This window comes from Streptomyces sp. NPDC002669 (genome assembly GCF_042889165.1).
Taxonomy (GTDB): domain Bacteria; phylum Actinomycetota; class Actinomycetes; order Streptomycetales; family Streptomycetaceae; genus Streptomyces.
The window spans coordinates 57672-114695 of record NZ_JBIAQQ010000022.1 but is presented as its reverse complement, the minus strand read 5'-3'; the positions used below and the strand labels follow the sequence as shown (position 1 = coordinate 114695).

Sequence of the window (57024 nt, the reverse complement as noted above, 5' to 3'; positions counted from 1 at the left end):
CCATGCTCTGGTGAACAGCCCGTCTGTCTGCAAGGCCTCATCGAGGCGGGGTGCGAGTGCTTCTGGGCAGCGGTAGTTCCCCTTCTCAATCTTCAGGAGTGCATCCACACCGACCTGCACCTTTGCCGCGAACAGACGTGCTGTCGCGAAGCCCGCTGCTTTACGTCGATGGCGGAGCTCGTGCCCGAACCAGGCTTCCGGTGAGCGGGCCGGGTCGAGGACCTTCTCTGGTTGCGGCATGACTTTCCAGCTTCCTGATGCGGATTTCTGCAGGTATCCGCATCAACTCCCGCACGCTTGCCTTGCGCGCTCTTTGAATAGGTGCTGATCGCTGCAAGACCAGTACACACCGCAACCGGGCACCTGCGAAGGCGTTCCGGGCAACGAACGGGATCCAACGTGGCGAACCATCTCGGAGCGGCGGAGCTTGTAGGAGCTCCACGCAGTGAAACCGTCTGCATGAACGGTCAGTTGACGATGCGTCTGAGCGTCAGCGCGGAGCTGGTTCGTCATGCGAGAAGGATCGTTGTGGAGCACGCCCTCATGTGGGACCTCGAAGAGCTGAGTGAAGACTTGGGACTTACGGTCTCGGAGTTGCTCACGAGCGTGCTTGTCCACGTCAGGCGCGGTGATGGTGCGCCCCGTGCCGAGCTTCTGGTTCAACGAACCCTTGATGGCGCGGTCGTCGTGGTTCATGACGACGACCCCACAGTTCCCCAAGAGCAACCCAGCGACGCCTGCGATGAGGGCGGCCGCGGGTTCCGGGTCATTCGGGGCCTGGGAGCGAAGCTGGCGATTACTCCCAGCCCCCAAGGCAAGGACATCGCAGCCGTCTTTCGTCGGCCTCTCGCTGCTGCAGGACAGGGGAGCACGTCGTGACTGGATGCGGATCCTCCTCCCGCGACAGAAGAACTCTGATGTGCGTGAAGGCCTGCAGCGTGCCGAACGCCCGGGACTTCCTTGCGCTTTCTCCCTCCCGCACCTGTCCATCGATTGGGGACGCCTCGTGTCGGTAGACCTACGGAAGTGCCATGCCGACAGGTCTGGATGGCCTCAGGTCGGGACGACAGCTCTGTGCCGAGGACGAGCAGTCGTTGTGCGCGTGGGCCTGGGCGTCTACGGCGAGAACTCGGTGTGGGTGCGACCGCTGTCCGGCGGTGCCGGCTGGGCTGCGCCGGTGGAAACACTTCTTCCCGACCCGGCCGAGAGCACGACGTGACTGCTGCGTGTCATCCCGCCGAACTGATCGTCTCGGCGGCAGAGGGCCCTGCCTGCATCAGTGAACGGCCGTGTCAGTGTTCCAGCGGCCTGGGCAGCTACAAGTCTGGCATCTCCTTACCCGTGCTGCCCGAAGCTCCAGTTTCACCAGCACAGATCGGAATCCCATGCGCTACCCCCGTATCGAGGACTACGCGTTTGTCGGAGGCAGGCGCACCGGCGCCCTCGTCGGCCGCGATGGCTCTCTGGACGGGTTGTGCCTGCCTCGATTCGACACGGCGTCCGAGTGGGACAACCGCCCTGGGCCCTTACGTCCGAGAAGTCCTGTCGACGCCCTGCGGTTGTGCGGCAGCGGCCCTCCTCAACCTGGGGTGGCGCGCCGCTGGCAGGCTGTCCTGCGATTCCGGGCTCTTCGTAGCCCCCTGAGACCGGCCACCGGGGCCGATGCGTGGCGGTCCGTACGCCATTCCCCGTCGGTTACGGCCCGCTTCTCCAGCCCCGGTGGCCTTTTCCTTTCTCACTTTTCTTCTTCGTTGCTCTTGAGGATGCTCATGTTCAGTCGTGGTCGCCAGCCGGTCATCGATGCCGGGAACGCAATGCGGGGCGTGCCCGGTGGTCTGGCGCGGTCTGCCGTTGGCGGGTCGCTCCGGGGACTGTCGGGCCAGCCCGCACATGGCGCCGACGGGGTGAGGCAGGGCAGTTCGGTGACTGCTCTGCGACCGGTGGTGGAGGATGTCGAGCAGCCGGTCGCGCTGGTGCTCGACGAGGATGTGCCTGCTCCGGGGAAGGCATCCCTCCTGGCCTGTGCCCAGAAGTCTTCCCTGCATGGTGTGACGGTGGGGTTCGGCGCGGAGCCCCATCGGGAGCTCCCGGACGTGTTCAGTGCGGTTCGGGTCAATATGGCCATTGGTCTGCCCGCAATCGGTCACCTGCTTGAGACCCGCAAAGCGGTGGGCCTGTTCCTGGTCTGCCGCCAGCATCACACGGTGCTGATCCTGATGAAGTCCGACGCAGCGGACAGCTGGTGTGCCGCGCACTCCGAGTGCAGTCGCCACACCAACGTTCGCACCCTCAGGTGCGAGCCGGGCTACGGTCCGCTGTGCCAGGCAGGCGTCTGGGTGGAGCCGCCCGGTCCGGACAAGGGCCCTGTGACCGACCAGGAGGCGTTGCACCACGCGCTCAGTGGGATGCGCTCGCCCGCGATCCGCGGTGAGAAGCGGTCGTTGCGGGAGGTGTGCTGTGCCTGATCGCCTCATCCGGATGCCTTCCGTCTTCGAGGCGAGGTCGGCCGCGCCGGTGTGCGCACCTCTTCAGGTTCCTGACGACATGAGAGTTTCATGACCATTCAGATAGCTGTCCTCATTTTGATCTGCGCCGGTGCTGTGGGTGCCGTGTGGTTTGGCCGGTCGAAAGCAGCGGCCGTGAAAGCGCTGACCATCCGGCTGGAGCAGGTGGAAAAGGCGCAGCAGGAAGTGGAGGGGGCGGCTCGTGCCGCGCGCGAGCAGGCGGACAGCACGGATCGGTGGTGGAGGCAGCAGACGCAGAACCGCCGCGACCGTGCGGTGAAGGCGCTGCGGCAGCTGGTGGATGCGGATGTGCCGGCGGCTCTGCGCGGCGAGCAGGTTTCGGTGGAGAGCGCTGCTGTTGTGGATGAGGAGGCGGCAGAGCTGTACGGGCGGCTGCTGGCCGTGGCTGCGGGTGCGGCCAGGGCGAGGGCGGAGGACCAGGAGTCGGCCCGGCTGGCCGTGGTCGCTCTGGCGCGCCGGGTCCAGGCCTCTGCGCATCTCGCTCAGCAGGTCGCGGACCAGATGGCCCGGGAGCATGCCGGCTTCTCAGAGGTCGTGGAGGGGTGCATGCGGCTGGATCACATGGCTGCGCAGCAGGGACGTCGTGCGGCGAGTCTGGCGGTGCTGTGCGGTGAGGTGCCGGGTCAGCAGTGGTCCGAGCCGCTGGCCCTGGTGGATGTCGCGCGTGCGGCCAGTGCCCGTATCGAGCCGTATTACCGGGTCGATGTGACGGGTGATCAGACTGTCGCGGTCCGCCCGGAGGCGGCCGAGGGGCTGATCCATTCGGTGGCCGAGTTCCTTGCCAATGCGACGCAGTCGTCGCCGCCCGCATCGCGGGTGACTGTCCAGGTCAGCACGGTGCAGCGGGGCGCGGTCATCGAGATCGACGACCGGGGCCCGGGGGTGACCGAGCACGAGCTGTCCTGGATGCGGGCGACGGTTTCGGGGCAGGCTCCGGGCGGTCTGGCGGAGCTGGGCGAAGTCCCGCAGACGGGCCTGCTGGTGGTCGGCCAGTACGTTCGGCGGCTTGGTCTGGTCGCGGATGTGCAGGAGTCGGTGTACGGGGGGCTGCGCGCGGTGGTCCGGGTGCCCGAGGAGCTGGTGGCGGTTGTGCCGCTCAGCTCGCCGGCTGCCGCAACCGTGAACGACCCGGGCCACGAAGTGAGCACGGCCGCGGTGGAGCCGGTGGACAGTCATCGGCCCGCGCAGGATTCCGGGGGTCTGCCCCGGCGGCGTTCGCTCCGTGGTGAGGCGGCTCCCGTCCAGCCGTCCGGGCCGCCCGTGGCAGAGGTGGCGCAGGAGTCGCCCGAGGCAGCCGGTAACTGGATGACCTCCTATTTCACAGGTGGCACGGCGGCCTCGGACGAGGCGGCCACGGGTATCAACGACTGGAAGGACACCGAGATCTGATGTCGGTATCGAAGAACGGGACGAACACCTGGCTGCTGGGCGACCTTCCGCAGCTGAAGGGCGTGAGCCACACTGTGCTGGTCACCAGTGATGGTCTGGTGAGGGCTTGCTGCGAGAACACCTCCCGGGAAAGGGCGGAGCGGACCGCTGCGGCGGTCAGCGGATCGCAGTCGCTGGCCAAGGGCCTGGCCGCCGAGTTCGGCCCTGCAGGGGCAGTCCCTCTCCAGTCGGTGGTGACGATCACGGGCGGGCACGTGTTCATGCGGGCGGCTGGTGAGGGCTCGGTGCTCGTCGTGGTCACGTCCTCGGCGGCGGACCCGGGCACGATCGCCCAGATGATGCAGCAGCAGGTGCAGCAGCTCGGCAAGAATCTGGTGACGCCCGCCAGGACACCGGAACATGGCTGAGAGCGGGGAGTACCGGGATCATCCCCTGCGGTCCTTCGTGCTGACGAACGGGCGGGGCGGTGCCTCCCGCCAGTTCAGTATCGACACGCTGCTGATCGCCACTGGCACAGACGACCCGCTGCCGTCGACGGCGAGCCGTCAGGCGCGGCAGCTGCTGGACCTGTGCTCCCGTCTGCAGTCCCTGGTCGAGGCCGCGGCCCGGCTCAACCTGTCGACCAGCGTCGTCAGTGTGCTGGCCTCCGACCTCGTCGACTCCAACCACCTGACCTGGCGGCTTCCCATTCCCAAGGCCGCCGCCCCCGACCGCGATCTGCTGCTTGAGGTGCTGCATGGTCTCCAGAGACTCTGATCCTTCCGGGCTGCCCGGGACGGTGACCACGGCGGTGAAGATCCTCATAGCCGGGCCGTTCGATGTCGGTAAGACGACCCTGGTCGGATCGGTCAGCGAGATCGCTCCGCTGCGCACCGAGGAGCCGATGACCGTCGCGAGCGTGGGTGTCGACACACCCGGCAGCCCTGCGAAGACCCACACGACGGTGGCCATGGACTTCGGCCGGGTCACGTTGAGTGAAACGGTCGTGCTGTACATGTTCGGTGTGCCGGGTCAGCGGCGCTTCTGGGACTTGTGGAGGGGCCTGGCCGAGGGAGCCATCGGCGTGGTGGTCCTGGTCGACACCCGCCGGCTGGAGGCCAGCTTCGACGTGCTCGGCGAACTGGAGCGACACCGCCTGCCGTTCGTGGTGGTGGTCAACGTTTTCCCCGACACGCCGCACCACAGCGATGAGGAACTGCGGGAGGCCCTGGACCTGCTGTCCGAAACCCCCTTGGTGAAGTGCGACGCCACCGACCGTGCCTCGTCACGGGACGCCCTGGTCACCCTCGTGAAGCACGTACTCGGCCCGACCCCTTCCGCGCCCTCTACCCAGGAGCTCGTATGACGACCCCGCCTCCCGGCTGCCCCGCCCACATGGCTGCCGGCCCAGTCCCGCTGTCCGCCATCACCGCCAGCGCCAGCCTGCCCGACACCTACCGGTGGCTGCGCGAGAAGTCGGGGCCGGTGGCCCGGGTAGAACTCGAACCGGGGGTGAACGCATGGCTGGTGATGGGGCATGCCGAACTGCTGGAACTCACCCGCAACGAGCGCGTCTTCAGCCGCGACTCACGCAACTGGGGCGACTACCGCAACGGCGTCGTCTCACCTCATTCCGGGCTGGGGCCGATGATGTTCTACCGGGACAACGTCACCGGCGCCGACGGAATGGAACACCGCCGCCTGCGCCGCCCGCTGGACGACGCCCTGGCGGCCGTCGACCAGCGGCAGATGCGCCGGGCCGTCGAACGGACATGCCAGGACCTCATCACCGCGTTCAGACACCGCGGCCACGCGGACCTGGTCAGCGAGTACGCCCGGATAATCCCCCTCCTCGCCCTCGCCCACGCCTCCGGCCTGAACCCGGAAGAAGGACACAACCTTCTGGAGGCACTCGCCGCGCTCTTCGGGTCGGCGCAGGACTCCCAGGAAGGCAACCGCCGGTTCGAGGAGATCCTCGCCCGGCTGATACGCGCCCGCCAGGCCAACAGTGCGCAAGATCTGGCCAGTTCCCTGGTCCAGCACACGGACCTGCGGTCCGACGACGAAAAGCTGCAGTCCCTCGTCGTACTGATCTCCGCCGGGCAGCAGACCCTCTCCGCCTGGATCTCCCGGGCCCTGTATCTGATGCTGACCGACTCCCGGTTCGAAAACCGGCTGCGCGGCGGACGCCTCGGCGTCGACGAAGCACTGGACGAAGTCCTGTGGCGCGACCCGCCCATGACCCACATGCCCGCACGCTACGCCCTCATCGACACCCACCTGGGCAATCAGGCAATCACCCGCGGCGACGCCCTGATCCTGGGACTGGCCGCGACGAACACCGATCCGCGCATCCACATCGACGGTGCGGAACCGGAGATCGGCAACCGGTCCCACGTCGGGTTCAGTACAGGCCCGCACCAGTGCCCGGCCCGCACTCCGGCCCGTCTGATCGCCCGCATCGCCATCGAGCAGGCCCTGTACGGCCTACCCCGGATCGCTCTCGCCGTCCCCGCCCAGGACGTGGTGGCCGAGCCCTCCCCCTGGACGCGGCACCTCGCCTCCCTGCCCGTGACCTTCACCACGACCACCAGCACCGCACCGAGTTCGTCCATCCGATAACCCCGCCCGCCCGCTCTCGCACCGTGCACCGGAGGTAGATCATGACAGCATCACACCGCACTGCCCCGCACGTTCCCGTTCTGCGCCTGGACCCCACCGGCGCAGACCATCAGGGCGAAGCGGCACGGCTGCGCGAGCTCGGCCCGGTCGTGCAGGTGATCCTGCCCGGCAAGGTGAAAGCCTGGGCCGTCACCACGCACCAACTCGTGTCCGAACTGGTGACCAGCCCGGCGGTCAGCAAGAACTGGCACCGGTGGACCGCCCTGCACACCGGCCAGATCCCCGACGACTGGCCGCTGACCGGCATGGTCAAGGTCACCAACATGGTGACGGCCGACGGCGAGGACCACCACCGCCTGCGCAGAGTCGTCACCCAGGTCCTCACCCCCGCACGCGTCAAGGCCATGCGCCCGCAGATCACCGCCCTCGCCCACCGGCTCGTCCACGAGCTGCCCCGCCACGCCCACCCGGACGGCGCGGTCGACCTGCGCGAGCACCTGGCCTACCCCCTGCCGATGGCCGTCATCTGCGACGTCATCGGCATCCCCGAACACCACCGGCCCCAGATGAGACACCTGGTCCAGAGCATCTTCGATTCCACCGCCGGCCCCGACGAAGTCCTCTCGACCCAGCACCTCATCTACGCGCTCCTCGACCAAGTCGTCGACGAGCGCCGCCACACCCCGGGCACCGACCTCGTCAGCGCCCTGATCTCCGTTCAGAACGACAGCCCGGACACCCTGAGCACCGCCGAACTGACCGGCACCCTCTGGCTGATGATCTCCGCCGGCCACGAAACCACCCTCAGCCTCATCACCAACGCGCTGCGCGCCCTGCTCACCCATCCCGACCAGCTCCGCCTGGCTCTGAACGCCGACACGGACATCTGGCCCGTCATCGTCGAGGAGACGCTGCGCTGGGACGCACCTATTGGGAATTTCCTCGCCCGCTACCCCACCGAGGACCTCCGCATAGGCGGCGTGACCATACCCGCCGGCGATGCCGTCCTCGCCCCCTACAGTGCGACCGGCCGCGACACCGCCCAGCACGGGCCCACCGCGGGCCGGTTCGACATCACCCGGCCTCCCACGCGCCATCTGGCCTTCGGCGGCGGACCCCACGTCTGTCTCGGCGCCCCCCTGGCCCAGATGGAAGCCGCGATCGCGCTCGAAACCCTGCTCACCGCCTACCCCGGCCTGTCCCTGGCCGTACCGCCCGAATCGCTTGTGCCCGTGCCGTCCCTGATCTCCAACTCCGTCCAGGCCCTCCCCGCCCGCCTCGACCGCCCCGCAACCACACACTTTCAAGGAGCCCGGCCGTGAACGCCCCCGCCACCGCCGTACCCACGGCCACCGCAGCCCACCCCGTCATCGCTCCGTCGGCCGCCCGGCTCGTCCACTGGCTGCTCGGCGGGGAACGCCACCATCACCCCGCCGACCGCTTGCTGGGCCTTGAACTCCTCAAAGTCGCACCGTGGTTCGAGGAGTCCGTGACGATCGGCCGCCGCTACACGCACAAGACCGTCGGCATGTTCCGTGACTGCGGGGTACAACAGTTCGTCAACCTGAGCAGCGGCCTGCCGACCCCCAACCCGCGCCTCCCCCACACCTCCGCGTCTGCCGGTCCGGACGCCACAGTCCTCCATGTCGACACGGATCCGTACGTCATCCGGCACGGCCCCGGACTCCTGCCCAGCGGGACACGACACCGCTTCCTGCACGAGGATCCGCAGAGCATGCACCGGATCCTGCGGGACCTTCCGATCTACGGCTTCAACCCACAGCCCATCGCGTTCCTGCTGCACAACGTCCTGGACCGCATCCCTTCCGCAGCCGACGCCCACGCCGTCCTGGCCCCGATCCTCAGCACGGCGCCGCCCGGAAGCGTCATCTCGCTCACCCACGCCACCGCAGACCTGTGCCGGGACGGCTCGGCCCAGGCCGCCGCCCGCTGCCTCACCGCGGCCGGACTGCCCATAAAGCTGCGCACCGCCGAGGAAATACGCGACCTCGTCGAACCGCGAGCCCACCACCGCCCCTGGCACATCCGCGCCCCCGGCATCGCCCCCGTGGGCAACTACCACCCGAGCCGGAGCCCCATGCCCGAACCCCCTGGCCCCAGCGGTGGTTACGCAGCCATCCTCCTCCACCCCGACGACCCCCGCTGACACCCCCTGACCAGCTGTGTCCGCGAGGACGGGTACTCCGTGCGGACACAGCTTCCCCGGGGCCTCTCCGGCCGGGGCGGCCACCGCAGGGCCGCCCGGCGACCCGGCACCGGAGAGGACGGCGCAGCCCCTGCGGGCGGGCCGGCCCTCGAACCCGCCCACAGCCCTGCGCCCCGGCTGCCTTCCGGGCCTGCCCGCCCAGGAGGCAGCCGGCCCAACCCACGCACAGAAAGAAGCACCGTGACCGAAACCGATTCCCACCACCGCCTTCCGCTGTCGGACTGGGCGCGTGTGCCCGGCGTGGCCCGGATCTGGGACTACCTCACAGGCGGCACCGACAACTACCCGGCCGACCGTGCCTTGGCCAACCAGCTCCTGCAGGAGGCTCCGTGGCTGCCGCAGGCAGTGAGGGCTGGCCGTTACTACGGTCAGCGGGCAGTGGAGTACATGGCCCGTGCCGGGATCACGCAGTTCCTGGACCTGGGCTGCGGAATGCCCTTCACCTCCCGCGGCGTACCGTCCACGCCCCTGCACGCCTACGATGCGGCCGTCCGCTTCTGCGCCCCGAGCGTCGTGTACGTCGACAGCGACCCGGTCGTGTACGGGCACGCCAAAATGGTCTTGGCGGAGTGGACGGGCACCGTCGCGGTGCATGCCGACGTACGGGAGGTCGGCCGCCTCCTGGACCACGAGGACGTGGCGTCCGTGATCGACCTCAGCCATCCGGTCGCCGTGCTGGGCCACGATCTGCTCTGCTGGATGAACGACGAGGACGCCGCCAGGGTTGTGGCGGATCTGCACGAGGGGCTCCCACCGGGCAGTGCCCTGTCCGTGTCCCACGCCACCACCGACACGGCCCCCGACGCGATGGCGGCACTGGGCGACCTCTACGCCGAGCACGGGATCGTGTTCCGGCCCCGCTCGCGCTACCACATCGAGCAGCTCCTCGGCCCATGGACGCCTGTCGACCCGGGCCTGGTCCCTCCCGCCCTGTGGCCAGCGCCGCCCGACTACCAGCTGCCCGGCACCGACCAGTGCCACGCCCACGCCGTCGTGGCACTGCACCGCCCGGCAAGAACCACTCCCCCCACGCCCGCGGCGTAAAGCCCCCCGTGTGCAGAACCCGGCTCCGTACCGGCCACTCCCCTTCTTGACCACGGCGACAGGAACGACCGTGACCACCGCACCCCAGGACGACACGGACAGGCGAACAAAACCCATCCATGTAGCACCGAAAGGCCCTTCCATGACAGCGAGTTGGACGTCAAAGACACCCGGAAGACTGATCGGCATAGTCGAGGACACCGGCGAGGCGCTCCCCGACGGGCAGATCATCGCCCCGCACCGGGCCCCCTTCGCCTAGCCGCTCTCGCCCGCACGTCTCCGTCCCACCGCCGCCCGTCAGATGAGGCCCGGCTCACGCCCCGCGCGAAGCAGCAACTTCACCGAGTCCGCGGCGAAGGGGGACGGGGGTACAACCCTCGACTGCATCAACCCAGAAAGCCACTGATGACCCTTGTACCCGTAAAACCCCAACCCGCCCCGACCAACGCCGATCCGTTGGCCGTTCTCGTGCAGGACGTGCGCGATTACCTGCGCCGACAGGGCTACCGGCCGGGGCAGGCGCTGCCGGCCGGCATCATCGCTCTGCGCCTCAGCGTGGAGTCCGAGGACGTCGCCCACGCTCTGGAAGTCCTCGCCGCCGAGGGCGGGGTCGTCCATCGGGCGGGGCCCTACGGGCCCGCTTTCTATGTGGAGGACGGTAAGTCACCACTCCAGGGCCGTGACCATGGTTGATCTCGAACGGGCCTACGCCTCGGTGTCCGCGCGCAACGCGCGCGCCTACCGCAGTTTGGGCACGCTGGCTGCGGCGGACTTCGATGCCGGCCTCGTGGTCGGCGCGAATACCCTGCCGCGGAGCGCCGCGGCCACCGGGCTGCGGAAACTGGCCGAGGCGGGGCTGCTGCTGAGCGCCGGGGAACATCCTGTCCGCGGCCCTCTGTATGAGCTCGGGCCGGTGGCCAGGAAGCACGCGCGGCGCCTGAGCAGGTCCTGCGGCGAAATGGACCGGCCTCTGGAACAGCTGGCGACGTGGCTGGTGACCAACTCGTCAGCAGTCAACGAGCTGGTGACCCCTGACCATGCCCGGCTGCGCCACTCGTGCACCAGGGCTCACCATCGCCTCATCTTCGCCACGCCGCACGATGCTCTCCAGTGGCTGGAAAGCCAGCACCGCAACTGCATGGTTGTGCTTTGCGCGGCTGCCGAGGAGGGCATGCACGAGTTTGTGTGGCAGCTGGTCCACGCGATGTGGCCCGCCTGGCGGCAGTACCGCAGGTATTCCGACTGGATTCTCGCCCACGAACTCGCGGTGCGGGCCGCCGATGCCTGCAAAGAGTCGGCCGCCTCCCTGGTCCTGGCCACCACTCTGGGGATCGCCCTGCGGTCGACCGGCCGTTACGAGGAGGCGCTGGCGCTGCTCACCGAAGTCCTGACCCAAGCCCGTCAGGATTCCGACCAGCGCATGGCCGCCCAGGCGCTGCACGAGATCGGCTCCACCCACCTTGCCTGCGACCGCTTGACCGCCGCCAGACGGGCACTGAATGAAGCACGGGCACTGCATATGAAAGCGGGGGCCTGGCTCGGTGCCGCGCTCACCGGCATCACGTATGCACGAATCGACCTGGTCCAGGGCCAGCCCGCGGTGGCCGCCAGGAGGCTTGTCCGGGCAATGGACCAGCTCACCAGGGCGGGCGACTCCTACAATGCCGCCCGGGCCCGCGCCTACCTGTCGCGCGCCTGCTCCCTGGCCGGCGACACCGAGTCCGCCCGGCACCACGCCCGCCTGGCCCACGCCTTCTTCCGGGCCGGCGCACCCCACCTCTGGTCGGCCCGCAGTCTGGAGTACCTCGGTCTCACCGAGCAGGACGCCGGAAACCCCGAAGCGGCGCGGGTTCTGTTGAGCGAGGCGTGTGTCGAGTATGGGCCGATCAGCCGGGCCGACGCCGAACGGCTGCAGCACCACCCGGTCATGGCCTGAGACCGCTTCCCGGCTCGGGCTCTTTCTCAAGCTGTCGCTCCTCCCCTCCTACTTGATCAAGGAAATTTGTGATGCAGAGCGGCTCGCCCGATCTCTCGCCCCGCCGCTGGCAGGTGGTGGCGCTCACCGCCATTGGCCTCAATCCCCATGAGATTGCCGCAGAGATGGGCATTACCGTCAGTGGCGTGCGATCCCAGCTGCGGGACGCGCGGCTCGGCACAAAAACGCAAACTGATCGTGCACTCGCCTACCGGGTGCTGGCCGGCGGGGGCGTCGACCTGTCCAGACTGCCCGCACCCCCGGACGATCTGCTGGACGATGAGCCAACCCGCCTGGTGCTGCGCGGCCTGCGCTATGACGTGCCGGACCACCAGCTGGTCACGGTCATCGCCCGAGAGGCCGACACACACCCAAACCGTGTCAGGGAGACGCTGAACAGCCTCCGCAGCGTCACACACCTGAGCGACTGCGGGCTGCTCGGTCTCGCCGTCGCGGAGGGCATCCTGTCCGGCCGGGAGGGGGTCAGCCCGCCACCGGGATCCGTACCGGCACACGCCTCGGCCGCCGGCACATCGGGCACGAGTCATCCGGGTGCGCCCGGTCGGCTCTACCAGCGGTCATCCTGGCCGTGGCCGGCACCGCAGCACAGGCCACGGTCCGCCGACTCCCTGAGACTTCTGCCCGACGGGCTGACGGTCCAGAAGGCCCCTGACTACCCCCTCGCCGGTCTCCAGGACCACACCGTTGTGGCCGGCATACACGCACAGCCAGTGCGGATGAGCCCCGAAGCCTGCCGGGACGTGCTGCGCCGCCTGCACCGCGACGGCTTTCCTCCCGAGCAGTGGGGTCCGGTACTCGGCAGCACCGAGGGCCACCACGCGCACCTCCTGCTGAGACCCGGCTCGCTGCCCGACCGGTGGCGGTACGCCGACTGCCGCGTCCTGAGACACGGCACCGTCCTGCACCTGCCTCCCCGCACCGCATCAGGCGGCCCCCTGTACTGGGCAGTGCCACCCGCCGTCTGGTGGCACACGGCCGAAGTCATGCGCCGGATCGAAGGGGACCACTCCGCAGCGCACGCGGCACACCCCTGACCTGGGGCACCCACCATCGCGGCCACACACCCCGATCATCTGTCGCACAGAGTCGGTATTTCCGACCGCATCTCTCCCATGTACCTCCGGATGCCCAACGTCCGCTTCGCCTCACCCTGGCAATTACCAGTCCTGACGGCCGTTCACGGTCCAAATCTGAGGGCGCATGACGGAACCAGAATATGCCGTCCCGGCCTGGAGTTGACAGAACTTCCCGACCTGAGCCATCCCGTCGTTCCCCGTGAAGACCTGGCGAAGCTACTTGAGCAGAGCCCGGACAAAGTACCCGGGCTCTTCGGCCGCAAGGATTTGATGCCGACCGCCTTTGGTCCCTGAACCAGGCCCATGACAGTGCCAACGAGGCCGGCATGCCTCTCTCGTTACCAATTCAGAGGGAGCTCATCGCGGCCGCAGGGAATGGCACCGCACTCTACAACTCGGACCTTCAACAAAGAAGAATAAGGAAAGCCCTGATGACGACTCACCAAATCACCCCCATTGATATCGAGAGGGCACCTGGTCATGTATCCGACTCGGAAGCACCAAGGGAAAGGGCTGCGGAATCATTCCTCTACGAGTTCGCATGGCTGGGAAGGGTAAGGACGCAAGGAGAAAGGGAATCCAGAATCGGGAATCCGGACATATTTGACCTTCTCGTAGAAGTCGCTTCCCCTGAGCCCTGGTGGGACACCTACTCCAAGCATCCCGAGAACATCGGCGTTCTCCAGTACTACATCAATAATACTTTCGCTCGGGCGATTGATGACGGGGCGGTGCTCCTGGACCACGAGAGTCGGGCGGCTGTCTTCAACACGGGCCTCTCGACGGAGAACCAGGAAGGCATCTACGGAGTCTTTGTCGCCAACTCTCGTGAGGACCTCAAGCCATGGTTCTTGAAAAACTGGCACGTTTCTGGCAGCAGCCACCTGGAACGGTTCCCCGAGCTTCCCGGTCCGGCGGTCTATTCCAAAGAGCCGAGTGATTACTACCTCGACTGGAACCTCCCGCTGGAGTCCAGGATATCCAGCATCACGCACTTGGTTTCGGTGAACTTTTCGCGCGCCGCCGAAGAGATTCCCTACGGGCTCGGGCTCGCGATGAGGGCCGCGGTGGAGCATGCCCGCGACCTGGCCGCGCGAATGCCGGGCACAGCTGTGCCGTCATAGAATACCAAGAAATCAGCGGTGCAGATACTTCTCCCGCTTTTCCTCTCCACCCCTGCCCGCCCTGACGCGGCCCTCGCTTTGACGCGAATTCGCGACAGCTATGTGGCGGAAGAAGTGATCTCGCTGGATTCGGCCTACAGGAGAGCCCGTCTCGTGACTCGGCCGCACGCCCCCTGGCTGACCTTCTAAAGCTCCGGCTCAACAACTCCGCTCCACGCAAGAACAAGGCAAAGCGAAGAAGAGGATCCATGCTGGAAGAGAGTTCATCAGGTAATAACGAGTGCCTGGATTCAGTTGGGCTGCCAGCCGGTTCAGGGAGCTCCGCCCCCGGAGCGTGTCCGTCCGACACTCCGGACGAGGAACGAGTCCATCACACTGTTCGACCCTCTGCATCTGGCCGCGGGGCAGCCGCCCCATCACAACGGACGTCCGTCGCCCTCTTCTCGAAAGATCCGCTTTCCCTTTCAGGAATTCAGGCACTGCTGCGCCCGAGGCCGGAGATCAATCTGCTCCACAAGAAAGAACTGCAGCAGGCTCAAGTCGCCGTAGTAGTGGCACACACCATCGACGACGATGTGCTGGTGACACTGCGCCGAATCCAGCGGTCAAGCCGCTCCTGCATTGTCCTCGTGGCCGAGAACGTCAACAGGATGCAGCTGGCGAAAGTCACGGAATGTGGAGTCACTGGCCTGGTGATGCGTTCCGAGGTGACCCCAGAGCATGTGGTGAACATTATCGAAACTGTCGCGCACGGTGGCGGCCATCTGCCGTCCGACCTGCTCGGTGATCTTCTCGGCGAGATTGGCCGCCTCCAACTCCAAGGGCTCCGGCCAAACGGAATCCCTTCCAACAGTCTCACCGACCGGGAAATACGAGTGCTCCGTATGTGCGCCGAGGGGCACAGCACCGCAGAAATAGTTGACAAGCTCAATTACTCCGAACGTACAGTCAAGTACATATTGCACGCCCTGATGGAACGGCTGCAGTTGCGCAATCGATCCCACGCTGTCGCATACGCAATACGAATGGGTTTCTTCTGATATCCCGGAACCCTTCATCGGGCAGCCGGTCAAACACTCGGAAAGGTTAACCAAATGCTCCTCACGGACTTCCTGATCAAGCCGAAGGGAAATCTCCGGTTCTGCACGTACAACATGCTCGACGGTGGACTCGACGGATGGAAAGGAAACCGCACCAGCACCCGCGGTCTCTCGGCTGGCCGTTGGGGGCGGCAGATGGAGCTTTTGAATCTGTTGGACCTTGACATGCTCCTCCTGCAGGAGGCCAAATTCTTCGACTCCGATGAAATGGCCATGGCCCGGGCCACGGGTGAGGCCCTGGGAATGGACTGGCGGTTAGCCCCGTCCGGCAGCCACGGCTGCCATCTCATGACGCTCGTACGGCACGGGCGGGCCGCATTCCGTGATTTCGTGCCTGACGCGGCGGAGGGAAAATTCCATCACACATTGTCGCGTGCCGACATCGTCACGGAATCCGGATGGGGCGTCCGCGTCTTCAATGCTCACCTCGCGCCGTTCTCACCGGAGGCTCGCAGTATCGAGGCCGGCTGGATCACCGAGTTCGGATGTGCCGACGACGTCATTCTGGCCGGTGACCTCAACGGCATGTGGCCCGGCGACCCCGAACCGGCTTCATGGGACTGGCTCCCACCGCATCTGCACTCCCGTCACCGCCGCCTCGACCCCGGCGGCGCCTACGGGCCATCGAACCGTGACGCCCAGGCGAAACTACAGCTCGCTGGATTCCGTGACCCCGTGAGCAGCCTCGGATACCCGTGGGCCGCGACCGTCGGGCACTGGTCGGAGACCGAGCGGTATCCGATGCGGTCCGACTACATCCTGCCCGCCGCCGGGACAGCCGCCCTGCTGACGGGCTGGGCCGTCATCCGCACACCGGTCTCCTGCGAGCTGTCCGATCACCTGCCTGTGGTCGCGGACTTCTGCCCCTCCGCCCACCGGCGCGCAGCCGAGATCTCCGTCCCCGACGGCCCGGTTGACCGCATAGCCGCCCGTCTCCGTCCCATCCAGCGCACCTCTAGGGAGTGCTCATGCTTGCCCCCGCCGGCGCAGACGGCTTGAGCCGGGAGACGGACCGCGCTGCGGGCCACCTCCTGACGGGTGCCGCCTTGGCTGCACTTCAGGACCACCAGGGCCTGTCATTACAGGAGTTGGCCCAAGTCGTGTTCCAGACCTTTCTCGCCTACACCTGGTTTCGAGAACGTCTTGCCGGGTTGGGCCAGCAGGCGGAACCCGTGAAGAGCGAGCCGGACCGGGCCGGACGGGCGGGCCGCGGCGCCTGGTCGCTGATCGGCAGGTCCGCGCTGGCCGGACGTCATCGCGGCACAGACGGAGCCCAGCGGATCGCTTCCCGGATTCTGGCCGTCAGCCAGGCGACGCAGGTGTCAGGGACGGTTGGAGCATCTGTTTTCGGGATGCTCCTGGCTCCATCGCGAGGGGTGGCGTGGCGATGAGCCCGGGATCAGCGAAAGCGGAGCGCAACGAGGAATTACTCAGGCACCTGGAGACTCTGGGCTGGTCGATCAGCGGCTTCGCCCGCCGGGTCGCCGCACGCTGCGAGGCAGTACGTCTGCCCTACAGCGTGGTCACGAGCACCGTCTCACGGTGGTGTAAGGGTGCGACTCCCGGCGACGACCTCGCAGCCGCCGCGTGCCACGTACTGTCGGCGGCCCTGCACCGGGCCGTGACACCGGAGAGTCTGGGCTGGCCGTCCGACACCGGTCTGGTCGCGGCGCAGTCGCTGGAGTACCTGGGCGTCTCCCACTCCGTACGCATGCTCTCAAGGTTGTGGGCGCTCGACGCCATGCGCCGGCGCAGCGTCGTCAAGAGCGCGTTCTCTCCAAGTGTGTTCGGTCCCGCCTCGCGGGAGGCGCTCGTGATGCCGGCGGACGCCGACATCAGTGGCCACGGGCAGCGCAAGGTGACGGCAGTGGACATCGACCTGCTCGACGAGCAGACGCGGCTGTACGGAAAGCTCGACTCCCAGCACGGCGGGGGCAAGTTCCGCGGTGTATTCGCGTCGTTGATGGACATTCATGCCACGCCGATGTTGAACGGGGCTTTTTCCGCGCGGACCGGGCGCAGGCTGTACGGAAGCGTGGTGGATGCCTCTCTCGCGATGGCTTCGATGGCCTACGACGACCAGCTTCCTGGTCTGGCCCAGCGCTACGACCTTCAGGCGATGCGGCTGGCCCAGGCGATCGGTGACCGTGCCCGCATCACCCGGGTCCACATTCACCAGGCCCGGCTGGCGGCGGCCCAGAAAGGGCAGGATGATGTGCTCGCGCACGCGCGCAGTGCTGTGCTGGCGGCGGAGGGAGCTCCTCTTCTCGTCAGGGCGTACGCATGTGTGACCGAGGCCCGGGCGTGGGCGCTGAACGGGCAGCCGGACCAGGTCGTGGCGGCAGTGAAGCGGGCCCGTGAGCTCTTTGCGCGCGCTCAGAGCGGCCCCAGCCCGGCCTGGCTGGAGTGGTTCGACCTGCGCGAGCTGGAGGGACAGGCGGCATGGGCGTTCGCCGTCGCCGGGCTGGCCGAGCAGGGTGTCCAGGCCCTGAAGAAGGCGTCGGCCTTTTCGTCGGACCGGACGCGCGACACGGTGGATCTCATGATCACTGAGGCCGAACTGGCGCGGCTGCGCGGTGACTCGGCCGCGCACGCGGCGGTGGCGAAGCGAGCCTCCCAGGCGGCGCAGCACCTGATGAGCAGGCGGCTTTCCGAACGGCTCGACCACCTGAACGCGGGCAAGCCGCTGCACGGTTTCTGACGTCCTCGGCTCCTGCCGGGGCACGTCTGCCCGCCGGGGTTGAGCTGCCGTGCGCCGTGGTCGACGCGGCTGGGAAATGGCTCGGCCAGGCGGGGGTGAGGAGGGCATCCAGGACTGGGGCGGGGAATCGGGTCATCCGGTCATCTCCCGGACCGGGTCACGCTCGGAGGCCTCGTGTGGTGCCGGCGGGGTCATTCTCGGGTCGTCGCCAGCCACGCGCCGGAGGATCGGGGCGGTGGCCGCGGTGGTGATGACGGTCATGATCACCAGGAGGGTGAACAGGGGCTCGGTGATGACGCCGGTCTTGAGGCCGATGCCCAGGACGATGAGTTCGGTCAGGCCGCGGCAGTTCATGAGTGTGCCGACGGCGGCCGACCAGCGCCAGTCGGAGCCGGTGAGCCGGGCGGCTCCGGCCGCTCCGCCCCACTTGCCGATGACGGCGACGGCCAGGATCGCTGCTCCCCAGCTCCACTGTCCGGCGGGCAGGGTGGAGAAGTCGGTGTGCAGGCCGGTGTCGGCGAAGAACAGCGGCAGCAAAAGCGGCAGGACGACGGCGCGGATGCGCGTGGCGCTGCGTTCGATGGCCGGGAGGCCGCGGGGGGCTGCGGCGCCGAACAGGAAGGCGCCGAAGGCGGGGTGCACGCCGATCTGGTCGGTGGTGTAGGCGCTGAGGCACAGCCCGGCGAACAGGAGGGCCAGGACGAGTTCGTCGCCGGTGCGGGCGGCGCGCTCGGCCAGGGTGCGCAGCAGGGGGCGTATGAGGGTGAGGCCGGTGGCGAAGGCGGCGGTCAGGGCGAGGGTGGTCAGGGCTGACAGGGTGGTGCCGGTGGTGGTCAGGGTGATGGCGGCGGTGAGCAGGCACCAGGCGAGGGCGTCGTCGGTGGCGGCGCAGGCCAGGGCGAAGGTGCCCAGGGGGGTGGTCTGCAGGCCGTGGTCGGCGAGGATCCGGGCGAGGACCGGGAAGGCGGTGATGCTCAGGGCGACGGCGACGAACAGGGTGAACGGCAGGTGTCGGGTCCCGTCGGGGGCGAAGTGCGGGTAGAGGGCGGCGGCCAGTGCGGTGCCGAGGGCCAGTGGGAGCAGGAGTCCGGTGAGGCTGACGGCGGCGACCGCGCCGTGGGTGGTGCCCAGGCTGCGGAGGTCGAGTTCGAGTCCGGTCAGGAAGAGGAACGCGAGGAGGCCGAGGTTGCCCAGGGCGGAGACGGTGGGCAGGGCCGGGGGCGGCAGGAGGTGGTGCTGGACACTGGGGGCGAGCCAGCCGAGCAGCGAGGGGCCGAGGAGGATCCCGGCCAGGATTTCGCCGATGACCGGTGGCTGGCCGAGGACCCGTACGGCCCGCCCGCCGGCCTGGCAGGCGAGGATCACGACCGGGACGGCGAGGAGCACGGGCAGCAGCGGGTCGGGCACGGCAGCTCCAGGAGTCGGGCAAGTGACCGCACGGCGGCCGGGCGGGGAGGAGGTGGGTCAGGCGCGGGTCAGCGGCAGGGTGGTGCAGCGCAGTGAGCCGGGGATCCGGGTGACCTCGGAGTAGTCGACGGTGAGGACCTCGAGTCCGCGCGCGGTGAGCTGCGCGGCGATGCGGTCGCTGCCTGCGGCGACGATCACGGTTCCCGGGGAGAGCGCCAGGACGTTGATCTGGACGGCGTGTGCTTCGTGGTCGGTGACGTCGATGAGGTCGAAGTGCTGCTCGAACCAGCGCAGTTCGGGGGGTGGGAAGACGGCGCGGTGGATGAGCGCGGTGCCGGGAGCGACGATGGTGAAGTGGTCGTCCAGGTGGACGATGCCGTCGACGGCGAAGTGGATGGGGTGGACCTCGCGGTCGACGCCGTGGTGGTCCAGTGCCCGCTGCAGCGCCCTCACGCCTGTGGGGGACGTCTCCTCGCCGAGGCCGACCAGGACGGTGCCGGTGTGGAGGCTGACGTCACCGCCTTCGATGGTGCCCTTGTCCAGGTGGGCGACGTGCGGGGCGCCGGTCAGGAGCGGGGCGAGCGCGTCGGCCTCGGGGAGGCGGTGCGTGGAGTTCAAGCGCGCCGTGACGAGGACGTGGTCGACGACGAAGGCGATGTCGCGGGGGTAGTGCTGGACCGGACAGCCCGGCGCGGCGTCCAGGAGCGTCACCGTGGTGCCGCGGCTGCGCAGCAGGTCGATCAGGGTGTCCTGCTGGGTTCGGACGGTGGCCGGGTCGTACGGTTTCCAGGAGCTGGTGGTCTTCTGGCGGGTCAGGACGGGGTGGACACGGGGGCCGTCGATGTCGGGGATGGTGTTGCCGGCGTAGCGCATGGCGACGTGGTGCAGGGTGCCGTACTCGCTGGTGGCGTGCGGGGTGAGCACGATGAGTTCTCCTGGGTGTGGTGCGGGACGGGTCGGACTGCGAGCCGGCCACGGGGCGGAAGGTCCCAGGAGGGGCGGGGTCCGGGGGCCGGCAGGTCAGGCTGCCGGCCCCCGGGGGTTTCGCGGGTGTCAGCCGACGGGGCTGTGCTGGGTGTCGGGGACCTGGGGCAGCCAGTTCACGGCGTTGTCGCGGAAGGACTGGTTGACGGGGACGAGGTCGGCTCCGCTGGTGTCGTCCAGGGCGGTGACGACGATGCCGAGCTCGGGGACGTCCTTGTCGATCGCCGCGAGGGTGCTGTGGCAGTTCGGGCAGGAGCCGCGCTGGGCCTCGTCCTTGAAGGTGTCGTACCAGGCGGGCTCGGTCCCGCTTTCCCAGGTGACGTCCTCCGGGGCGAACCCGGCCCACCAGATCATGGGGCCGCCGCCGAGCTTCTGGCAGTGCGGGCAGCTGCAGGTGTGCGGGTAGACGGCCTTGCCCCTGACGGTGAAGCGGATCTGTCCGCACAGGCATCCGCCGGAGCGTTCCTGGGATGCTGCGGCGGTGTCGGGGGTGGCGTTCATCAGTTCATCTCCGAGGCACGGTGGGTGAGTTGAGCCCACCAGTGTGTCATCCCTTCGGCGATCACCAGGAAGCCGTCGAGGGCCTGGGGCAGGTCGAGGTGGAAGAGTTCACTCTCCTTGATGAACCGGGCGAGCCCCTCGATGTGGGCGGCCTCCACACTGAGTCCGTCGACCTGCGCGGCCTCGTGCCCGTCGTCGAGGTGGAGCTCGTAGTAGTGGTGCAGGTTCTTCAGCTCGCTGCCGCTGCGCTGGATGGTCAGCTCGCCGTAGCGGTTGGTGATGTCGCGCAGGATCTCGGTCTCGGCGATCGCCACGGCCTCGGTCGCGTAGTAGGCGCCGGCGATGAAGCTGGGCATGTGCGAGCCGACCATCCACTGGTGGAGGTTGACCAGCGTCTGGGTCTCGGGGGCGGGCACGTGGCCGTTGACGAGCAGGCCGAGGTCGGACAGGAGCGCGTTGGTGTAGAGGACGTAGTGCGCGGGCACCTTGCCGCGTTCGCCGCCCTCCTCCAGATGGTTGCGGCGCAGCTCGTGCGCGAGCTCGGGGCAATAGCCCTCCACGGCGGTGGCGGCTGCCTTGAGGTACTGGGCGTTGTAGCGGGCGAACACCGAGAGTTCCTCGATGTACATCCGGGCCTGGTGCTCGTTGAGGTTGGCGGCGTCGACCTTCTCGGCGATCCTGGCGTACGTCCAGCCGACCATCGGGGCCAGGTGCTTGGTGACCAGGGCGTTGCCGGAGGCGAACTTGCCCAGCAGGGTGCCGTTGACGGCGCTGCGTGTCTCGGGGTGGGCCTTCAGGTATGCCTGGACGAGGCTGTTGTCGGGGGTCATGCGTCGGCGTCCTTGGTGTCAGCGGGGCGGGGGGTCAGGTGCAGGCCGCCGGTGGTTCCCAGGGCGCGGACGGCCTCGAGGTGTTCGGCGTTGTCGGGCAGGACGAGGGTGTCGCCGTGGTTGAGGGCCGAGACCGTGTCCTGGTCCAGCCCCGCGCCGCCGAGAGCGACGCCCACCTGGTGGCCGCGCAGCAGAACCCGGGAGGATTCTTTGTCGTCGTCGGGCACGGTGGTCACCTGGTAGGGGGCGATCAGGCGGATCGCGGCGCCCGGGGTGACCTTCTCGGGGTCGAAGGCGTCCGCGGCCTCCTTGCGGGCGAGGTCGTCCTCGACGAGTTCCCAGCCGCCGTTGCTCAGCAGTGTGGCCCACCGCTGCTCGGCGTGCTGTCGGGCCGCTTCGCGGACGCGGTCGGCGGCGACGGTCAGCAGTTTGCTGCCGACATTGGCCAGCCGGTCGGCGACGGCGCCGGGCCCGGCCGTGGTGTCCGCCATCGCGGAGGGCTCGTTGAGCGGGTCGTCGGGTCCGTTGCCGGCCAGGCCGGCGAGGAGATCCGGGATGATGCGGCTCTGCAGGAGCTGCGCGTACGGGTAGGTGTACAGCGGCATGGCCACTGAGACGGAGAAGGTGTCCTGGGTGCCGACGTGGAAGACGCGGCGGGGCAGGAACAGGGCGTCGCCCGGCTCCAGCAGGAAGTGCTCGGCCTCTTCCAGCAGCGCGTGGTAGTCGCCGTAGGTGGGCTGTTTGCCTCCGGTGAGCTTCTCGTACTGCTCGGCGGGCCAGCAGTAGAAGTTCTTGGCGTTGGGGCCGAGGTGGATGAGGAAGGCGTCCTCGTAGCCCTCGTGGATACCGAACGCGGTCCCGGCGTAGTTGCCGGCGAAGGCGACCTGTTCGGCGCCGCCCAGCGGCAGACCCCACCCGTCGATGAGGGACTTGAGGAAGGTGCCGAGGCCGGCGGCGAGGGCGGGGCTGACGGTCTCCAGGTTGTTGATGACCAGGGAGAACCGCTCGGCGCCGGCGAGGTCTTGCATCCACGGCACGAAGCCGTCCACGCCCCCGTTCCAGGACGGGGCGGTCAGTGCCTGGGGCAGGAGGTCATCGCGGCGGTCCTCGCCGACGTAGACGCGGGCGTGCGCCTTGACGCGCGTGCCCGCTGTGCGCGCCCGGCGGATGGACTCGAACCCGGTCAGGACATCGTCCGGGCCGGCCGCGGTGGCGGGGATGATGCCCTTGAACAGGAAGGGCGTGGTCCGCCCGGTGGTGTGGTCGGGGAAGGTGCCGGTCCAGAAGCTCTGGTCGGGCGGCCAGGGACAGGCCGTGGTGTTCATCAAGGATCTCCTGACGTCGGGTCGGACCGTTGTGGCCGGAAGCGGGAGAGCAAAGGGCAGTGCACGGGGGTGCCGGGGTTCAGCTGAGGTAGTCCTCGGGTCCGCCGCGGCGGACGGTGTCGAGGGTGAAGCAGTGGAAACCGCCGCCGAACAGGCGCCGGTGGCGGTGGCGGACGGGGACGACGGTGAACCCTCGGCTCTCCAGCACCTCGATCAGCTCCGGGTAGAGGGAGTTGACGACGACGGTGTTCTCGTCGATGGACAAGACGTTGATGTCCATGTACCGGCTGCCGATGGGGATGACGAAGCCGAGGTCGCTGTAGTCCGGGAAGTTGCTGTCGTCGGTCTCGGGGGCGTAGATCACGTCCCAGGACTGCATGTCCGTGGGCAGGTACTTCAGGTAGGCCGGGGAGCGCAGCAGCATCAGGCCGGGGCGCAACGGGACCAGGACGCTGTCGATGTGGTTGTCGGCCATGGCGTCCAGGCGGTGGAACCGAAGGCCGGAGATGTTGTCCCTCAGCCAGCGCAGGGCGAGTTCGTGGTTGTGGTTGGCGACGTTGACCAACACGTCGCGGCCCAGGCGCATGCACTGCGCGCCGTCGAAGACCATCTCCAGGCCCAGGCCCTCGATCGCGCCGGCGCTCTCGCCGTCGGTGGCGCGGTGGATGTCCAGGTTCTGGCGGGTGAAGTAGGCGGTGTCCAGGGAGTCGCGGGCCAGGGCCGGTCGCGGCATGCTCAACCAGTTCGCCCCGTCCCTGTAGTAGCGGTAGAAGGCGGGCTTGAGCAGGTCGTTCTCGAAGATGCGGGCGCGGACGTGGGGTGCGGTCTCCACGATGGTGTTGCCGAGGATGATGGTCTGGTCGCGGACGTTGAGCGGCGGGGTGGCCCTGGCGTCCCAGTGCGGGGAACGGATGTCGACGTCCTTGCCGGGTGCCGCGGGCCGCAGAACCTTCACCCCGCATCCGGTCAGGGCGTCGGCCAGGCCGGCGATGTCCTCGTTGAGCTCGTCGACCAGCTGCGCGGGGATCGGCAGGAGCTCCTGGCCCGACGGGCCGGTGTGCCGGCCGAGGACGGGGGCGACGTTGTCGTAGAAGAACAGCCGCCACGAGGTGTCGGTGTGGTGGGCGTCGTAGTGATCGGCACGGCCGAGGACGACCTCGTCGAGTCGGGTGAACTCGTCGAAGCTGTTCAGGGCCGGCGGCGAGGCGGGCGCGGACTGGGGCATGATGGGCCGCCTCCTCGGCGGCGGGCGACGGCGCTCCCGTGTCTCCGGTGCGCGGGTACGCGCCGGGGCGGGGTGGCGCCGTACGGGATGCGGAGGTCGGGTTCAGGGGCGGGGCCGGGCTGCCGGGGCGTGGCGGGGCGGGGAGCAGCTGGCGCCGGGGGCGGCGAGCCGGGTGACGATGTCCTCGATCACGCACGGCTGGCCGGGGGTGGAGCGCCGCCGGAAGAAGTAGCCGGAGCACCACGGCACTTCGGCAAAGCGCGGCAGGTGCTCGGCGGTAAGGGCGTGGGCCTCGGGCAGGCGCTGCCAGGGAATCTGCGGGCACCAGTGGTGGATGGGGTGGAACATGTCGTCGAGGTGGCCGCCGAGCAGGTGCCGGGTGAGCCAGTGGGAGGTCCAGCCCCGGGTCTGCAGGAGCACGTCGTCGTTCTCGATCAGCCCGGCATGGTTGCCGAGATCGGTGATCCAGGTGACGACGGGCCGCACCAGGACGAGGGGGAGCAGCCAGTAGAGCAGGAGATACGGCACGCCGCCCACGGGCCACAGCGCGGCAACGACGCCCGCCCACAGCACGGCCCGGGTGGCAAGGGCCCGCCAGGTCTCCCCCGGCGCGCGGGTGACCAGGGTCAGTACCGCGGTCTTCGGCAGCCGCCACAGGGCGTTGCGCACGATGACCCGCAGGACGAAGGCGCGGCGGCTGGGCATCCGGCCCGCGGCGCGGATGTTGCCGGCCCGGTAGGACTGGAACATCGGGTCATCGTCGCAGCCGAGCTTGGCGTGGTGGACGTAGTGGCTGCTGCGGTAGGGCTCGAAGCCCTCGCCGAGCAGACCGGTCAGGAGGTAGCCGATGATCCGGTTGGCACGGCGGGTGGCCATGAGCTTGGAGTGCACGCACTCGTGCCCGAGGTTGGACAGGTGGCGCTGGCGCACCCCGATGTAGCAGACGGCGAGCAAGGGGCCGACGACGTGACCGATGAGGTGGCCGGCGGTCGCTGCGGCAGCGATCGCCATGAGGTCCCAGGCGACGTCCCACAGGCCGATGGCCGGGCGTCCGCAGAGCTTCTCCAGGTCGGCGATGAGCTGCTGCCCGAGGGCCTTGCGCACCGGGCCGGAGGCTCCGGTGCCGTTGCGATTCCTTCCGGCGGCGGGCCTGCCCATCAGGTTCTCCAGTCGATACGGTGCGGATGGAAGTGGGACGTGTCCCGGCGCGCCCCTCGGGCAACCTGCCGTTGGGGCACGCCGGAGCACGACGCAGGGCGGTTCAGCCGCGGGTCAGGCCGCGGCGAAGGCGCTGTCCGGCCGCATCCCGGCCCTCAGCTCGACGGCGTCGGGGCGCATCCCGAGCTTCAAGTCGGCGGCGTCCGGCCGCATGCCGGCCTTCAGCGCGGCGGCGTCGGGGCGCATCCCGGCCTTCAGCGCGGGGACGTCGGGGCGCATCCCGAGCTTCAAGTCGGCGGCGTCCGGGCGCATGCCGGCCTTCAGGCCGGTGTCCGGGGTCATTACGGCGGTAGCGGTCATCGAGTTCTCCCTGTTCGGTCGCGGATGGTCCGCAAGTCCGGGTGATCGGGCGGTGGAACTGCCGGGCCGCGGGTCCGGTGAGGTGCTGAACCATCGGCTCGGCACGCCATGGCGCGGGCGCACGCCGGTGGAGAAGGCCGAGCCGGAGCACGTCCTGTCCACCTTCGAAGGAGCGTGACTGGCCACGCCGGGCGCTTGGCCAGTCACGCTAGAACCCGGCCGAAGAGGGCCGCAACGGCTCGGGCCGTTGCGCCGGTTGCACAGGACCGTTGCGTCCCCGTTGCGTCCCCACCCTGGTTGAGCTGCGAGAACGTCAAAGTTTGTTCCTGAACGGCCGCTGTATCGGGCCCGTTGGCCGTGGCAGGGCCGGTCGGAGGGCTTCTACTGCTCGTGCGGGCGCGGCTACGTTGTGGTCCCGCCGAGGCCCCCCGCACCAGAGATCACCGCGGGGCCCGGCTCCCCTTCGCCTCCGCCCGGACACAACGGCCTTGAGGAGCATCCATGCTCAACCCCGTCGTCATGAAATCCGACCTGCTGTTCAGCCTGCGGGACATGCTCCGCGCGGAGACCTTCGTCGAGGTGACCACCCCGACGATGCGCAGAGCCGACCTCGGCCCGGGACGCCGTCTGTTGGTGGACCATGACGGCGGGCGGTTCCTGCGGGCGATGATCGGCCCGGCCCTGCGCGTGAACCTGGAACACCACCCGCGGGTCTTCGAGATCGGCGCGTGCTTCCGGCCCGAGAAGCCGGACGAACTGCACGCCCCCGAGTTCCAGATGCTCGACCTCTATGCCGCCGACGAGGACTTCAACTTCCTCATCGCGCTCGCCGAGAGGCTGATCGGCCCGCACATCCCGTTCACCCCGCAGCGGGTCTCCGTGGCCGGCCATGTCCGTGACCAGTTCGGCATCGACCTGCACCGCGAACCTCTCGGGGACCTGCCCGCGCGGATGGCCGCCCACCTTGGCATGAGCACCGGCATGCCGTTCAAAACGGTGCTCGGGCAGTACGTGGAGCGCGAGCTGGAGGCGCAGAGCACCGGCTCCGCGCTGTTCCTGACGGAGTACCCGGTCGGCGGGGACGAGCCGTGCGCCCGCCTCATGCCCAACACCGTTGCCGTCCTCAACCGCTTCGAGGTCCTGGTCGACGGTATCGAGGTCGTCCACGGCTACGAGGACGAGCCCGACCAGGCCGCGTTCGCCCAACGGGCCCGCGCCGTGAACCTGTACGACGACGAGCAGGCCCTGGCCTGGGAGGCGATCGGCACGGGACGTGTGCCGGCCGGCAGCGTCGGACTCGGCATCGGCATCGAGCGGCTGTGCATGGCCGCCTCCGGGATCAAGGACATCACCGTCTTCCAGCCCTCGCACCGGTTCTGACCGGCCAGATCACCGTCCGGAAGGAGTGACGATGGACCTGTCGCTGCGCCCGCTCGACGAGAGCGGCTTCGGCGCCGTCGTCGACTGCAACCTCGCGACCGACGCCGAGCACCTCGCGCCCCGGCTGACGGCGGCCCTGCATCGGCACCGGCTGCTGATCGTGCCCCGCCAGCACCTGAACCACGCCGATCTCCTGGCCGCCGCCGCCTGCTTCGGGACGGTGGACACCAGAGTCGACCGGCGGTACGCCGTCGGCGGCTTCCCGGGCCTGACCGTCATCAGCAACATCGTCGAGGACGGCGAGCACGTCGGCGTCTACGACGGGGACAACGAGGAGGAGTGGCACGCCGACAACAGCTTCAAGCCCGGCCTCACCGCGGCGACGATGCTCTACTCGGTCATCACTCCCGCCCAGGGCGGCGAGACCCGCTTCGCCGACGCGACCCGCGCCTACGCCGACCTCCCCCCGACGATGCGGCAGCGGATCGAGGGGATGCGCGCGGTGCACTCCATCGAGCAACTCGGTGCCCTGCAGAGCCAGGCCAGCGGCGGCCAGTCGTCGGCCGCCGTCGGGAGCCTGGCCGACCACCCGGAGGTCGAGCACCCGCTCGTCCTGACCCACCCGGCCACCGGCGCCCGATCCTTGCTGCTCGGCTCCATGGTGATCAGCGGCATCACCACGCTCGCCGAGACGGAGAGCCGCGCCCTGCTCGACGAGCTGCTGGAGCACACGACCAGCGCACCATACGTACACAGCCACCGCTGGGAGCAGGGCGACCTGGTCGTGTGGGACAACCTCGCCACCCTCCACACCGCGTCCCCCTGCGACAGCTCCCTCCACCGCCGGCTGCTGTACCGCGTCGCCGTCCGATAGCCACGAACCTCGTGTTCACACCGTCGGATGACCCGCGGCGTGAACACGAGGGCAGCCCCCGCCGCCGACCCTAGGGTTTGCCCATGACCGCCAAGGTTCCCCTGAAAGAGACCGCCCTCAACGCCGAGCGCATCGCCCGCATCGGCCGCGAAGTCCACGCCGTGTGCCCCGAGTTCGATGCCCACAGCTTCGTGGCGTCGGTGATGGCGGACCTCCCCCGGCTGGAGCTGGGAGCCCGGATCGCCCGGACCAGCCAGGGCCTGCACGACCACCTCCCGGTCACCGGCCCCGACGCGCTCGACATCCTGCTGCGCTCGCTGCCGCCGACGCCCGCAGCCGCCGGCGTGACCAACGACTTCGGCCTGCACCTCTACTCACCCCACTCCGACTACGTCTCCCGCTACCTGCGCACCGCCGAGCACCTGGACCGGTCGCTCGCCGCGCTGGCCCGCATGACCGGATACTTCTCCTCAGAGCTCCCGGTACGGCACTTTCTCGCCGACTTCCCCGAAGAGACAATGCAAGCCGTCAACACGTGGACCCGCCACGAGGACTTCCGGGTACGCCGACTGGCGAGCGAGGCCACCCGGCCCCTGCTGCCCTGTGCCCCACGGATCCAGCTGCCCGCCAACGCCGGCCTTCCCATCCTCGAGACCCTCTACGACGACCCGCACCCCTACGTCCGCACCTCCGTGGCCAACCACCTGTCCGACACCGCCTCCACCGATCCCGACCTCGTGCTGACCACCCTCCAGCGATGGAAAACCTCGGGCCGGGTCACCGGCAAGCAGTTCGCCTTCCTCGCCCGCAACGCCCTGCGCAACCGGCTGAAGGCCGGCTGGCCGCCCGCCTACGCCCTCCTCGACTACTCCCACGACGCACCCATCACCCTCACCCCGCTCGACCTGGAGCGCACCGAACTCCGCGACGGCGATGCCCTGGCCTTCTCCGCCGCTCTCACCGCCACCGAGCCCGCCCCGGTCCACGTGATGCTCGTGATCTCCACTACGGGGCCGGGCGGCCGGCCACGGGAGAAGGTGGCCTTCGTACGCCGTGCCACCGCCGAGCCGGGCCGGGAACTGCGGCTCGCCAAGGCGTACCCGCTGCGCTCGACCGCACGGTGGCAGGTCTCCCCCGGCTCCTACTCCCTCGCCCTCCAGGTCAACGGCCGCCGCTTCCCCGCGGTCACCTTCACCATCCTCGGCGCCTGACCCCGCACCTGCCCTTCCAGCCTCGATCGCCCGTCCCAGGCCGCCGTCGGCGTGTGCCGCGGCCTGGTCCGTTGTGCCGGAGCACGGCACTTGTCGTACGCCGGCCCTCCGGCCTGCGGCTGGGCACCGAAGTGGCACGACAGCTGTCGGGAGATTCGCACCGTACTTGTCGTCAACCCCTTCCAGGAGGAGGCGCACGATGCCTCAGCCAGGCGTTTACCCAGATCAAGGCGCCGTACGACAGATTCCGGGCACCGACGACAACCACCGTGCCCAGGCTCACCTGGTCATCACGTCGGTCAGAACCTCGTTCCGGGAGAGAACGGACCGCAAGCCATCGAGTTGCTCAACGAGCGGGAGTCGACCAAACATCCGTACTCCCTATCACGATCAGCCGCTGTCCCAAGGTGGTTGGCCGCAGGCAGGAAGATCGGAATCGCCACGCGCGAGCACGAAGAAAGGGGAGTTGCGTGATGTTCTCCGCCGAAGAGCGGGACAGCATCCGAGACCGGCTACTCGCGAACGCCGAAGCCGACGAGACCATCGTCGGTGCCGCGCTCACCGGGTCGCATGCCATCGGAGTCGGCGACCGCTGGTCGGACACCGATATCGTCCTCGCCGTCCGCGGTGATCTCACCGCAGCGCTCAACCGATGGACGAGTTGGCTATACGACGAACTCGACGCGCAACACCACTGGGACCTGCAAGTCGGCACAAGCACCATCCGCGTCTTCCTCCTGCCCGGGTGGCTTGAGATCGACATGACCTTCGCGCCGGAGACCGAGTTCGGCCCTCGGGGCCCGCAATGGCGGACGATCTTCGGTCAGCCGCAACCGCTCGAACCCTTTACCGGCCCTGACTGCAACACCCTGGTCGGACTCGTCTGGCACCACGCCCTCCACGCCGGAATCTGCATCCGACGCAGGCGCTGGTGGCAAGCCGAGCACTGGATCAGCGCCATCCGTGACCACGCGATCACACTGGCCTGCCTGCGGCTGGGGCGCCCCACCGCCTACGCCAAGGGCGCCCACCTGCTGCCCGATGAGCTGACAGCACCGCTGGAGACGACCCTCGTCCGCTCACTCGCCGAACCGGAACTCCACCGCGCGCTGAGCGCAACCATCACCGTGGTGACGGCCGAACTGGAACGAACCGATCCCGCGCTCGCCGCTCGTCTCCGACCCATGCTCGCAGAACTCCTAGCTGAGGTGGGCGAGCGGCTGAGTCCAGAGAAGGGGATCAGAGAGGGATGACGACAGTTGTCGTGCAAATACGACACCTATCGTGCTCAGGCTCATCCGTGCTGTCCGCAACCCCCCGAAGGAGTGACCCGACCTGATCGAACGAGTTTGAGCGGCGACACCCCAGAGCCCGCACGACCCGACCCGGCATTAGAACTCGCATTCACCAAATGCCCTCCGATCGGCCGTGACGGGGATCAGATCCACCGCGTTTTTAGAGCATCAGTGCCACACCGACGCCCAGACGGAGGACTCCATGCACCCCGCCCCTGCCCCCTTGCAGCAGCCTCCCGGAATCGAACAGCGACGGCCCGGCGTGATCACACGCAGCGTTGGCGGCACGTGCCCCTCAGGACATCCGGATGCGGGGTGGGCGGCATGAGTGAGCCCACCGATGCATCAGCCGACAGCATTCCGGGACCGCGCACCGCCACCTCGCCGCCCGCCACCTCGCCGCCCGCCACCTCGCCGTCCGCCACCTCCGCGACCGCCCCGTCGGCGGCGGCTTCCGCGCCCGAGGCGCAGATGCGGTACGTCGACCTGACCGGAAGCCGCGAAGCGGCCGGCCGCTCGATCCGGATGCGCGACATGGCCCGCCGCCTGCCGCAGCTGGTGCGCCGTTCGCTGGCCCTGGCCTGGCGCGTCGACCGGCGGGCGACCGTCGGCCTCCTGCTGTGCCAGACCGTCGCCGGTGTGATGCAGGCATTGGGCCTCGTCGCCATCGCCGGCACCCTGACCGCTCTGCTGCGCGACGGCGACGTCTACCAGAGGCTCCTTCAGGCATGGCCATCCGTCGCCCTGCTCGCCGGGGCCGCCGGCGTGCGCGCGCTCCTCGGCATCACCGTCAGCTGGCTCTCCTCCCGGCTGGGCCCGCTGATGTCCCGCGAGGCCGAGCAGATGCTGCTGACCGGCTGCGCCGAGGTCGAGCTGTGCGCCTACGACGACCCCGGCTTCAACCGCGACCGTGAGGCCGCTGACCGCGGCGCCCAGGTCACCGGCGACCTGATCAACGAGGGCCAGGACCTGATCGCTTCGGCCGCCGCCTTCCTCGCCGGAGCCATCGTCCTGGCCGGCGTGCACTGGGTCCTCCTCCCCCTCCTCGTCGCCGCCAGCCTCCCGCAGGCACTCGCCCAGGTCAGCGCCGCGCGCGTCCGCTACCTGGCCAACCTCCGCAGCAACGGCGACAACCGGATGCTGTCCGTGCTGCGCTGGCACATCTACACCAAGGACGCCGCCGACCAGATCCGTGCCGGCACCATGGCCGATTTCCTCTCCGGCCGTTACCAACACACCGTCGCCCGGATCAACCGCGAGGACCGGGCCGCGGCCGACCAAGGGGCCCGGATGTCCCTGGCCGGCGCGATGTGCGGAGGTCTGGGTTCGGCCGTGGTGTGGGCGGCGGTCGTGTGGCTGCTCGCGACCGGCCGGATCACCGTCGGTCATGCCGGCACGGCCGTCTTCGCCCTGCAGACCGTCGGCACGTCGGTCCGCGGCCTGGTGTCCGTCGGCGCCCGCGCGGTGCGGACCGGACTGTACATGGACGACTGGACCGGGTTCCTCGACAAGGCCGGCGGCTACCGCATGCGCCGCGGCCCGCACCACCCCACGGCACCGGAGACGATTGAGGTCAAGTCGGTCACCCACCGCTACGCCGGCAAGGACCGCGATGCCCTGTCCGGCGTCTCCCTCGCCCTGCGCCGCGGTGAGGTCACCGCGCTCGTGGGCTTCAACGGCTCGGGCAAGTCGACGCTGTCGAAGCTGGTCAGCGGCCTCTACCTGCCCACCGACGGGCAGGTGCTGTGGGACGGCGTCCCCACCGGCGACTGCGACCCGCAGGCCCTGTGGCGGCAGGTCGCCCTCGTGCCGCAGGACTACGCGCACTGGCCGCTGACCGTGCGCGAGAACGTGACCCAGGGCCAGCCCACCGCGCGCGGCGACGCGGCGGTCCGCGAGGCGTGCGAAGCGGCCGACGCCGACGAGGTCGTCGGCAAACTCGGCGCCGGCCTGGACACCCTCCTGGCCCGCGAGTGGCTCAACGGGGAGGAACTCAGCGGCGGCCAGTGGCAGCGCATCGCCCTGGCCAGGGCGTTCTTCCGCCCGGCGGGTCTGCTGGTCCTCGACGAGCCGACGGCCAACCTCGACCCCCGCGCCGAGTTCCGCATCTTCCAGCGACTGCGGACCCTCGCCCGGGACCGGGCGGTGCTGCTGGTGACCCACCGCATCACCAACGTGGCCATCGCCGACCGCATCGTGGTCCTCGACGAAGGCAGAATCGTCCAGGAGGGCACCTACGCGCAGCTCTCCCAACAGCCCGGACTCTTTCAGCAGCTGCTGTCCTACCAGATCACGTCCGAGTCGGACGGTGACAAGCACGAAGCCCCCGCGTGAGCCGCCCGGCACCGCCGCCGCGCCCCCACCCCTCTTCCGCCGTCCCGAGGTGATGACATGCCGCTCTCCCGCTCCCGCATCCGCACAGTCGCCGAGGCGTACCTGGCCCGGCATCCGCACGAGCGGGACTCCCTCGCCGGGCTCATGTCCCTCCTGGACGGCGCCGACGACCCGGCCGACCGTGCGACGCTCCCCGGCCACATCACGTGCAGCGCGGCCGTCATCGACCGTGAACAGCGCGTGCTGCACATCGCTCACCGGGGCACAGGACTGCTCCTCACCCCAGGAGGACACATCGAGGGGGACCGGACTCTGCTGGCCGCTGCGCTGCGGGAAGTGTGTGAGGAGACCGGCCTGCGGCCGGGCGACCTGTGCCTCACCCCGCAGGTCCTCGGCGCCCCGATCGACATCGACGTCCACGACATCGACGCCAACCCGGCCAAAGGCGAAGGTGCCCACCAGCATTTCGATTTCCGCTTCGTCTTCTACCTCGTGCCCGAGCAGCACCCCCGGCTCGCCTTGCAGGACCAGGAGGTCACCGGCGCCCAGTGGCTCGAGTTTACCGACGTCCGCTCCCCGACCTTGCGCAGCAAGCTCCTGGACGCCCGAGCCCGGGGACTCGACGGGCAGCCGGAGCCTGTCAACGCCAGTGTCCTGATCCACGACGTGCATGGCCGGTACCTGCTTCATCTTCGGGATGACCGGGAGGGCATCTGGGAGCCCTGGGTGTTCGCCCTTCTCGGTGGCGGCCGCACGGTGGATGATCCCTGCCTTGAGGCGACGCTGCGGCGCGAGCTCGCTGAAGAGGTACCGGGGCTGGAACCCTCCGAGCCGGCGCCGTATGCCGTGGAGGAAGCAACGAGCGTCGACGGCCTCGCGGTGCCCATCCAGGTCTATGCCGGCCGCTGGAGTGGTGACCCCGAGGCGGTGGAACTCCGTGAAGGTGTCCTGCTGAAGTGGTGCACCGTGGACATGCTCGACCGGCTGCGTCTGAGTCCCGGGCTCGGGGAGCTGATCCGGCGTCATGCAGCTGAGCACCCTGTGGCGGAGGGACTGCCGGACGATGCCCGTCCGCTGCCTGGCGAAGCTCCGGCTGGAACCGAGCTGCACATCGTCGGTGTCCACCTCTACCTGGAGGACACTCACGGCCGGATCCTTCTCGGCCTGCGGCACCCCGACTCGGCGTACGCGGGCAACACGTGGCACTTCCTGGCCGGGCACTGCGAACGTGAGGAGGCGGTCAGCGCCCTGGTCAGGGAAGCCCAGGAGGAGGCCGGGCTGGTCATCGAGCCGGACGGCGTCGAGCTCGTGCACCTCGTCCACCACGTGGACTCGCCGTCCGCCCGCCCCCGGATCGGCCTGATCCTCCGGGCCCGCACCTGGTCCGGTACCCCGACCGTCCGGGAACCCGACCGGTGCGTCGAGTGGCGGTTCTGGAACCCGAAAGACCTCCCGGACGCCGTCGTGCCCTACACCCGCCAGGCGATCGAGGGCGTGCTCGCCGGGCGCCTGTACTCGCACATGGGGTGGGACCGGCGATGACGACCCCGGACACGAGCCCGGCAACCCCCGGCCGGACACCCCGGCCGGCAGCACGGTCGGCCGGTACCCACCCGCTCTCGGTCGCGGTGGACCCGGCTGCCGCGCGAACGGCGTTGGTCGCCGAGCTGGAGGCGAGGCACGGGCTGCGGCCCGGACGGCCCGGACCGGTGCGCGACGCGCTGCTGGCGCTGCCGCGCGAGGTGCTGATGCCGCAGGCGTACGTACGGCGCAGCGCGCCGGGCGAGGAGCCGCCGCGGTGGGATCTGCTGGACTGGTCGGCGCCTCAGGACCGCCCCGAGCTGCTCGGGCTGCTCCATGACGGGGGCAGTGTGCTCGTCCAGCACGACGGGGAGCCGTTGGTGGGCCGGGCGGGCGGGACGCGCTCGGGAGCGTCGATCACGTCGATGTCGACGGTGATGGGCCTGACCACCTCCCTGCTGGAGGAGCTTGAACTGCGCCCCGGTCAGCGGGCTCTGGACGTCGGCACCGGCGCGGGGGTGACCGTCGCGGTCGCGTGCGAGATCTGCGGTGACCGGGGAGTGGTCACCCTTGACCGGGACCGGCATCTCACCGACGAGCCCGATACTGATCTGCGGCGCCTGCTCGAGTCCGCCCTCGCCGCCATGGTCCACGACCACGGCCTCGTCCCGGGAGCCTCACCAGCCGCGACCGTCTCCATCGTCCGCCACCGCGATGACCACATCGACACCCTTGTGCCGGCCGACAGCCCCGTCGTGGCCCTCACGACCAGCGGGCAGGTCCACCAGGTCCGCGACGACTGGCTCGCCCGGCTGGTCGCCGACCGCCCGGAGCGCGCCGCGTACCGCGCGGCGTTACGCTCCGGCCAGGGGTTCCAGAACCCGGAACACCGCACCCTGCTCCAGCAGTTGCGTGCCCACCAACTGCTCCACGTCAACCGGGACGTCCCCGGCGGGTACTGGGTCGCCGAAGCCGTCCCCGAAGCCGCCCGGCATGCCGTCGTACGCTCCTGGCCCGCCGCGGACATCGCCGACAAGGCCCTCGCTCACCTGCGCCCCATCCTGACAGCCGAGCCGGCCTCGTGAACCGGCCACCCGCCGTACGCCGCGTAGCGGGCTGTCTGCTCCCGCCCCCGGTTCGAACAACTCAGCACCCATGCGGTCAGCGGCCGGTGAGGCTCCTCGCCCACAACCGGGCTTGCCGGACGCCGTCCCTACCTCAGGGCGGGGGCCCGCCGTGGCCGGTGGCCTTTGACGAGAAGCTGCGGGCGGCGGCCGCTGTCCTCTCCCGCGGGCCGGAGCGCGATCTCTTCCGCCGGGTCGGCGTACCGGGCCGCCGTAGCGAGCGCCGACCCTGCAACTCGCCGACTGGAAAGAGCCCATGCGGATGACAGACACCACCGGGCGAACCCGTCCGAGCATGCGGCCGGCCGATACGGCTGCCGGGTTCTCGACGACGCTGGAGCAGTACGCCGAAACCGTCCCCAAGGCAACTCTGTGGGCGTGCCTGTACTTCACGGACGAGAGCGACCGGCCGCTCCAGGTCCGTTCCGTCTACTCTCCCGGGTACCCGTGGCAGCTGGTGGGAGGTACGACGGACGCCGGCGAGGACCTCTGGCGGACGGCTGTGCGGGAGTGTGAGGAGGAAACCGGGATCACGCCGTTTGGGCCGCCCCGGCTCCTGGCCACGGTGTTCAGCCCGCCCGGCGGGGGATGGCCCTGCAGCACGCTGGGCACGATGTTCGACGGCGGCCGGCTCACTGCCGCGCAGATCCGCGGCATCACACTCGATCCGGAGGAGCACGACGAGGTCCGTGTCCTGCCGCTGGCCGGGTGGAAAGAGCTGATGCCGCCCGGCGACTTCGCCCGCCTTGCCACCGTGGAGAAGGCGCGCCGGACCGGCGTGGCCGCGTATATCGATTCCTGGGAATGGGGGAACAGTTGAGCATCATTCTGATGGCCGACCCGCAGGTGGCCGCGGTTGCGGTCGCGGACTGCGGCGAGCCGCTCGTCGATGTCCGCTCGGGCTCGACGGCCCTGCTGGTCGACGGGCGCAGGAGCGATCCCGACGGGGCCTTCGCGCACCTGCGTCAACGCGTCCGCGACCAGTTGGTGGAGGCTGAGCGTCATCTGCCCGAGGGGCTTCGTCTGCTGGTCGTCGAGGGCTACCGGCCCCTGGACCTGCAGCGGAAGTACTTCGAGCGGTACGCCCGGAATCTTCGTGCACTGCATCCCGGCTGGACGCCGCAGGAGGTACGGACAGCGGCCAGCCGCTACGTGTCGCCCCCGGAGATCGCCCCGCACAGCGCCGGCGCCGCTGTGGATCTGACCCTCGTCGACGCCTCGGGCCGGGAGCTGGACATGGGGACGGCGATGAACGCCAATCCCGAGGACAGTCAGGGCGCCTGCTACACAAACGCCCCGAACATCTCCGCGACGGCCAGGTCGAACAGGGCGGTGCTCACCACCGCCATGACAGCAGCCGGATTAGTGAACTACGGGACGGAATGGTGGCATTTCAGTTTCGGGGACCGGTACTGGGCCCTGCTGAAGGGACACCCGGCTGCCCTGTACGGGCCGAAGAGCTGGCCCTGATTCCTCCCGCCCCGGCACCCGCGGGCGCCGGGGCCCGCACGGACCGATCAGGCGTCCAGAACCGTAAGACGAACAGGAGCACGAGCGTTGAGGCATGTCCGAAAGCAGACCTGGCAGGAGCATTACGACGCGGGGCTGGGGTTTCGTCCTCTGAGCGATGCCGAGCAGGCGTTACTGGCCGAGCACGTCCCGGCGCCCGAGGGCGGGCGGGCCCTTGATGTCGGGTCCGGAACCGGTGAACTCGCCGTTGTGCTGGCCCGCATGGGATATCACGTCGACGCGGTCGACTGCACCGAAGGCGCCCTGGTCCGGGCCCGTGCGGAACACCCCGGGGCGCAGGGGGTGCGGTGGCTGTGCCTGGACATCGAGCATGACGTGCTGCCCAGCCCGCCCGAGGGTGCCGAGGGCGGATACGACCTGGTCACCATGCGGCTGAGTGCCGCGTTCATCCAGTCCCGGTCACGCGTCCTGCGCGCTCTGGGCGCGCAGTTGCGCGAGGGCGGTGCGCTCGTCATCATCACGCCGGTCGTGGAACACACCCCGCAGGAGCGTCGGCACATCGCACTGGACGAGGACGAGCTCAGCCAGATCACGGACGGTTTCGAGGAGGCCTCGAGGTTCGATGCTCAGGGCCTGGCCGTGCTGGTGCTGCGGGGGCCGGGCGGGTCGTTCACCGCGGTGGAGAAGGGCCGGCCGGCCCCGCAAGCGGTCATGGGCGCCGCGGCCGTGGTCACCAACGCTGCCGGGCACGTCCTTCTGGGCCGCTCCACCCGGGGCATGTGGGAGCTGCCGGGCGGCCGCATCGAGGCCGGAGAATCCGCACAGACAGCTGCCGTAAGGGAGTTGGAGGAGGAAACCGGTCTGACCGCGTCCGAGAAGAACGCCCACATCATCGCGGTCCTTCACGACGACCGGCTGGACATCCGCCGCATCTCCCCACTCGTCCGTGTCACCTGCTGGGAAGGCGAGCCGGGACTGCCGGAACCGGAGAAATTCTCGCGCTGGGAGTGGCACCCGCTGCACACCCTTGCCACCCTGGGGAAAATTTTCATGCCCTCCGCGCAAGCGCTGAACGAGGTGTGGCCGGGGACGCTGCCCGGGCTGCCGCCCGTCCATTCCTACCCGTGCGCCACCACTGTCCCGCCCGTCCCCGGCGAGCCGGCCGAGGCCGCGCTGCTGCGTGCCCGGATGGCTGATGCCGTGGTGGCCAAGGGCTGGGCGCAGTGCCCGCGGGTCGAGGCGGCACTGCGGGAGGTCCCCCGCCACCGGTTTCTCCCCGAAGCCCCGCTGGAGCAGGCCTATGACGACAGCCTCGCCGTGGTGACAGTCAGGGAGCCCTCCGGGTCCGCTCTCAGCTCCGTGTCCGCGGTCCGGCTTCAGGCCGGCATGATCGAGAGCCTTCAGCTGGAACCGGGCGCGGCCGTGTACGAGGCAGGGTCCGGTGGCTACAACGCCGAGCTGCTCGCCCATGTCGTCGGGCCGGGCGGACAAGTCGTCACGAGCGACATCGACGAGTACGTCGTGCGCCGCGCCCGCCGCTTCACCGCGGAGGCCGGCAGCGGACGCGTCAGCGTCGTCCACGGCGACGCCGCCCACGGTGCACCGGCCCATCTGGTCCCGCGCGGCGGGTTCGACGCGATCATGGTCACCTACAGCTGCTGGGACATCGCACCGGTCTGGAAGGAGCAGCTCGCCGAGGGCGGCCGGCTCGTTCTGCCGCTCGAACTCGGCGGCTACACCCGCGCGATCACCTTCCAGAAGCAGGGAGATGTGCTGCTCGCCCGGCGTTTCACGCACTGCGGATTCGTCCCCGCCCAGGGCATGCACGCCCGCAGCACCCCGACCGTGAGCCTTCTGGATGGCCGGCTACGGATCCGCTTCGAGGACGGCCCCGCCCCGGGCATGGAGGGGCTGGAGGAGTGGCTGGAGGAGGCGCTGCGCGGGCGCCGGTACGAGATCGCCACCGGCGTCACGACGGGGCCGGGTTCCTCTTTCGATTCGCTGCAGCTGTATCTCGCCACGACGGTGCCCGGCTTCTGCCGCCTGGCGATCCCCGCCGGCCAGGAGACCTCGGCCGTTCTGATCACGCCCGGCTCAAACGCACCGGCCGTCCTGGGCGACGCCTCGCTCGCGTACCTCACGTACGTGCAGATCCGGCCCGGCGAGGCCGGTGAGGAGCAGGAGTGGGAGTGGTACGTCCACGCCTTCGGTGACCAGGGCCCCGCCGTCGGCGAGAAGCTGGCGGACACGGTCCGGGCCTGGGACCGTGACGTGCGCGGCGACGATCGCAGGAACGCCGATCCGGCCGTGACCGTGCACCCCGCCAAAACCCCCGACCACCGTCTTCCCTCCGGCGACGTGGTGGACAAGCCCCACTGTCGCATCGTGGTGCGGTGGCCCGGCCGTGACGCCCTTCTGCCCTCCTCCACTAACCGGGCCGAAGCGCACGCCGTCGCCACCGGGGGGAGCATGTGACCGTCGAACCGGCACCGAGGGCGGTCTTCGCCGCCCCGGCGGCGCATGACGACCAGGCGCGGATGCGGCACGCTCACACCGCCGCGGCACGAAGCCTCCACGTGACCGCCTCGGGTCCGGAGGTAGGGGGCCGGCAGGGCCGCACCCTCAGCCGCCGGACCGGGACATGCTGGCTGCGGGTCGTGGCCGCACCCGTCGAGAAGCAGGGCGGGCGGCCGTGGGAAGGAACAGTCCTCGCAGACGCCCTCGTGCCCCGTTCAGTGCCCCGGCCCCGGCTGCGGGACCTGCTCGACTGGACCACCGGCGAGCACGCCTACCGCGCCGAACTCACCGAGTACGTCTCCGTGCCCCCGCTCGCCGTCGGCACCCCCGTGCTCGCCCGGGACATCACCCTTACCGATGCCTGGTGGGCGGACCTGCGCACCGCGCTGGAGACGCTCGCGACGGTGCCGACAGAACGCGAGTCGGTACGGCAGCGGTGGGTCGACAACAACTTCCGCCGGTTTCTCGACATCGAGCCGATCCGGATTCACGACTACACCACCGGCCACGGCGATCTGCACTGGGCGAATCTCACAAAGACCCCGCTGGTGCTGTTCGACTGGGAGAACTGGGGCCGTCTGCCCGTCGGTTACGACCTGGGCCTCCTGCATGCCTACTCCCTGACCGCCCCCGTGACCGCGGCACGGATCCGCCACGAGTTCGCACATGTCCTTCAGACGGCTACCGGCCGGGCCGGAGAACTCGTCGCGCTCGGCCAGCTCCTGCAGGCCTGCAGCAGGGGCGTCCACCCCACACTCGCCCCGCTCATCGCACGCTGGGCCGAACACCTCACCAAGACACCCGTCCCACCTTCTGACCGACCGCCGTTCAACTCCCGTACATGCAGCCGAACGAGGAGACCATGTCCGCCTCGCCCCGACCGCCCCACCGGGCTGCCCGCACTCCTGACCGGTTGGGATGATCTTCTGGTTGGTCGTGCTGGGAGGGGTGGTCCGTGGACAGCGCGACACCGGTCGAGTGATACGGGTCTGCCGTGCCCGACGCGGGTTCCCGCCGGCTGCGGTGGTGTGCAGCGGGAACCCGCGTCGGAGACCTCAGGCCGAATAGCCGCGCGCAGCGATCCAGTGGGCGAGGCGGGTGGTTTCCATCCAGTACCAGCCGTATCCGTTCGCATCCGCCGGGTCGGCCAGTTTGGCACTGGCTCCGTCGTTGCTGTAGCCCACTACGGCCAGGTAGTGGCCGCCCGGGTATGAGTGGGCGTCACCGTCGGTGTCGACCGCGGTGCCCACCACGTTGGCCACGATGGGGTAGTTGCGGTCGATGTCGTACACCAGGTCCCAGCGAAGTCGGCTGATCTCGGCCGGTGTCGCCATGTTGCCCGGTATCCACTTGGTCTCGTAGAAGCCGGTGCGACCTAGGCTGTTGAGGACTCGGGTGGTGTCTGCGGCCGAGTTGGTGCCGTTCGTGGTGGTGCCCAGTTGACCAGCGATGTAGTTCTGCGAGTAGTACTGGCCGCGTCCCGTCAGCGCGATCCGGGTCGCTGCGGGGCCGCAGTAGTAGTAGTTCTCCTGCCATTGGAACTGGTAGTTGAGTACCTTCGAGGGCGCCGCCTGCGAAGGTGTGGCGGTGATCAGCAGGCCGCCGAGGACGGCGAGCAGCACCGCAAGGATGCGGAGCGATCCGTGTCTGAGTATCCGAACCGACATCTTCTGTGCCTTTCGTTAGACAGTGGAGTTTTCGAACTCGCGTTGAATCCAGGAGCACCGAACAGACGGTATGGCATTGCTGCCGAGAAGGGTCTACAGATCAGCAAGGAAAGCGGTCTCGATCCCTGGCAAGAAGCAAGTCGATGAGTGAACTCATAGATGTGTCAGAACGCTTGCGCCGCTCCGCCAACTCGGCTCACCAAGGCTCCAAGTAATCCGGAATATCGGCCTGCTCGGCAGGATTTTGCCCCCCTTCGCGGCCGGGGCACCCCCGGCCATTGCGAGCTGATTAAAGCGCCACAGGTACAGGAATTCTGGTTCACCTTGCCGTGCTCTCGCAGGCACCGTTGCTTGTTTAGCTGCTGAGGAGTCGAAGCTGTTCACGATGTCTCGAACCGCTTCTCGACACGCCGGGCCGCAGCCCTCTTCCCGTCGCGGCCACCGCTTCCTTCTCGCCGGAACCCCAACTGCCCCGGGCTCCCACACGACCGCGGCGGTCGGCCGGGACCTGCTCACCGACCGTGTCCGGCCTGGAAAGTCGGAAGCGCCGTGTCCTGCGGCGTGGGCCTTCACTCGCCATGAGCCGGGACGGGGGTGCTCAGTGACAGATGGCGTCGTTCACCATGTTGCGCAGGGCAACGTTCTGGCCGTTGCCGTCCGCGAGCAGGGGGGTGTTGTTGACCCCGCTGAACAGTGAACGCTCGCCGTCGCCGACGGTGATGGTGGTGTAGCCGGCGATCTGCCCGCTGTGGCCCCACACCTCCTTGCAGTCGGTCTTGAACTTGACCAGGCCAAGGCCGTAGTCGCCGACCTTGTCGACCGGGAGAGTTGTCTTCATGTCGGTCAGACGGTCCTTGGACAGGACCCTGCCTTCAAGGAGTGCGTTGACGAACGAGGTGAGGTCGCGGCCCGTGGAGACCACTCCGCCCGCCGCGCCCCACACCGCCGGTTCGAAGTTGGTGAAGTCGGCAAAGGGCAGACCGTAGGAGGACAGGTAGCCGCGGGCAGAGGGTGCGGGCAACTGCTTCTCCCCGGGGCGCGGGAAGAACGTCGACTTCAGGCCCAGCGGGTCAATGATGCGCGTCTTGAACTCTGTGGTGAGGTCGTTTCCGGTGGTCTTCGAGATCAGCATGCCCAGCAGGACGTAGTTGGTGTTGGAGTACTGGCCCTTGGCACCCGGTTCGGCCTGCTTGCCTGCCTTGGTGCCCTCGTTGACCATCTGCTGCTCAGTGGGGGGCTTGATCTGCCACACGGGGTTCAGCACCAGAACAGCAGTCTGCAGCAGGTCGCCGTTGACGAAGCCGAGGTTGTCCTTGATGCCGGAGCGGTGCTGGAGCAGGTGCCGGACAGTGATCTTGCTTGCGTCGATTCCTTTGCCGCGTACGACGCCGGGGAGATATTTCTCCACCGACTCGTCAAGGTCGACCTTCTTCTCGTCGACCAGTTGCAGGATGATCGCAGCGACGAACATCTTGGTTTGGCTGCCCGCTCGGAAGCGTGTGTTTTCGTTCGGACTGGCCTGCGGGAACACCTGGGTGCTGCCGCTTCCGTAGCCCTGAACGGTGTCGCCGTCGCGGACGGTGGCCGACGCCCCGACCGAACCGGATGCCGACCGGTAGCGGTCCAGTTCCTTCTGCATCACCGCAGGGTCGGACTGCGCGGCCGCCGTCGAACCAAGCGACACCAGCAGGGCGCTCGCCAGGGTCGCGGTGGCAGTCCGCGTCAGGAACCTTTTCTTTCTCATGGCGTCCTCGTGCCTCTCACGGTGTGGGGGGATTCAGTGGGGGATGCCGCTGTGTGACAGGCGCATCTTGACTGGCTTCCAGGACACGGTCGTACACGTGGCGGGGGTGTACGGGCCCTCCGCCTGACGCCACACATGGTTCTTACGTGCTCATGGCAAATGCAAGTCCCGTTAGCTCAGGCTTACAGCGAGGTGGTGATGATCCCGTTCCTCCCTTGCGGTGCGCCCTCCCGCGCACCGCGGGGATGAGTCCCGTTCCCCACGCAGCAGCACCGGCTCCGCTGGAACGAATCGGGACCCACGGTGACCGGAAGAGGTTCAGTGAGGCGGTCCAGTCGTTCGTACAGGGCCCGTACGAGCCAGGCGCAGTTCTGGGCGCAGTGAGCCGTGCCCTGCATCGGTTGGGACAGGCGCCCGGCGGCTTCGCGGAGGACGACTTCGGCGAGGGCGCCTCGGCCGTTGTTCTTCGGCAGGCCGGCGACATGCTGTTGGACTTCGGCTACGACCGCGCGGGCATGGCCGGTTACTGAGGTTTTCGGGTCGTCGTCGGGTAGTGACGGTTCATGATCCTCGCGGTATGCCGGTGAGATGAGGTATCCGGGAGGTGGGGGCCTGACCGCTGAACGTCGGGCGTTTCGTGAGGGGATCCGGCTTCAGGGCGGGGTGCGGTTCTCGGCGGGTGAGAAGACCACGGTGATCGCGAAGGATCTGCGGGTGAGTGTCCGGTCGGTGGAACGCTGGCGTCGTGCCTGGCGCGAAGGCGGCATGGAAGCCCTGCGCTCCGCGGGACCGGCCAACTTTCCGACCGTCACCGACGGCCAGTTCGCCGTGCTCGAGGAGGAACTCGGCAAGGGACCGGCCACGCACGGCTCCGATGATGAGCGGTGGACTCTGGCCCGCGTGCAGACGGTGATCCGGCGCCGGCTGCGCCTGACGTTGTCGGTGGCGACGGTCTGGCGGCTGCTGAAACGGCACGGCTGGTCCTGGCAGGCACCCGCCCGCAGAGCGCTCGAGCGGGACGAGCACGCGGTGGAGCTGTGGAAGAAGGAGGTCTGGCCCCGGGTAAAAGGATCGCGGCGGCGCGCGGTGCCTGGATCGTCTTCGAGGACGAGGCCGGCTTCTCGATGACTCCGCCCCGGGCCCGCACCTGGGGCCGACGCGGGCGCACCCCCGTCATCCGTGTCCGCGGCAGGTCCCGCCGCCGGACCTCCATCGCCGCACTGTACTGCTACAAACCCGGCGAGAAGAGCCGCCGCCTGCTCTCCCCACTGCTGCCGCCCCACGGCTACTCCCCCGACTTCCTCACCCCCACCTCCGGCAACCGCACCACACTCCGGGCCGCCGTCGACACCCTGCTCGGAACACCGCGGCCGAGACTGCACGCGGAACTGACCCGGCTGGCCGGGTCGACGCGGCTGCCCGGCTGGGCCGCCCCCCTGGTCGAGGGCGACACGGACGCGCTCGCCCGGCTCGGCGATGCGCTCCACGCCTACCAGGCGGAAGCACTCGTACCGCACTGGCGGCACGTCCGCGCCGACCTGGAGGCGGACCGGGCACTGCGGACACGGCACCTGATGGACGGCGGCACCGAGGCACTGCTGGCCGGGCTCGGGCCCGACGTCCGCTGGCGGCCGCCCGTACTGGAGGTCACCTATCCGGTCGACCAGCACCTGCGGCCGGACGGGCGGGGGCTGGTGCTCCAGCCGTCGTTCTTCTGCCGGCCCACCCCGACCACCCTGGCGGACGGCGGCCTGCCGCCCGTCCTGGTCCATCCCATCCACCACACGGCCGACTGGGCCGGGCCCACCGGGGCGGCGGAACCGGCGACGGGCCGGGGTCCCCTCGGCCGCCTGCTCGGGCAGACCCGTGCGGACCTGCTGCGGGCCACCCGCACCGGCTGCTCCACCGTGGAGGCGGCCCGGATGCTCCAGGTGACCCACCCGGCCGTCAGCCAGCACATGAACGTCCTGCGCGCGACGGGCCCGACCACCACCGTCCGCACGGCCGGCCGCGCCTTTCACGTCGCGACCGCCGAGGGGCGTGCACTGCTGGCCGCGGAGGACCGCCGCACCGGGCTCGGACCGGACGGAGAACCACACCCGTAAGCCTGGACTTACACCGCTTGTGCCCGCCTCGCCCGGACCTCCACTCTGACTCCTGTCACCGCACCGCACCCGGCCGGACGGCCCCCACACCGTCCCCGCGCCGATGTTCCCGTACGGCCCCGCCCCCCACAGGAGCCCCCATGCGCGCGAGACTTGTCCCCAGCATGCAACGGCGAAATCTCGCCGGTCCTTCGTCATGAGCCCGGTGGTCGACAAGCTGGCCCCGTGAACCAGCGTCCCGCCCCCGCGGTGCTCCGCCCACCGCAGCTGCGCGAGGACAACCCGCTGAACCGGCCCCGCCGGGGGAGCGGACGCCGCGCATAAGACCGGCTGCCGGCCTCGCAGCCGACCACCGTCATTGCTGTCATGGGCCTGACATTGGCATGAGCTTGAGCCACTCTCTTGCCCTCCACCAACCAGGAGTGCTCATGTCCAGACGTCGTCAGACGACTGCCGGATTCCGTTTCTCGTTGCTGGCTCTCACCGTCACGGCCGCTATGTCTGCCACCGGGATCCAGGCAGCCGCCGCGCCACAGCAGGAAAAAGCTTCGATGAGCGCTGCCTTCGAGCGGGCGGCGAAAAAACACGGCGTCCCCCGGGACCTGCTGGCCGCTGTCGGCTACAGCGAGACCCATCTCGACGGCCACGGGGGCCGACCGAGCCAGGCACGCGGCTACGGCGTCATGCATCTGGTCAGCAACCCCGTCAACCGCTCTCTGAACCGGGCTGCCGAACTCACCGGCCACTCTCCCGCCGAACTGCGCCATGACACGGCGGCGAACATCGAAGGGGGCGCGGCCGTCCTGCGTGCGCACGCCGACGAGCTGGGCCTCGACCGCGCCGAGCGGCACGACATCAATGCCTGGTACCCAGCCGTCGCCCGCTACAGCGGCGCGAAGGGCCCCACCGCCGCCCTCTACGCGGACGCCGTCTACGCATTCCTGGCCCAGGGCGTCGATGCCGCGGTCGGCGGCGAGAAGGTCACCGTCACCGGGCGCAGCGTCGCCCCGGACAAGGGCGCGTACAAGAACAGCGGCTTCGGCACGACGAGCACCGACTACCCGCCCGCCCGATGGATACCCGCCTCCTCCAGCAACTTCAACGGGGGGCGCTCCGCTGCGATCCGCCAGATCGTCGTCCACGTCACGCAGGGTTCGTACGCCGGCACGATCAGCTGGTTCCAGAACCCCGCGGCGCAGAGCAGTGCGCACTACGTCGTACGTTCCGCGGACGGCGAGGTCACGCAGATGGTGCGGGACTCCGATACCGCGTGGCACGCACGCAGCGCCAACTCCTCGTCCCTGGGGATCGAGCACGAGGGCTTCGTGGACAACCCGAGCTGGTTCACCGACTCGATGTACCGGTCATCAGCGGCACTCACCAAGCACCTGGCCAACCGCTACGGGATTCCAAAGGACCGTGCGCACATCGTGGGCCACGTCGAGGTCCCCGGCAACGACCACACGGACCCGGGTCCGCACTGGAACTGGGACTACTACATGCAGCTGGTGGGCGGCTCCGGCGGCAACCCGCCCCAGCCGGGCAACCGGTACTGGGTCGACACCTTCGCCAACGCCTCCGGATACGCGTCACCGACCAGCACGACTGCCACCGGCACACTGAACGCGGGCACCAACTACGTCTTCTGCAAGGTATGGGGCCGGGAAATCCGCGGCTCTTCCGGTGGCTACAACCACTGGTGGCTGCGCACCGACCTCGACGTGGGCCCGGCCGACCAGTACGTCTCGGCGTACTACCTCTCCCGCTGGGGCAACGACCAGGCAAGGGACAACAACGGGACCGTCATCCCGGACTGCTGAGGGGCAGCGTCGGCGGTGTCCACCCGCCGACCGCCGGCAGGTCCTCAACGGGATCCTGTGGAAGCTGTCCACCGGTGCCGCCCGGCGGGACCTGCCGGAGCGATACGGGCCGTGGATCACGGCCTACGAATGGATCCGCCGCCGGTCGGCGGTCGGCGGTCGGCGGACTGGCCGTGGGACCCGCTCCTGGCTCACGGCCGGCAGCACGCCGACGCGACCGGCGAGGTCGACGGGTTGAGCGCGTGCGAGGCCAGCAGGTGACATGGTCCCTGGTGAGGATCACACGGATTACCGTCCGCTGGGAGGCATCAGGGACGCCTGGGTCGCGGGGAGGCAGATGGCACAGACCGTATAGGTGCCCGACGTTCTCACCGAATTGTTGAAGGACACGGTCCACGTGTCGTCCGCGGACGGACAGGACTCGTACTGCCGGGCGGTGAGGTTGTTGCCGCCGAAAGGTGGGCCCTGACCCCGGATCTTGGACACCGGAGAGACTTGGATCTTGATGGTCCAGGAGAACGGAGTCCCCGTGGGGATGAAGCACTACCCCGCCGAGTTCAAGGCGGACGCAGTCGCGCTGTACCGGTCGCGTCCGGGAGCGACGATCAAGTCGGTCGCCGCCGACCTCGGAGTGAACACCGAGACACTGCGGAACTGGATCCGGGCCGCCGACGGGCGCCGCTCCGGCGCCCACTCCGCGCCGACGGCCGCTCCGCAGTCTGGCGGTGACGCGGTTCAGGCGGAGCTGGCCGCCGCGAGGAAGAGGATCCGTGAGCTGGAGGAAGAACGCGACATTCTCCGCAAGGCTGCCCGGTATTTCGCCGGGGAGACGCGCTGGTGAACCGCTGCCAGTTCGTTGACGATCATCAGCGCCGATACGGCGTCAAGCGGCTCTGCGTAATTCTCGGGATCGCCCGTTCCAGCTTCTACTACTGGCGCCGCACCGCCCCCGCGCGGGCGGCCCGCCAGGCCGCCGAGGACCGGCTCGCGGCCCGGATACGCCAGGTCCACAAGGAATCCGACGGCACCTACGGTGCCCCGCGGATCACCGCCGAACTCCGCGACGACGCCGGCCGGGCGGTCAACCACAAGCGTGTCGCGAGGATCATGCGGACCATCGGGATCGAGGGAGTCCGTCTGCGACGCCGGCACCGCACCACCGTCCCGGACCCGGCCGCCGCGAAGGCACCGGACCTGATCGGCCGGGACTTCACCGCCGGGGCCCCGAACACGAAGTACGTCGGCGACATCACCTACCTGCCCATCGGCGGCGGGAAGTTCTGTTACCTCGCGACCGTCATCGATCTCTGCTCACGGCGTCTGGCCGGCTGGGCGATCGCCGACCACATGCGCACCGAACTCGTCACCGACGCCCTCACCGCCGCGATCCGGACCCGCGGCAGCCTCATCGGAGCCGTGATGCACACCGATCACGGGGCCCAGTACACGAGTCGGGCATTCGCCGAAGCCTGCAGGTCAGCGGGGGTTCGGCAGAGCATGAGCGCGGTCGGCTCCAGCGCCGACAACGCCGCCGCCGAGTCGTTCAACGCGACCTTCAAAAGGGAGACGCTGAAGGGGCGAAAGGGCTGGCCGAACGAGTGCGAGGCCCGACTCGACGCCTTCCGCTGGCTGTCGCGCTACAACACCCGACGCCGGCATTCCCGCCTCGGACAGCGATCCCCGATCGCCTACGAGAACACCTTCCACTCAGCATCAACTACCCTGGCCCAAGCCACATAGGCGTGTTCAAGATCCGGGGTCAAGGCCCCTCCTCGCCCTCGGCGTAGCAGCGCAGTTGCGGGTTGGCCAGGTGGCGGCGCTTGATCAGGTCCAGCAGCTTGTGCGGGGTCAGCAGGCGGGCAGGCAGGTCCGGGTCCGTGAGACGGCCGCGCGCGAAAGCGGCCCCCACAGAGCCCGGCCCGTCCCAGCCGAGAGCTTTCTCGATGTGAGTGACGAGCCGGTGCTCCATGGATTCCCTTACTCCTTCGGAAGGTTCAGATCGCGGTTCTCGCCGTCGTCGCCGGCACTGTTCTGCGAGCTGGTGACGTCAGACCGTTCGGACTCGCTACGGTCGTGCGCGGTCGCCAGCGATTCCACCGCGATCAGAAGCGCGGGGCCCGCCCCCGACATCTGTGTGGACGCCCTGTCTGCCATCGACGCTCTCCTCTCGGTCACTACCACCCGGTTCCAGGCGAACGTCTGAGTTAACCCGCCTCCACCACACGGCAGTAGGGCGGGATTCGGACAGTGCTGCAGGATGCGGCCGCCCCTTTTCAGGGAAGGAGGCGAGAGCCTGGTTGCCGCCTGGACAACTGCCTGAGGCGGGCGGAAGGAGTGTGATTCATCGACCGGGCGTGTGAGCGAGGGCCAGAGTGACAACAAGGGCGCTCACCATGGCGGCGAAAGGCAGGACTTCGGAGCCCCGTCAGGCAGGGCGACTACCGCGGAATCGCCGGTTAGCCAAACCGGCGATTCCGCAGATGATTGATGGTCCACCGCCACTACCTGCCGGTACGTCGAGAGGCATCACCGAGGCGACCATCGAATCAACGCGTGGAATCGTGATCGGCCAGGACCCGTTAGGGCTTCACGCCGCCGCGTAGCTCATGCGGAACAGCTCCTGGGCGCGCTCCACATCCCGGAGTGTGCGCAGCTGTACCTCCAGGTCGCCCGTGCCGTGGTGACCGAGACCCGTCACGTCCCGGGTGAACCCAGGGACGAGGTCGATCTGCTTCGGGTCGACCTTGAGGTAGACGAGGAGCTTGGCCCTCTGGGGCGGGCACACGCAGGCGAAGTTCCGCAGGCGCTGGTACGCCCGGTACGTCTTGCGCTGGACGGAGTTCACACCGTCGCCCAGCCCCAGCAGCGACTCGTCAACCGCATGCGCCAGTTCAACCAGGGCCACGCTCTGGCCGCCGCCAGGCCCGGCCGCCTGTCGGCGAACGCGTCGGGTGACCGGCGACCGGCCGCTGACCGAGGCCACGGTCTCAAGGCCGAACAGGTCGCTGCCGAATAGGCGGTAGCGGACCAGGTCGATGCTGCGCCGGTGCTCGCGCACCGCGTGCACGTCGTAGCGGGTGAAGTCGCCAGCGACGCAGATCAGCCTCGGGCCGCTCCACAGCACCTGTGCCGCGGCCGTGACCCCGAGCCGGTCGCGGACCAGGTGCTCGAACTCTGCCTGGTGGTCCATCAGCCAGCTCAAGTAGAACAAGCCCTGGTTGATGACGCCCGAGTCGATGCCTCGCTTGTACTCGACGATGACCGGAGATCCGTTCTCGTCGAGACCGAGCGAGTCGATCCTGCCTCCGTGAACCGGCCCCGTGCCGTACTCACTCGCCAGGAACCGGACGCCCAGCAGCGTCTCCATGTGTGCCTCAACGAGGCCCTGCACATCCGCCTCAACGTCAGCAAGATACGGAACGACCTCGGTCACACCGCTTTCCGCCACGTGGAACAGCTTCAGGCCCAACACCTTCCTCTCCCTTGCTTGGGAGCGTCAACGTCGGGTAGAAGCGGATTTGTTTCCGCGAGGAGCTTCGGCGCAGTGAAGAAAACGTGAACACAGGCGGGACGTCCGCACCTCGCCCGGCCCGCCACCAACGGGATGACGATTTTCGGGGCCCTGCGGCAGGTGATACCCGAGTGCGCTCCCCCTGCTCGAAGACAGCCCCAGCATAGATGGCGTCACCTCTACAGCCCGGCTGTTGCAGCGGAGCGGGAAGGGCATCTGACCGGACCGGCACCCCGCCACATATCAGTCAACGATCAGGCGACCTGAACGAAGTGACCTGAAAGATGAGTCGCCCAGACCAGGGGCGCGACCACCCCAACCAGGCAAGCGATTCAACGCTCAAATAGGCATCTGCCAGAATCCGCCACGTTTAGCCAGCGTTCGCCACCGCACTCTAGTCGGCCAATCTTTCGAGGCCACCGCCTCTTTGGCATGAACAGATCGCCATTTCGTTTGCCGATCATATTTTCACCTCGCAGGAACGCCCTTTCGAGGGACGCCAGACACCCCTTTCCCGGGGCTAGGATCACTATCGCCCTCCATCGCCCATGAACTTTCACGGGCACATGAAAGCGGAGGCCGGTCGGATCACGTCCACCCGTGGGCGTGGCCCTTCCCTCTCCTATCACCACAGGTCAGGACCGAAAGGGTAGGTGACACGCATGTACAGCAACGGCGTTTCAGCGAAAGCGATCACGGACGTTACGTGGGTGAAGTCTTCACTCAGTGACGGCATCGGCGGCAACTGCGTTGAAATTGCACAACTCGGGGAAGGCTATGTCGCTCTTCGCAATTCCCGGGACGCCGACGGCCCCGCACTGGTCTACAACTCCGGGGAGTGGAAGGCGTTCCTGCAGGGAGCGAAGGACGGCGAGTTCGACGGCATGACTGTCTGAAAAGGGGATAGCTGACCGCTGTCCCGGCATCGTTGACTCTTCGCTCTGGAATACTGGCCGCCTGGCCGGTGGCGGGACGAGGAGTGATGATGTCCGATCGGGATTTGGGTGTCGTTCCGGACGGTGGTGGCGGCAGGTCGCCGGCCGTCGCGGCTGACCTCCTGGGGAGGCATCTGCGACGGCTTCGCGAGGAAGCCCGGATGCTGCAGAAGGACGTGGTGGCAGCCGGGGCGATCGGCTCGGCGTCGATGCTCAGCAAGTACGAGGGCGGCAAGGTCCAGGTCCACGAGGCCCAGGTCCGCCGCTTGGTACAGCTTTACACCCAGGGTGATCCGGGCGACCTGGAAGCCTGCCTCGCCATGGCCAGAGAAGCGAGCGCGAAAGAGTGGTTCGCCGAGTACCGGGACGTCATCCCCGACCACGGCAACCGACTGTTCAGCCAGGAACGCGACGCGAGCGAGATCCGCACCTTCGAGGCTCACCACGTGCCGGGTCTGCTACAGACCCCGGAGTACGCGCAGGCGATCATGACAGAGGCGGCAGCGGACGCCGAGGGTGTGCTCCACGAGCCGGATATCGCAGCACTCCGCCGCCGCATGGCCTTCCGCTTAGAACGCCAGATGCACCTATTCCTGCCGGGCGCACCGGACTTCTACGCGGTTCTGGACGAGAACGTGCTTCGGCGCACGAAGTACAGCACCCCTGTCATGCGTGCTCAGCTCCGCTATCTGCTAAACATCGCGGAGAACAGCCAGCGGATCCACATCCGGGTTCTGCCGTTCGACGCGCCCGCGGACCTGGTCCCCACGCACAACTCGGTGACACTGCTGACGATGCGGCCGGGGCACGGCGACGACCTCGTCTATATCGAGTCCAGCAATGTGGGCGGGACATACCTGAGGGACGAGAAGAACGTCGAGCTGCACCGCCAGCGGCTCACCACTCTGTTCATGGGAGCCGCCGGCAAGGAGGCGACAATGAAGATCATCGACGAGCACATTCAGCGGCTTATCGGCAAACGCTAAGGCACACGGGCCACACCGCCGAACTCGACCCACTCCTTCGTCTTCTGCCGAGGCCCGAGCTCACCGTCCGGCCGCCAGAGCGAGACCTCGCACGGCGCCTGGGCCTCCACCATTTCCAACCCGTCGAAGAACCGGTTCACCTCGGCCAGGGAGCGGACCTCGCCCCAGTTCCCTCCGGTGGTGTCCCGCATGAACTGCGTGATATCAGAGCGGAGTTGCGGGTCGTCGCTTGCGAGCTGGGAGATCACGAGGTAGCTACCTGACGGCAGTCGGCGCGTAACGTCCCGGACCAGTTTCCACGGGTCGTCCTTCTCGGGTACGCAATGCAGGACTGAGACGAAGAGGCATGCGATCGGCTTGTTGCGGTCGATCAGCCGACGGACCTCTTCGCTTTCGAAGATGGCGTCGGTTTTCCGCATGTCCTGGAGTATCACCGCGGTGGTTGCCGTGTCCTCCTCCAGCATCATCTTCCCGTGCCCGAGAACAATCGGATCATTGTCGACGTACACTACCCGTGCAGCGTCAGGATGAATCTCCTGGACAATTTGATGAACATTTGGTGACGTAGGAAGACCGGAACCATGGTCGATATACTGCGTAACGCCGCACTCTTCAGCCAGATAACGAACTGAGCGGACGAGGAAAGCACGATTAACCAGCGCCAACTCGCGCGTACTAGGAGCTATCCGCAAGAGCTCCGCACAGGCTTCCCGGTCAGCTGAATAGTTGTCACGCCCACCGATTAAGTAGTCGTACATTCTTGCCACGCTGGGCGTGTCGAAGTCGGGTTGGATGACACTTCTCCCCGCAGCCCGTCCGCGCCACATCACCCCGTGCGGCGTCGGATCCCTTTCGGGTAGTGGCCCATGCTAGGAGTTTCTCTCTACAAGGGCCAGCCGCTTCACTACTCCGAGGGACGAAAAAAGACTGGAGGCGCTACTTTGAGTCACCGGCCAGCGTCTTCAGCACCGGGAGAAAGGCCGCGCCGCAGCCCATCTATGTCATATGCATATGCCGGGCCTCAGTCACCCTCCTTGCCGCGTACCGCAGCATTCCGTTGACCTCCAACTCGTCAATGCCCATGAGCTCTGCAGTTTCCGCCAGCCCGATGCCCAGGCGGTAGCGCAGCACGACGGCGTCGGCGTACAGGCGAGGAAGCACTCGGTACACCGATCCGCAGGACCGCAACCGGGCGCGATCGCTGCACCTCTCGCTGATCAGCCCCCAGGACAGCGCCGCCGGCGACGCACTGCGCAACGCCTTCTCCCAGACGGTCGCGAGATCCCCGAGAGCCTCCTGCGCCACCTCCCTGCCAGTACGCGGACACCCAGTGCAGGCTGCAGCAAACCGCACGTAAGCGGGCAGCCTGGCCGTGCAGAACGCGGTGAATGTGACGGGCATCCGAAGCTCCAGCACTGCCTCGTGGGGCCCCAGAGACGGCAAACTGCAGGAACGGGCCCCCTCACCGCGCCATACCGACACGCCACACGCAGGCTGGGTACGCCGGGCGCGCTCCGCACCCCGGGTTTCACTCCACTTCTGCACTATCGCCGCCCTCATCACGGGAGAGGAATTCAGGGGTGCTCAAGGCGGCGCGGCGAGCCTGCTCCCACAATGGCTGAAACCGTTCAGCACTGGCGCCGAAGTCTTCGACCAGTCCCCTCACCACTTCCCAGTGCCCCAGGAGGCCGGGCAGGGCCGGCTGGTCCAGGAGCAGACGCGCCTCGGTTTCGTTCCGGGCCGAGGGGCCGGACAGTGAGGCGAGCCGGAGCCCTCTGAGTGCCGCCTGGAAACGGTCCACCGCCCTTGGGCGGGATAGCGGGCACTGCGGTCGCTGCCCTCGGGCCCACTCCCAGAGCCAGCGAACCTCGTCGGGTGAGCCGCGCATCACGGAGATGACCGTGAAGGCCGTCGGCCAGGCCGGCACCACGTCACCGTCGAGAATCGCCTTCACGCGAGCGGGCTGGATCCATGAAAGGTCAGCGACCTCATGCACGGTCAGCCCGCTCAGCCAGAACAAGTTTCGCAGTGCCTGGCCGAACAGTCGTCGACCGTCCGGCGCTCCTGCGCGTCCGCGGGTGCTTCGCGAACGCTTCGAGCGGAAACGGCGACGATCCCCCGCAGCGGCGAGGTCACGCTCGTACTGCGCGCGTCGCCGACAGGCCACCTGGCAGTACATCCGCGGCCGGCCCGCACCCTGTCGCTGACGAAACCGGCGCCTGCACCCCTGGAATGCGCAGTCGCTGAAGACCACCATCCTCCCAGCACGTCGCTTCTCGTCCCTAGCGCCCGTCACTCCGCCCCCACTCCCTCGGCCACTCTTCAACCCCCTTCCGGCGACACGCCCTCGCTTGGGGCGAGCCCCGGAGAGGCCCGCCCCTTCCAACTAGCGGCGCCGGATACGGAAACAGGTGAGAGCAGTCCGGTCCGCCCACACCACAGGCCCGAGAACTGCAAGCGCCTCGTACGACGGCGGCTCGCCCTTCAGGACAACGGCGGCCACCAGAGCACCCAGCAGCACGGAACTCCACCGCAGCGTGAAGCCGAAAACGCTCAACAGCGAAGTTCGGCCGGCACTAAAAACCGGAATGGTATTCTCGGGACATACCAGAAACCTGCTGACAGGCTTCTGGTCAACGTGTTCGATCACTCTGCGCTCCCTCTCTTGTTGGAACCGGACGGACACGTGAGGGCTTCGAGGGGTTCACCGCCTGCCTCGAAGCCCTTACACGTTTCCCTGAACCACAACGTAGCCAGGGTTGGAGAGCCGCCACCATTCCAAGAAAGTCCATGAAAGCGGAATGACCTTGTACCGTCCGGCGCGGCAAGGCAACGATCGGCAAGGCTGGTTCGCCAGATTTTCACCCGCATTCCGGAAAAATCGGAAGGGAAAGCGGGATGAAAGTCGAGCCGGAAGGCGCGCCCTCAGTGAAAAGCCCTTCCGTTCCGCGGCACCAGCCACCCTAAAGAGTGAAAAAGCTGCTTCATCTTTCTTCCGAGCATGCAAGTGCACCTGAGAACCAGAACTCCAGCCCAGGGACGCAGAGGGAAACCGTCACTGGATAACCAGCTTCACCGCCACTTACCAGCAACTGAACTTGAATAGGTGATGTCGGACCCCGGCCGCCCAACGTAGGGGCCCTGAGCTGTACTGAGACGTCATCCGCTTATCGATGGCGGGGCTGGTCTGGTCGAACAGGGTTCTTGTTCGGGTGATCGCGCGAGGGCCAGCGCATGACAGCAGGGCCTCTTGGTAGGTCGGGGTGCGAACCAAACCAATCACCAGGAGGCCCTGTTGCCGCGGTCTTTCGCGCTCATCTGTGTGGAGTCCAACTCGCCGTCCCTGTCGTGTGACTGCCTCGCACACGGGTTCGATAACGCGGCCGACGGGCCGGAGCGCGTGCGGTGTTACGACTCGGACATGACGGATGCGGAATGGCAGGTCATCCAGGCGGTGCTACCGGTGCCCGCGTGGCTTGAAGGACGGGGCGGTCGGCCGGAGAGCTACTGCCACCGTGTGATGCTGGAGCAATGCCACGAAGTTAAGCGTCAGTTGACGTTGTCAAGCGCGACCGCAACGCGAGACGGGCCTCTGCTACCCAGGGGATCGACCAAGATCTTCTGAGAGAGCAGAGGCCCTGTGACACAGTCTGTCACGTACGGAATTGATGATGTGTTCGCGCCAGGACACGTCGGCGAATTGACACAGGTCATCCCAACCGAACTGGTGGATGCGGTGTTGGAGGAGACCGGAACTCGCGAGCGACGGCTACGCCTTCTCCCCTCGCGTGTCGGGGTGTACTTCGTGCTCGCGCTCGGATTGTTCGAGCACCTCGGCGCCCGGACTGGCCGTTGCGGTGCCACAGACGTCGGAGAAGGCCCTTCGCGACGTGCGTCGGAGGATCGGAGCGGCCCCGTTCCAGCGGCTGTTCGAGGTGATGGCAGGCCCGTTGGCCCAACCGTCCACCCCCGGCGTGCGGTACCGACGCTGGCGGACAGTCGCCTTCGACGGCTGTGGGAGTCTGAACGTCCCCGACCACGAGCGCAATCGGTCCTGGCTCGGCCGCACGCCGCGCCGGCACGGCCCTTCTGGCTACCCCCGGCTGATGCTGATGACCTTGTGCGAAACCGGCACCCGCGGACTGATTGCTGCCGCCTTCGGCACCGCCTCGAAGGGTGAAACCGACTATGCACACGACCTGGTCCACCACTTGACGTCAGACATGCTCCTGCTGGCAGACCGCGCCTTCGACAGCAACAAACTACTCGCGGACATCGCCGCTCAGGGGGCACAGTTCCTGATCCGCGCCACCAGCACCCGGCGCCCGCCGGTGCTCGCGCTGCTGCCCGACAGCTCCTACCTCACCCGGATCGGCGGCGTCCGACTGAGGGTGATCGAAGCCGAGATCCGCTCCCGCTCCGCCGACGGCGACTTCGGCGGAACCTACCGCCTGCTCACCACGTTGAGCGACCACCGTACAGGCCCGGCAGACCGCCTGGTGGGTCTCTACCACGAGCACTGGGAGATCGAGACCGCCTACCTGGCACTACGCCACACCCTGCTCAAGGGGCGCGTTCTACGGTCGAAGGACCCGATGGGCCTCACCCAGGAAACATGGGCACTCCTGACCATCTACCAGGCCCTGCGCTCCATAATGGTGACCGCAGTGGAAACAGTGTCCGGCTGCGATCCTGACCGAGCTGGCTTCACCGTGGCCCTGGAAGCCGCGCGCGACACGGTCGTCAGCGCCCCTGGAACGACCGCAACCGCAGCCCCGACCAGACGCCCCGACCTGGTCGGACACATCGGAACCCGCGTCCTGCGGGCACTGCTGCCCAAGCGCCGAATGCGGCTGTCCGCTCTCATCGTCAAGTGCGGAACGTCCCGCTATGCCATCTGGAACCGTGACGAGCGACCTCGCGACAGCACGCCGATCACCGCCATCGTGATCACCGT

54 protein-coding genes and 3 pseudogenes (2 of these 57 running past the window's edge) are annotated in these 57024 nt (G+C 68.4%); 39 read left to right on the top strand and 18 right to left on the bottom strand.

The window, feature by feature from the left end; all coding sequences use genetic code 11:
- Nucleotides 1-240 carry the 5' portion of a helix-turn-helix domain-containing protein gene (locus ACFYW1_RS28200; RefSeq protein WP_388999021.1) on the bottom strand. The gene continues 1164 nt to the left of window position 1, outside the view, so only the first 240 of its 1404 coding nucleotides appear in the window; its start codon is at nt 238-240; the stop codon falls past the left edge of the window.
- 159 nt (nt 241-399) lie between these two features.
- On the opposite strand from ACFYW1_RS28200, the gene ACFYW1_RS28195 reads away from it, so the two are divergent.
- From ACFYW1_RS28195 to ACFYW1_RS28110, 18 genes and pseudogenes are all read left to right on the top strand, one after another.
- Complete coding sequence (locus ACFYW1_RS28195; protein WP_388999018.1) at nt 400-879, top strand: ATP-binding protein; 480 nt, start codon at nt 400-402, stop codon at nt 877-879.
- 1061 nt (nt 880-1940) lie between these two features.
- Nucleotides 1941-2465 (top strand): hypothetical protein, encoded by a 525-nt coding sequence (locus tag ACFYW1_RS28190; protein WP_388999015.1) that lies wholly within the window; start codon nt 1941-1943, stop codon nt 2463-2465.
- Between the two features lie 90 nt (nt 2466-2555).
- Nucleotides 2556-3914, top strand: coding sequence for an ATP-binding protein (locus ACFYW1_RS28185; protein ID WP_388999012.1), 1359 nt, complete (start codon nt 2556-2558; stop codon nt 3912-3914).
- Entirely contained in the window at nt 3914-4321 is a 408-nt protein-coding gene (locus ACFYW1_RS28180) for a roadblock/LC7 domain-containing protein (RefSeq protein ID WP_388999009.1), read from the top strand. The genes ACFYW1_RS28185 and ACFYW1_RS28180 overlap by 1 nt, the downstream gene beginning before the upstream one ends.
- Nucleotides 4314-4670 carry a DUF742 domain-containing protein gene (locus ACFYW1_RS28175; protein WP_388999006.1) on the top strand — a complete coding sequence of 119 codons (357 nt, stop codon included), beginning with the start codon at nt 4314-4316 and terminating at the stop codon, nt 4668-4670. The genes ACFYW1_RS28180 and ACFYW1_RS28175 overlap by 8 nt, the downstream gene beginning before the upstream one ends.
- Nucleotides 4651-5259: an ATP/GTP-binding protein gene (locus ACFYW1_RS28170; protein ID WP_388999003.1), complete on the top strand. Its 609-nt coding sequence runs from the start codon at nt 4651-4653 to the stop codon at nt 5257-5259. Before ACFYW1_RS28175 ends, ACFYW1_RS28170 begins: the two co-directional genes overlap by 20 nt.
- The gene (locus tag ACFYW1_RS28165) at nt 5256-6515 is read left to right on the top strand and encodes a cytochrome P450 (RefSeq protein WP_388999000.1); all 1260 of its coding nucleotides are present in this window, start codon (nt 5256-5258) and stop codon (nt 6513-6515) included. Before ACFYW1_RS28170 ends, ACFYW1_RS28165 begins: the two co-directional genes overlap by 4 nt.
- A gap of 41 nt (nt 6516-6556) precedes the next feature.
- The gene (locus ACFYW1_RS28160) at nt 6557-7837 is read left to right on the top strand and encodes a cytochrome P450 (RefSeq protein WP_388998997.1); all 1281 of its coding nucleotides are present in this window, start codon (nt 6557-6559) and stop codon (nt 7835-7837) included.
- Nucleotides 7834-8682, top strand: coding sequence for an SAM-dependent methyltransferase (locus ACFYW1_RS28155; RefSeq protein WP_388998995.1), 849 nt, complete (start codon nt 7834-7836; stop codon nt 8680-8682). Before ACFYW1_RS28160 ends, ACFYW1_RS28155 begins: the two co-directional genes overlap by 4 nt.
- 240 nt (nt 8683-8922) lie before the next feature.
- A complete protein-coding gene (locus ACFYW1_RS28150) occupies nt 8923-9786 on the top strand; it encodes an SAM-dependent methyltransferase (protein ID WP_388998992.1) in 864 nt (287 codons plus the stop codon).
- Between the two features lie 405 nt (nt 9787-10191).
- Entirely contained in the window at nt 10192-10479 is a 288-nt protein-coding gene (locus ACFYW1_RS28145) for a hypothetical protein (RefSeq protein WP_388998989.1), read from the top strand.
- Nucleotides 10472-11722 carry a hypothetical protein gene (locus ACFYW1_RS28140; protein WP_388998986.1) on the top strand — a complete coding sequence of 417 codons (1251 nt, stop codon included), beginning with the start codon at nt 10472-10474 and terminating at the stop codon, nt 11720-11722. The genes ACFYW1_RS28145 and ACFYW1_RS28140 overlap by 8 nt, the downstream gene beginning before the upstream one ends.
- Before the next feature lie 71 nt (nt 11723-11793).
- Nucleotides 11794-12816: a hypothetical protein gene (locus ACFYW1_RS28135; protein WP_388998983.1), complete on the top strand. Its 1023-nt coding sequence runs from the start codon at nt 11794-11796 to the stop codon at nt 12814-12816.
- A gap of 368 nt (nt 12817-13184) precedes the next feature.
- Nucleotides 13185-14171, top strand: a pseudogene (locus tag ACFYW1_RS28130) (DUF3825 domain-containing protein).
- A gap of 59 nt (nt 14172-14230) precedes the next feature.
- The gene (locus tag ACFYW1_RS28125) at nt 14231-15022 is read left to right on the top strand and encodes a LuxR C-terminal-related transcriptional regulator (protein ID WP_388998980.1); all 792 of its coding nucleotides are present in this window, start codon (nt 14231-14233) and stop codon (nt 15020-15022) included.
- 54 nt (nt 15023-15076) lie between these two features.
- Nucleotides 15077-16081, top strand: a complete 1005-nt coding sequence (locus ACFYW1_RS28120) for an endonuclease/exonuclease/phosphatase family protein (protein WP_388998977.1) — start codon at nt 15077-15079, stop codon at nt 16079-16081.
- Nucleotides 16051-16473, top strand: a complete 423-nt coding sequence (locus ACFYW1_RS28115; RefSeq protein WP_388998974.1) for a hypothetical protein — start codon at nt 16051-16053, stop codon at nt 16471-16473. The genes ACFYW1_RS28120 and ACFYW1_RS28115 overlap by 31 nt, the downstream gene beginning before the upstream one ends.
- Entirely contained in the window at nt 16470-17783 is a 1314-nt protein-coding gene (locus ACFYW1_RS28110; RefSeq protein WP_388999166.1) for a transcriptional regulator, read from the top strand. Before ACFYW1_RS28115 ends, ACFYW1_RS28110 begins: the two co-directional genes overlap by 4 nt.
- 132 nt (nt 17784-17915) lie before the next feature.
- Here the strand turns inward: ACFYW1_RS28110 and ACFYW1_RS28105 are convergent, their stop codons facing one another.
- From ACFYW1_RS28105 to ACFYW1_RS28070, 8 genes are all read right to left on the bottom strand, one after another.
- A complete protein-coding gene (locus ACFYW1_RS28105; protein WP_388998970.1) occupies nt 17916-19190 on the bottom strand; it encodes a cation:proton antiporter in 1275 nt (424 codons plus the stop codon).
- Between the two features lie 57 nt (nt 19191-19247).
- Entirely contained in the window at nt 19248-20114 is an 867-nt protein-coding gene (locus ACFYW1_RS28100) for a dimethylarginine dimethylaminohydrolase family protein (protein ID WP_388998967.1), read from the bottom strand.
- A gap of 129 nt (nt 20115-20243) precedes the next feature.
- A complete protein-coding gene (locus ACFYW1_RS28095) occupies nt 20244-20675 on the bottom strand; it encodes a GFA family protein (protein WP_388998964.1) in 432 nt (143 codons plus the stop codon).
- Nucleotides 20675-21505 (bottom strand): DUF3865 domain-containing protein, encoded by an 831-nt coding sequence (locus tag ACFYW1_RS28090; RefSeq protein ID WP_388998961.1) that lies wholly within the window; start codon nt 21503-21505, stop codon nt 20675-20677. The genes ACFYW1_RS28095 and ACFYW1_RS28090 overlap by 1 nt, the downstream gene beginning before the upstream one ends.
- Nucleotides 21502-22830 (bottom strand): JmjC domain-containing protein, encoded by a 1329-nt coding sequence (locus ACFYW1_RS28085; RefSeq protein ID WP_388998958.1) that lies wholly within the window; start codon nt 22828-22830, stop codon nt 21502-21504. The genes ACFYW1_RS28090 and ACFYW1_RS28085 overlap by 4 nt, the downstream gene beginning before the upstream one ends.
- Before the next feature lie 79 nt (nt 22831-22909).
- Nucleotides 22910-24055 carry an inosamine-phosphate amidinotransferase 1 gene (locus ACFYW1_RS28080; RefSeq protein WP_388998955.1) on the bottom strand — a complete coding sequence of 382 codons (1146 nt, stop codon included), beginning with the start codon at nt 24053-24055 and terminating at the stop codon, nt 22910-22912.
- Between the two features lie 102 nt (nt 24056-24157).
- Nucleotides 24158-25213: a fatty acid desaturase family protein gene (locus tag ACFYW1_RS28075; protein WP_388998952.1), complete on the bottom strand. Its 1056-nt coding sequence runs from the start codon at nt 25211-25213 to the stop codon at nt 24158-24160.
- A gap of 114 nt (nt 25214-25327) precedes the next feature.
- Nucleotides 25328-25573 carry a hypothetical protein gene (locus tag ACFYW1_RS28070; RefSeq protein ID WP_388998949.1) on the bottom strand — a complete coding sequence of 82 codons (246 nt, stop codon included), beginning with the start codon at nt 25571-25573 and terminating at the stop codon, nt 25328-25330.
- A gap of 52 nt (nt 25574-25625) precedes the next feature.
- Between ACFYW1_RS28070 and ACFYW1_RS28065 the strand changes: the two genes are divergently transcribed.
- The 11 genes from ACFYW1_RS28065 to fxlM all read left to right on the top strand — a co-directional run bounded on the left by ACFYW1_RS28065 (nt 25626) and on the right by fxlM (nt 39257).
- Complete coding sequence (locus tag ACFYW1_RS28065) at nt 25626-25751, top strand: hypothetical protein (RefSeq protein ID WP_388998946.1); 126 nt, start codon at nt 25626-25628, stop codon at nt 25749-25751.
- Between the two features lie 323 nt (nt 25752-26074).
- On the top strand, nt 26075-26953 hold the full coding sequence (locus tag ACFYW1_RS28060) for an amino acid--tRNA ligase-related protein (RefSeq protein WP_388998943.1): 879 nt from the start codon (nt 26075-26077) through the stop codon (nt 26951-26953).
- A gap of 31 nt (nt 26954-26984) precedes the next feature.
- The gene (locus ACFYW1_RS28055) at nt 26985-27827 is read left to right on the top strand and encodes a TauD/TfdA dioxygenase family protein (RefSeq protein WP_388998940.1); all 843 of its coding nucleotides are present in this window, start codon (nt 26985-26987) and stop codon (nt 27825-27827) included.
- An 83-nt stretch (nt 27828-27910) separates the two neighbouring features.
- Nucleotides 27911-29038 carry a DNA alkylation repair protein gene (locus tag ACFYW1_RS28050; RefSeq protein ID WP_388998937.1) on the top strand — a complete coding sequence of 376 codons (1128 nt, stop codon included), beginning with the start codon at nt 27911-27913 and terminating at the stop codon, nt 29036-29038.
- Between the two features lie 473 nt (nt 29039-29511).
- Nucleotides 29512-30291: a hypothetical protein gene (locus ACFYW1_RS28045; RefSeq protein ID WP_388999163.1), complete on the top strand. Its 780-nt coding sequence runs from the start codon at nt 29512-29514 to the stop codon at nt 30289-30291.
- A gap of 513 nt (nt 30292-30804) precedes the next feature.
- The gene (locus tag ACFYW1_RS28040) at nt 30805-32667 is read left to right on the top strand and encodes an ABC transporter ATP-binding protein (protein ID WP_388999160.1); all 1863 of its coding nucleotides are present in this window, start codon (nt 30805-30807) and stop codon (nt 32665-32667) included.
- A 57-nt stretch (nt 32668-32724) separates the two neighbouring features.
- The gene (locus ACFYW1_RS28035; RefSeq protein ID WP_388998934.1) at nt 32725-34209 is read left to right on the top strand and encodes an NUDIX domain-containing protein; all 1485 of its coding nucleotides are present in this window, start codon (nt 32725-32727) and stop codon (nt 34207-34209) included.
- Nucleotides 34206-35273 carry a hypothetical protein gene (locus ACFYW1_RS28030; protein ID WP_388998931.1) on the top strand — a complete coding sequence of 356 codons (1068 nt, stop codon included), beginning with the start codon at nt 34206-34208 and terminating at the stop codon, nt 35271-35273. The genes ACFYW1_RS28035 and ACFYW1_RS28030 overlap by 4 nt, the downstream gene beginning before the upstream one ends.
- A gap of 301 nt (nt 35274-35574) precedes the next feature.
- A complete protein-coding gene (locus ACFYW1_RS28025) occupies nt 35575-36132 on the top strand; it encodes an NUDIX domain-containing protein (protein WP_388998928.1) in 558 nt (185 codons plus the stop codon).
- 11 nt (nt 36133-36143) lie between these two features.
- Nucleotides 36144-36782, top strand: coding sequence for a M15 family metallopeptidase (locus ACFYW1_RS28020; RefSeq protein WP_388999157.1), 639 nt, complete (start codon nt 36144-36146; stop codon nt 36780-36782).
- A gap of 87 nt (nt 36783-36869) precedes the next feature.
- Nucleotides 36870-39257 (top strand): methyltransferase, FxLD system, encoded by a 2388-nt coding sequence (fxlM, locus tag ACFYW1_RS28015; protein ID WP_388998925.1) that lies wholly within the window; start codon nt 36870-36872, stop codon nt 39255-39257.
- A gap of 1097 nt (nt 39258-40354) precedes the next feature.
- Here the strand turns inward: fxlM and ACFYW1_RS28010 are convergent.
- A complete protein-coding gene (locus tag ACFYW1_RS28010; protein ID WP_388998922.1) occupies nt 40355-40966 on the bottom strand; it encodes a C39 family peptidase in 612 nt (203 codons plus the stop codon).
- A gap of 598 nt (nt 40967-41564) precedes the next feature.
- Complete coding sequence (locus ACFYW1_RS28005; RefSeq protein ID WP_388998919.1) at nt 41565-42710, bottom strand: serine hydrolase domain-containing protein; 1146 nt, start codon at nt 42708-42710, stop codon at nt 41565-41567.
- A 401-nt stretch (nt 42711-43111) separates the two neighbouring features.
- On the opposite strand from ACFYW1_RS28005, the gene ACFYW1_RS28000 reads away from it, so the two are divergent.
- The 6 genes and pseudogenes from ACFYW1_RS28000 to ACFYW1_RS27975 all read left to right on the top strand — a co-directional run bounded on the left by ACFYW1_RS28000 (nt 43112) and on the right by ACFYW1_RS27975 (nt 48375).
- Nucleotides 43112-43240 (top strand): hypothetical protein, encoded by a 129-nt coding sequence (locus tag ACFYW1_RS28000; RefSeq protein WP_388998916.1) that lies wholly within the window; start codon nt 43112-43114, stop codon nt 43238-43240.
- A 58-nt stretch (nt 43241-43298) separates the two neighbouring features.
- Nucleotides 43299-43838: a winged helix-turn-helix domain-containing protein gene (locus ACFYW1_RS27995; RefSeq protein WP_388998913.1), complete on the top strand. Its 540-nt coding sequence runs from the start codon at nt 43299-43301 to the stop codon at nt 43836-43838.
- Complete coding sequence (locus ACFYW1_RS27990; protein WP_388998910.1) at nt 43748-44815, top strand: transcriptional regulator; 1068 nt, start codon at nt 43748-43750, stop codon at nt 44813-44815. Before ACFYW1_RS27995 ends, ACFYW1_RS27990 begins: the two co-directional genes overlap by 91 nt.
- A 428-nt stretch (nt 44816-45243) precedes the next feature.
- Complete coding sequence (locus tag ACFYW1_RS27985) at nt 45244-46635, top strand: N-acetylmuramoyl-L-alanine amidase (protein ID WP_388998907.1); 1392 nt, start codon at nt 45244-45246, stop codon at nt 46633-46635.
- A 19-nt stretch (nt 46636-46654) separates the two neighbouring features.
- A pseudogene (locus ACFYW1_RS27980) lies at nt 46655-46792 on the top strand (transposase); the annotation flags it as partial.
- Between the two features lie 372 nt (nt 46793-47164).
- Nucleotides 47165-48375 (top strand): IS3 family transposase gene (locus ACFYW1_RS27975; RefSeq protein WP_388998904.1). Its coding sequence is split into 2 segments (ribosomal slippage): nt 47165-47462 and nt 47462-48375, totalling 1212 coding nucleotides; the frame shifts between segments, so codons are not numbered across the junction.
- A gap of 28 nt (nt 48376-48403) precedes the next feature.
- Here ACFYW1_RS27975 and ACFYW1_RS27970 read toward each other — a convergent pair.
- The 3 genes and pseudogenes from ACFYW1_RS27970 to ACFYW1_RS27960 all read right to left on the bottom strand — a co-directional run.
- A pseudogene (locus tag ACFYW1_RS27970) lies at nt 48404-48604 on the bottom strand (cupin); the annotation flags it as partial.
- Between the two features lie 8 nt (nt 48605-48612).
- Nucleotides 48613-48789: a hypothetical protein gene (locus ACFYW1_RS27965; protein WP_388998901.1), complete on the bottom strand. Its 177-nt coding sequence runs from the start codon at nt 48787-48789 to the stop codon at nt 48613-48615.
- Between the two features lie 433 nt (nt 48790-49222).
- Nucleotides 49223-50107 (bottom strand): DUF5655 domain-containing protein, encoded by an 885-nt coding sequence (locus ACFYW1_RS27960; RefSeq protein WP_388998898.1) that lies wholly within the window; start codon nt 50105-50107, stop codon nt 49223-49225.
- A 701-nt stretch (nt 50108-50808) separates the two neighbouring features.
- Here ACFYW1_RS27960 and ACFYW1_RS27955 point away from each other — a divergent pair.
- Together ACFYW1_RS27955 and ACFYW1_RS27950 are read left to right on the top strand one after the other, a co-directional pair.
- Nucleotides 50809-51042: a DUF397 domain-containing protein gene (locus tag ACFYW1_RS27955; RefSeq protein ID WP_388998895.1), complete on the top strand. Its 234-nt coding sequence runs from the start codon at nt 50809-50811 to the stop codon at nt 51040-51042.
- A gap of 86 nt (nt 51043-51128) precedes the next feature.
- On the top strand, nt 51129-52067 hold the full coding sequence (locus ACFYW1_RS27950) for a DUF5753 domain-containing protein (protein ID WP_388998892.1): 939 nt from the start codon (nt 51129-51131) through the stop codon (nt 52065-52067).
- On the opposite strand, the gene ACFYW1_RS27945 is transcribed toward ACFYW1_RS27950, so the two are convergent.
- From ACFYW1_RS27945 to ACFYW1_RS27930, 4 genes are all read right to left on the bottom strand, one after another.
- Nucleotides 52064-52894, bottom strand: coding sequence for an SAM-dependent methyltransferase (locus ACFYW1_RS27945; RefSeq protein WP_388999154.1), 831 nt, complete (start codon nt 52892-52894; stop codon nt 52064-52066). The genes ACFYW1_RS27950 and ACFYW1_RS27945 overlap by 4 nt on opposite strands.
- 169 nt (nt 52895-53063) lie before the next feature.
- Nucleotides 53064-53468 carry a hypothetical protein gene (locus ACFYW1_RS27940; RefSeq protein ID WP_388998889.1) on the bottom strand — a complete coding sequence of 135 codons (405 nt, stop codon included), beginning with the start codon at nt 53466-53468 and terminating at the stop codon, nt 53064-53066.
- Nucleotides 53469-53595: 127 nt separating this feature from the next.
- Nucleotides 53596-54087, bottom strand: coding sequence for a hypothetical protein (locus tag ACFYW1_RS27935; RefSeq protein ID WP_388998887.1), 492 nt, complete (start codon nt 54085-54087; stop codon nt 53596-53598).
- Nucleotides 54088-54453: 366 nt separating this feature from the next.
- On the bottom strand, nt 54454-54717 hold the full coding sequence (locus tag ACFYW1_RS27930; RefSeq protein ID WP_388998884.1) for a hypothetical protein: 264 nt from the start codon (nt 54715-54717) through the stop codon (nt 54454-54456).
- Nucleotides 54718-55707: 990 nt separating this feature from the next.
- On the opposite strand from ACFYW1_RS27930, the gene ACFYW1_RS27925 reads away from it, so the two are divergent.
- Complete coding sequence (locus ACFYW1_RS27925; protein ID WP_388998881.1) at nt 55708-56247, top strand: transposase domain-containing protein; 540 nt, start codon at nt 55708-55710, stop codon at nt 56245-56247.
- A protein-coding gene (locus tag ACFYW1_RS27920; protein WP_388998878.1) for a transposase crosses the window boundary here: on the top strand, nt 56174-57024 show its 5' portion. The gene runs 274 nt beyond the window's last position; the window shows 851 of its 1125 coding nt (coding positions 1-851); the start codon lies at nt 56174-56176; its stop codon lies off the right edge, out of view. Before ACFYW1_RS27925 ends, ACFYW1_RS27920 begins: the two co-directional genes overlap by 74 nt.

Bases quoted from the DNA above. Each gene is read 5' to 3' on its own strand.
- ACFYW1_RS28185 (WP_388999012.1), top strand. From the start codon at position 2,556: ATGACCATTCAGATAGCTGTCCTCATTTTGATCTGCGCCGGTGCTGTG.
- ACFYW1_RS28180 (WP_388999009.1), top strand. From the start codon at position 3,914: ATGTCGGTATCGAAGAACGGGACGAACACCTGGCTGCTGGGCGACCTT.
- ACFYW1_RS28175 (WP_388999006.1), top strand. From the start codon at position 4,314: ATGGCTGAGAGCGGGGAGTACCGGGATCATCCCCTGCGGTCCTTCGTG.
- ACFYW1_RS28170 (WP_388999003.1), top strand. From the start codon at position 4,651: ATGGTCTCCAGAGACTCTGATCCTTCCGGGCTGCCCGGGACGGTGACC.
- ACFYW1_RS28165 (WP_388999000.1), top strand. From the start codon at position 5,256: ATGACGACCCCGCCTCCCGGCTGCCCCGCCCACATGGCTGCCGGCCCA.
- ACFYW1_RS28160 (WP_388998997.1), top strand. From the start codon at position 6,557: ATGACAGCATCACACCGCACTGCCCCGCACGTTCCCGTTCTGCGCCTG.
- ACFYW1_RS28145 (WP_388998989.1), top strand. From the start codon at position 10,192: ATGACCCTTGTACCCGTAAAACCCCAACCCGCCCCGACCAACGCCGAT.
- ACFYW1_RS28140 (WP_388998986.1), top strand. From the start codon at position 10,472: ATGGTTGATCTCGAACGGGCCTACGCCTCGGTGTCCGCGCGCAACGCG.
- ACFYW1_RS28135 (WP_388998983.1), top strand. From the start codon at position 11,794: ATGCAGAGCGGCTCGCCCGATCTCTCGCCCCGCCGCTGGCAGGTGGTG.
- ACFYW1_RS28125 (WP_388998980.1), top strand. From the start codon at position 14,231: ATGCTGGAAGAGAGTTCATCAGGTAATAACGAGTGCCTGGATTCAGTT.
- ACFYW1_RS28120 (WP_388998977.1), top strand. From the start codon at position 15,077: ATGCTCCTCACGGACTTCCTGATCAAGCCGAAGGGAAATCTCCGGTTC.
- ACFYW1_RS28115 (WP_388998974.1), top strand. From the start codon at position 16,051: ATGCTTGCCCCCGCCGGCGCAGACGGCTTGAGCCGGGAGACGGACCGC.
- ACFYW1_RS28110 (WP_388999166.1), top strand. From the start codon at position 16,470: ATGAGCCCGGGATCAGCGAAAGCGGAGCGCAACGAGGAATTACTCAGG.
- ACFYW1_RS28095 (WP_388998964.1), bottom strand. From the start codon at position 20,675: ATGAACGCCACCCCCGACACCGCCGCAGCATCCCAGGAACGCTCCGGC.
- ACFYW1_RS28090 (WP_388998961.1), bottom strand. From the start codon at position 21,505: ATGACCCCCGACAACAGCCTCGTCCAGGCATACCTGAAGGCCCACCCC.
- ACFYW1_RS28085 (WP_388998958.1), bottom strand. From the start codon at position 22,830: ATGAACACCACGGCCTGTCCCTGGCCGCCCGACCAGAGCTTCTGGACC.
- ACFYW1_RS28080 (WP_388998955.1), bottom strand. From the start codon at position 24,055: ATGCCCCAGTCCGCGCCCGCCTCGCCGCCGGCCCTGAACAGCTTCGAC.
- ACFYW1_RS28075 (WP_388998952.1), bottom strand. From the start codon at position 25,213: ATGGGCAGGCCCGCCGCCGGAAGGAATCGCAACGGCACCGGAGCCTCC.
- ACFYW1_RS28070 (WP_388998949.1), bottom strand. From the start codon at position 25,573: ATGACCGCTACCGCCGTAATGACCCCGGACACCGGCCTGAAGGCCGGC.
- ACFYW1_RS28060 (WP_388998943.1), top strand. From the start codon at position 26,075: ATGCTCAACCCCGTCGTCATGAAATCCGACCTGCTGTTCAGCCTGCGG.
- ACFYW1_RS28055 (WP_388998940.1), top strand. From the start codon at position 26,985: ATGGACCTGTCGCTGCGCCCGCTCGACGAGAGCGGCTTCGGCGCCGTC.
- ACFYW1_RS28050 (WP_388998937.1), top strand. From the start codon at position 27,911: ATGACCGCCAAGGTTCCCCTGAAAGAGACCGCCCTCAACGCCGAGCGC.
- ACFYW1_RS28045 (WP_388999163.1), top strand. From the start codon at position 29,512: ATGTTCTCCGCCGAAGAGCGGGACAGCATCCGAGACCGGCTACTCGCG.
- ACFYW1_RS28040 (WP_388999160.1), top strand. From the start codon at position 30,805: ATGCGGTACGTCGACCTGACCGGAAGCCGCGAAGCGGCCGGCCGCTCG.
- ACFYW1_RS28035 (WP_388998934.1), top strand. From the start codon at position 32,725: ATGCCGCTCTCCCGCTCCCGCATCCGCACAGTCGCCGAGGCGTACCTG.
- ACFYW1_RS28030 (WP_388998931.1), top strand. From the start codon at position 34,206: ATGACGACCCCGGACACGAGCCCGGCAACCCCCGGCCGGACACCCCGG.
- ACFYW1_RS28025 (WP_388998928.1), top strand. From the start codon at position 35,575: ATGACAGACACCACCGGGCGAACCCGTCCGAGCATGCGGCCGGCCGAT.
- ACFYW1_RS28020 (WP_388999157.1), top strand. From the start codon at position 36,144: ATGGCCGACCCGCAGGTGGCCGCGGTTGCGGTCGCGGACTGCGGCGAG.
- ACFYW1_RS28010 (WP_388998922.1), bottom strand. From the start codon at position 40,966: ATGTCGGTTCGGATACTCAGACACGGATCGCTCCGCATCCTTGCGGTG.
- ACFYW1_RS28005 (WP_388998919.1), bottom strand. From the start codon at position 42,710: ATGAGAAAGAAAAGGTTCCTGACGCGGACTGCCACCGCGACCCTGGCG.
- ACFYW1_RS27995 (WP_388998913.1), top strand. From the start codon at position 43,299: ATGAGGTATCCGGGAGGTGGGGGCCTGACCGCTGAACGTCGGGCGTTT.
- ACFYW1_RS27985 (WP_388998907.1), top strand. From the start codon at position 45,244: ATGTCCAGACGTCGTCAGACGACTGCCGGATTCCGTTTCTCGTTGCTG.
- ACFYW1_RS27965 (WP_388998901.1), bottom strand. From the start codon at position 48,789: ATGGCAGACAGGGCGTCCACACAGATGTCGGGGGCGGGCCCCGCGCTT.
- ACFYW1_RS27955 (WP_388998895.1), top strand. From the start codon at position 50,809: ATGTACAGCAACGGCGTTTCAGCGAAAGCGATCACGGACGTTACGTGG.
- ACFYW1_RS27950 (WP_388998892.1), top strand. From the start codon at position 51,129: ATGATGTCCGATCGGGATTTGGGTGTCGTTCCGGACGGTGGTGGCGGC.
- ACFYW1_RS27945 (WP_388999154.1), bottom strand. From the start codon at position 52,894: ATGTGGCGCGGACGGGCTGCGGGGAGAAGTGTCATCCAACCCGACTTC.
- ACFYW1_RS27940 (WP_388998889.1), bottom strand. From the start codon at position 53,468: ATGCCCGTCACATTCACCGCGTTCTGCACGGCCAGGCTGCCCGCTTAC.